Raw genomic sequence first — 57,671 nt, 5'->3', positions numbered from 1 at the left:
ACTGCCAGTTATTGACTGTTTGGGTACCTTTTAAATAAACATCTTCACCATTGGCGGCTTGAAACAAAATCGGTGCTTGTTCCGTGCCATTTGCATCAATTTTAAGTACTTCGTGATATACCCCGCCTCTGACAATACAGGTATCACCCGGTTGCATCACTGACTGAGCTTTGGCAAATGTTTTAAAGGGGTTTTCTTTTGAACCATCATTTGCATCATCACCTTGTAACGAAACGTAGTATGCGGTATCCGGTTCTGGAGCCGGACAACCTTGATGCTCTGCCACGCCTTTTACTTGCGGGCAATTATCGTCGGTGTTTGCAACACCATCATAATCATCATCTTTAGGGTATGGGCAGCCAGCTAAACTTTCCGGCCCTTTTTGTTCAACACAGGCATCATCCTCATCCATTATGCCGTCTGAATCTGTGTCTTTTTGTGCAATAACCGGACAACCCTGATTATCTGCATTGCCCGCTTCGTTAGGGCAGTTGTCTAACCGGTCAATAACAGTGTCTTGGTCTGTATCTTTGTCTGGGCATCCATTGTTGGCTGAGATCCCTGCTTCATTAGGGCATGCATCTTGTGCGTCGGCAATGCCATCCATATCCGTATCTTCAATGGTTGTATCAGTTTCATCCTTTGCCGTTGAGCCTGAACCACCGCCGCACCCGCATAGGATCACTAAACTGAATAAGCTCAGTGCGATTTGTTTTTTTAATAACACAACCCTTCCCCTTAATTTAAAATTGGCTAACAAATAATGCAAACTGTTAACAATGCTATCAGGTTTGCTTGTGAGCATCAATTTTTATATATGAGTCTTGGTTTTCTGCCAGCGCTAGCATCGGTGATATATTTTGTCTGCCAGGTATTGCTGGTTACGACTGAATTAACAAAACGCAAATAATACAAAGTATTAGGCTGGAGGAATTTATTACATGTTATCCACGATAACCTAATATATAAACTGGTTGATTTGATTGTTAACATTGGTTAAATTGTTGTCAACAATTTACACTTTAGGGTGGATTTAAATCTATACTATTGATATATAAAGAAACATGTATCTTAGCAATGAGGTTCAGATAAGCATATGGATTTAAATAACTTGCATTTGTATATAAAATGAATATTCTCTATATGAATTTGCGGGGAAGTTTAGAAACGTTTAACTTAGAGAGTATATTATGAAAAAGTGCAACAAAATTCGCTTATCTCAACTCAGTTTATCTATTATTTTTGCCTTGTCAGTTACAGCTTGTGGTAGCAGTAGTAGTCAAGATTCAAACAATTCCAATACAGACGAGCCTGTGCAAGTTACACCAGACACCACACCCGAGGTATTCAGTATCGCTGAAATGCAAGCTGTCACGCCGGGCGAACAGGTACAAAGTTCACCTATTTCGGTAACGGGCATTAATGTAAAAACCGCAGTTTCCGTTCAAGGCGGAGAATATTCTATCGCGGGTGGTGAATTCACTAGTGAAAATGGATTTGTTAAAAATGGTCAGAACATTGTTTTGCGCACAACGGCCGCGCAACAATACGGCACAAGTCAAAAAGTAACACTGACCATAGGCACACTGTCACGTGATTTTGTTGTGACAACCGATTCTGTTGAGTATCAGGTTGATGTTAATTTAAATCTTAGTCATAAAAAAGGCGGGGTTGATTCGTTTGACCGTAGCCGCTATATCACGATGCATATTGGAACCCGAGACAATGAATGGCCTGATAATCAAACCCAAAAACAATTTATCGAAGATTATGATGTTTATTATGGGCGAAATAACGGCGTTTTGCCCTGGCAGCTCAATCGCCTTAAAGATACTGCGGTAAATGGTGTGGTTGATGATGCGCAAATGACAACATTTGGTAATCAAACCAAAAATAATTATGCAAATGATACTTTTGAACATCAGTTTGAAAACAGAATGAGCAATATGATGTACGGTGGTCAACCGTCTATGTATCCGCATAAAGAATATGATACCTGCAGCGCTACAAACTGTTACGGAAATGATTGGGTTGCTGGTTATGATGAGTACGCCCGTTTTGTCAGCGAGTGGTTAAGCAAGTACTTTGGTGACGGGGGGACTACGGGTGAAAAGAAACCTCAAATCATAGAGGTAATGAACGAACCTTTTGTTCACTCAGACGATTTAAATTCAAGCAATGCCAATATTACAGAGCTACATAAGGTGGTCGCCGAACGTTTACACCAGGATCACCCCGGTATCAAAGTGGGGGGCTATACCGCCGCTTATCCAGCGCTAGAAGCCAATAATTCAAACTTTGACTTGTTTGATAATACGTGGAAAACCTTTATCGATAATGCAGGTGACGCCGTCGATTTTTATTCCATACATTTATACGATGGCCACAACAATAGCGAAGCGATGTTTAGATCGGGTGCAAACATTGAAGCAATACTCGATATGATTGAACACTACAGCGTATTGCAAGTTGGCGAAGCTAAACCTTGGGTGATTTCTGAGTATGGGTTTTACTCTCCGTTTTATAAAAGTACACCTTATTCTAAAAAAGAAGACTGGTGGAATTTACGCTCTTTTTCTTCAATCATGATGCAGTTAATGGATAAGCCGGATCAAATTATGACGTCAATGCCATTTTTTATCCTTAAAGCTTTGTGGTCAGGTAACAATGGGGTCGATGAGGAAGGACATCGCTACCCGTCCCGCTTATTTGTCTTAGAAGAAGAGCTCGATGGTAGCATTAATGTTACTGATAATGGCGGTAATTGGGTTTACTCTGAGCTGAAAAAATTCTACGAGTTATGGTCGGACGTAAAGGGTAAACGCGTTGATAGCAAACCGTCTGATTTAGATTTGCAGACCGATGCCTATATTGATGGCAACACCTTGTATTTTATCGTCAATAATCTAGAGCATGAAGACGTCACCTTTAACTTTAATTTAATAGATAAACATAACACGCCGGTTAATGGCATTAGCTATAAACACTTATATTTTGATGAAGCACAAAATGCGCCGGTACATGATCAAGGTGATTTAACAAAAGACACAACTGAGTTTACTGTCAATGCCTTTGCAACCGTAATTTTGAAAGTAGATTACGCTTCAGCATTAACCATTAATGAAGAGATGACCGAAACTAAATACTATGCTGATAAATTCAAGCAGCCGATTAAAGCCAATACGGCAGTTGATTTCGCAATCAATTCAGTACAAAAAGGCACCGCCAATGGTGAAGCGGTTTTACGTTTAGGGATAGGTCGCGCGCATAATTTATCTTTAACACCGAGTGTTACAGTAAATGGTACAGAAATCCCCGTACCCAGTGATTTTAGAGGTTACAGCCAAGACACGCGTGATAGCTTTTTTGGTGTGATTGAAGTGCCTGTACCGTACAGTGCGCTGCAACAAAACAATCTGGTGAAAGTACAGTTTCCAGATGCCGGTGGTTTTGTTTCTAGTGTCACTATGCAGGTATTTGAAAGCTCTGTTGAATTAAATCGTTTTAATCAGTAAATGCTGGATAAATGAAAAACCATAACCGAGGCGAATAGTTGGAAATACAATGAAAATTAAATTAACCCTTGTATGTTTGTTGGGACTAAATTTGACTGCTTGTGCAATCAGTTCAAATTCAGGTAACCAAACGCATACTGACTCTGCTCAAGTCACGCATAAAGATTGGGAAGCGCCTGAGATTATTTCACGTAATCGCCTGCCAACCCGAGCGGTGCCCTACTCATATGCAAGTGTTGATGAAGCACGTGTGATGGATCGTGAAAATAGTCATTTAATTAACTTAAATGGCGATTGGTTATTCAGTTATCAGCCTGATGACGAAAATATCGATCAGTCTTTCACCCGGCCTGATTTTGATGCCAGTGGCTGGAAGACGCTTCCCGTGCCTTCTAACATCGAGCTGCACGGTTATGGTATCCCGTATTACACCAATACTCAGCTCCCTTTTTATTCAAATGGGGGGAGCTCACCGTTACCGGATACCACACCTAAAATCAGTTTAGCGAATCCGGTTAGCAAATATATCAAATCATTTGAAGTACCGGATAACTGGCAAGATAAACAAGTCATCATACATTTCGGTGGGGTTTCATCGGCATTTTATGTGTGGGTTAACGGCCATAAAGTGGGTTACAGTCAGGGCAGTCGACTACCGGCTGAATTTGATGTGACACCTTATGTAAAAGCGGGCGAAAATAAACTCGCGCTACAGGTGATGCGTTGGAGTGACGGCAGTTATTTAGAAGGTCAGGATATGTGGAAAATCAGTGGCATTCATCGTGAAGTGCTGCTGTTGGCGCGCCCTAAAGTCGCTATTAGAGACTATTTTGCCCGTCCTAAACTTGCCGCCGATTATCAAAGTGCCGAGCTTCAGGTGCGCCCGTTTTTAACCGTCAGTGATAACAGTAAACTGAAAGGTTGGACGGTAAAAAGCCAGTTGTATTTGAATGATCAGGCGGTATTTAAACAGCCCCACCAAATAAATGCTGATTTGGTTATGCAGGCTTATCCGCAACGTGAAATTATTCAGTTTGATTTAATCAATTTAAAAGTTGATAAACCTAAACTCTGGAGTGCAGAAAGTCCTAACTTATATACGCTTGTGCTGTCACTTTATAATGACAAAGGTGAACTGGTTGAAGCAAAAAGTAACAAAGTGGGTTTTCGCGACGTAAAAATAGACGAACAAACCGGTGAGTTATTGGTTAATGGCAAAAGTATTAAAATCATCGGTGCAAACCGTCATGATCATAATGCTATACGCGGCAAAGCATTGACCCGTGCGGATATGGAAAATGACGTTAAACTCATGAAACAGTTTAATTTTAATTCAGTTCGAACGGCGCATTATCCAAACGACCCTTACTTTTTAGAATTGTGCGATCGTTATGGTTTGTATGTCATGGACGAAGCGAATGTTGAAAGCCATTTATTTGGTGGTCAATTTTCCAACAGCCCGGCTTGGGTACCAGCCATAATGGATAGAATTATGCGCATGGTTGAACGCGATAAAAACCATCCGTCTATTATTTCCTGGTCGTTGGGTAATGAGTCTGGCATGGGGCCGGCGCATGCCGCTGCTGCAGGCTGGATAAAAGACTATGACAGTAGCCGTTTTGTGCATTATGAAGGCGCTCAGGGCCAACCCGAGCACCCAGATTTTATTCAGCCTCCTCGTGGTTGGTATTGGGTACCGGAAAAAATGGAAGCACTGGGTCGTTTAACACCGATGGCGAATCCGACCGATCCGAGTTATGTGGATGTGATCAGCCGCATGTATCCAAGCGTTGACTATTTAAAAGGTTTATCTGATAGCCCTTATATTAAAAGACCTATCTTAATGTGCGAATACGAACATGCGATGGGTAACTCATTGGGCAATTTAGATGAGTTCTGGCAACTGATTTGGTCACGCAAAAACTTAATTGGCGGATATATCTGGGATTGGATGGACCAAGGCTTAGAGCATCAAACCGAGTCCGGTGAAACTTATTTAGCCTACGGTGGTGATTTTGGCGACACACCCAATTCAAAAGCGTTTAACCAAAATGGTATTGTTGATTCATATGGTAACCCAACGCCAGAATTGCATCATGCCAAATATGTTTTTCAGCCAGTGCACTTTAATGCGGTGGATTTGACGCAAGGTAAAATTAAATTAACCAATCGTTTGTTCCACACTAATTTGCAGCAGTATCAGATTAGTTGGCAGTTAATGGCAGATAATCAGGTTATTGCAACCTCGGTTTTGCCTGCATTAGATCTCGCACCACAACAATCTAAAACGTTGCAATTATCCTTAACTAAACCAGCAATTGAACCGGGTGTGCGTTATTGGTTACGTTTATCGGTGCAAACGACAGAAGATAACCTTTGGTCGGATGCTGGTTACGAAGTGGCGAAAGAGAAATTTGAGCTAACAGATTGGTATCAAAAACCCATTGATATAAGCACAAAACAAGCCGCGCGTTTAAAAGTAACTGAACAGGCTGGCAGGTTGATCATTGAAGCGAAAGATTTCACCATTGAGTTTGACAAACAAAATGGCTACTTAACCTCTGTTGATAGCCACTTTGCTGCTGATAATTCAGCCTCGGGTGAAAATAAGCAAGCTATTTTGGTTGCGCCGTTAAAACCAAACTTTTGGCGAGCACAAACGGACAATGATAAAGGTGCATGGAAATCGCATCAAACTCTGGCTTTTTGGAAAACGGCGGCTGATAAACTAACGCTGCAGAACTTTGTTTACCGACAAAATGCACAAGGCGTTCAAGTGGCTATCAGCCATGCGTTGGATCAGCACATTAAAGTAGAACACAGTTATCTCATAAATGATCAGGGTGAGATAAAAGTAAGTGTTAACTTACAGACTGACGCAGAGTTGCCGCCAATGAAACGTTTTGGCATGCAAACGGGAATTGCGCAAAACTTTAACCAAGTAACCTATTATGGACGCGGTCCGTTTGAAAACTATAGCGATAGAAATTCAGCGGCGGAAATTGGCATCTATCAGGCAGAGACCGCAGATATGATTTACCACTATATCGTGCCGCAGGAAAACGGTAACCGTACTGATATTGACTGGTGGAAGTTAACCCATAATAACAGCCAACAAAGCTTGGTGATTGACGGCAAACAGCCTTTAAGCATGTCTATTTGGCCATGGTCGCAGGACAATCTTGATCAAGCCGATCATACGTATGATTTAGTTGAACAAGGTTACCAAACATTGAATATTGATTTAATTCAATCGGGTGTGGGTGGCACGGACTCGTGGACAGCGCTGGGCGCGCCGCTGGACAAATATCAGGTTAAATCTGGAAATTATCAATACCAGTTTAAGTTGAAGCTGGTAAATAAATAAGCTGAGCTGAATTTGTTTTGATAATAAAAAACGGCCGAAAGGCCGTTTTTTGTATTCTACTCTAGGGCGTGTTTATCTTTGTTTATAATTTGAGCTGAGAGAAAAAATGGTCTTAGGCAAGGCAGAAATAATGAAGTTTAGTCATCTAAATAAGTTATTTCTAACGCTGCATAAGACCATTTTGGCCTCAGCCCGAAGGGCAATGGCTATTTTAACCCTTAACGGCATTAGAATTCGTTTATTTAGAATGACTAAACCCCACTCATTCTGCTTTGTTAATGATTAAAATAGCCTATTGCTCAAAAATAATACAAAGATAAACACGCCCTAGTTCCCCTTGACCATTCGGAATCACCCACTGTAATGGGGGATTGTCATATCGAAGTCAAATTCGTATTGAAAAACCCAAAGTAAACTAACTTGCCTGACTTTCTGCTTGCCCTTTTAAGTCATGCAGAATGTCTTCTATGCTAAGCAATTCTTTTTCGTTATAGACTGGCTTACCATCACCCAAACGTAAGCGCAAAGCAATGGGATACCAGATATTTGTCATATCTTGCCCCGCTGCATCAATATAGTGTTTGTGAAACGCCATGCAGCCATTGATAAAGCTTAAACTATCGTGAGTTGATAACGCTCTTTTTGCCTCTAGGTGGTAGGCTTCTAATTCTTTAATATCGTCGGCCGAATAGTTTAACCTGAACTGTTGCAAGCAGAAATCTTCAACTTGTTTTTTGATATTGTTCAATAACATTTTGTTGCTATCACTTGGCGCGTCGGCAACATAATTTGCATTAACGGTGCGGTTTTCAATTAAACCTTCTTTAATTAACGCTTTTAATGCCGTTTGTACCGGTGTTCTGGATAACCCTAACTGACTGGCTAATTCCTGTGCGGTTATTTTATTGCCAGGCTGAAGTGCACCAGAAAGAATTTGATCTCTGAGCACATTTTCTATCTGATTTTGAACTGAACTTATTTTGTGAGTATTCATAAACAACTCCAATGCCAAGTGGCGTGTATAAAGGCAAATGAGCGTCCTTGTTATTTGCCTGATTTACCTAAATTAGTGGTTCGAATGTGTTCCTTTATGTGCTCTGCACATTATTTAAACGCACGAGCCGGTGGAATTAATTTTGCCGGTATGTTGGCAATTTTATTGTCCGCACCTTTTGCAAAATTGCTGATGTGATAAGCATTTGCCTGAGACCAATCAGCCTCAACCCGACCATCCCCCAACACAATATTGCCCAGCCTATGCCTAAACCAATTGGCTAGTGGCGCATATTTTGGATGGTACGCAAGGTTTCTTTGCTCATTTGGATCTACCGCTAAATCATAAAGTGCCAATTCAGCTTCTTCTGCCGACACATTCAGTGGCCATTTTAGATCTTTGCCCAGATAATCAGCGCTTACAGGCCCATTAAACGGGCGCGTGCGCATTGAAAATCTAAATCTTTCAGTGTGCATATAGGCACGCGGGCCGCCGACAAGGTTAATTTCACCGAGAATATAATCGCGTCTTGGTGCTTGATTGTTCATTACATCCAGCAGGTTAAAGCCGTCTAAATATGCAAACTCTGGTTGTTTGATGTCAACGCCCGCACTGGCCAAAATGGTCGGCGAAAAATCAACAAACTCGACCATTTTGCGGTTTATTTTGCCCGCTGGAACCAGACTTTTGTCAGAGCTAACAATGATTGCTGCATTTTCAACCGACTGAATCCAAGGGCCAAATTTGGCCGTTATGCCCTGCTCACCAAGATGCCAGCCATGATCACCGACGGTAAAAACAATTAAATAAGGTTGATTGTTGGCTTCGCTATAGTCTTTAAAAGACGCTACGGCTTGACCAATCAGGGCATCACCATAGGCGCAAAACGCATAATAGTCCCGAATGGCTTGTTGTTTTTCTTGATAGCTCATATCGTCTGTTTTCATCGCGTTGTAGACGCTTTTTAGCTGTTTTGGCAGATATTGAAGCTCTGATTTTTCAAATTCAGGGATATCGTAAATTTTGTCTTTAAATCTGTCTCTGAATTCTTTAGGCGGCAAGACGGGGGTATGCGGCAGGTGAAAGCCCAATTGAATAAATTGCGGTTGTGAAGTGTCTGCGCCTTGTGCTTGTTTGCCCCAACTGGTTTTAAAGGTTTGGTCAGCATGTGCTAAATAATTTTGTAATTCTTTTACGATATAGGCATCTACGGTTTCACCCGCCGGTTTTGGATTGACTCCGCCTAAAATGAGATCTTTCTGACTGCGGGTATAAGCGCGTAAAAGCTCAAACTCTTCAGTTGTTTGCTGTTTTTGCGCAAGATCATCTTGCGTTAACTCGCCTGTTTTACGCTTTAAATAATAAGCGCGTTTTTCACCATTTGGATAAACTACATTCTCTTTTAAACCCGCCATCACAGGGCTGCCGCTCGTGTAGTCATATCCGGCTTTAACAAATAACTCACCTAACCCGTTTGCTTGTAAGTCATGCTTAAAGTGTACTTTATAGTCGAACAGGTTAGCGTCATGAAATCCCTGACCCGGACCCCATTTAAAAATATACGAGTCTTCTTTGCCAAACACTGCGGTGCCGTAACCTTTGTCTCTAAGTGTTTGAGAGACAGTCGGTGTCACAAAATCTGGATTTTGGTGGGTTAATTCAAACGCATAGTGACCATTTCTAAATGGATATCGACCCGTTGAAAGCGTACCGCGTGAAGGCCCGCATACAGGCGAATTGGTAAAAGCGCGGGTAAATAAAATACCTTCTTTTGCTAAGGCGTCAACATTGGGCGATTCAACGTACCCCAGTGGGCTGTTTTTAGTACCAAAAACAGCTTGGTTATAAGCAGAGACCGAGTCCGGTCTCTGATCATCTGTGATAATCCACAATATATTGGGCGTACTTTTTTGATTAATATAAGTGTATTTATCCTGATGTTTCAGCGTTTGGGTTGCTTCCCCGTTTGTTGCTGTTTTTATCGAACACGCGACGCCCAATGCGAGTACCGAAGATAAAAAAGCAAATTTAAATAAAAAACTATACTTCATGTACATCTACCTAATGTTTATTGTTGCTCTATACCCTGATGTAAGTACATTAAATAAATGACACAATTGTTTTAAAAATTTTGTCTACAATTTTCTAACCCAGATATTTCTAAAGCTCACCACTTGGCCGTGATTTTGTAAAACGATTGGTGCGCACCCATGTTTTTTATATTCCGGATACCCTCTATAACGCGTACCTCCTTGAATCTCGAAATGATCTTGTACTAATACGCCGTTATGTAATACGGTCACGGTTGCTTTTTCGGTGATATCGCCCGCGTCATTAAATTCGGGTGCATGAAAAATAATATCGTAGCTTTGCCAGTGACCAGAGGGTCTGCTCGCATTGACTAGTGGCGGGCTTTGTTTGTAAACCGAAGCCGCTTGGCCATTGACATAGGTCGGATTGTCGTACGAATCGAGAATTTGTACTTCGTATCGGCCTTGAATATAAATACCACTGTTGCCTTGCCGTTGGCCGATTGGTTTACCTGTGTGTTTGGGCGCTTTAAATTCTAAATGCAGTTGTATATCACAAAAGTTCTCTTTTGTTTGTATGCTTTTAGTGCCACTTTTCGTGGTGAGTATGCCATCTTCTAAAGTCCATTGAACGGCACTTTTATCTGGGTGTTGCCACTTGTTAGTGTGCGCGCCATCAAATAAAACAATTGCATCTGATGGCACCGGATCCGGATTGACTTTTTGCGGAACCGGCGTCCAATATTCGGTTTCTTGTGGGGAAATCTGTTGCGTGTCAGGTGCACTGTTAACGCTGGTGGTCGTCCAAAAGCTGACATTCATCATAATGATTGCGGCACTGGTTGATTTAATAAAGCTCATTTTTTCTCACTCATTATATTTGCATTTGATTTTATGTTTTTATATTTTAATTTAAAAGCGTGATTTAAACGTTATTTAAACATAGATTTCGCTGGTTTTTTGCCTATGAATTTAATTTTTTAAAAGCATCATACAAAAAATAGATAATTTAATACACAAATGTCGCCTTGACTACTTAAAAGTCCGCTGAATTCTGAATAAAAAGCAAGAGCTTGATATTTTATAAAAGGATTAGAGTATATTAACAATGAAATAACATTTAAATTTGATTTAAATGTTTTAATGGTGAGTTTGTGAAAGTGAAGAAATATACCTATTTTGTTATAGCTTTAGTCTGTTTAGTGTTCAATCCGCTACTTAATGCTAAAGAAGTTTTAGATTTTAATCATGGCTGGCGATTCAGTTTGCACAAACAGCAAGCCGCGCATCAACCTGCATACAAGGATAACCACTGGCAACAAGTTAGATTGCCTCATGATTGGTCGGTTGCATTGCCTTATACAAAAGAAGGTGCAGCCAGCACAGGTTTTAAACTCGGCGGGATTGGATGGTATCGCAAAACTTTTAATCTATCTGAGCAGGAGCAAGGGAAAGTAATTTGGCTTGAATTTGATGGTATTTATAACAATTCAGATATTTGGGTTAATGGCCATCACGTGGGGGGGAGACCTTACGGATATGCTAGTTTTCAGGTTAATTTAAGCCAGTATTTAAATTATGATGGGCAACAAAACCTAATCGCGGTGCGGGTTAACCGTACCGCTTACGCAGATTCTCGCTGGTATACCGGCTCGGGTATTTATCGAAACGTACGTTTAGTGAAAGCTAACCCCATTTATATTCCGCAGTGGGGCATTCAAATTACTACGCCTGAAGTTTCAACAGAAAATGCCAAAGTTAAGATCCGTACATCGATTAATGCTGAGATTGCGCAGGGCGATACTGTTCAAGTTACGACCACAATATTTGATCCTTACGGCGAAAAGATTCAAGCATCTAGTCAAGACGTAAAGTTAAAAGCGAAGAATTTTGTTAAGCAGGAAATTGAGATAACAAAGCCTGCTTTGTGGTCGCTTAAGCACCCTGCTTTACATACAGCGCAAGTTACTGTTTTTTATAAAGGCAAGATAATTGGCTTGGATACCGCCACGTTTGGTATACGCGATATTCGTTTTGATGCAAACAATGGATTTTTCTTAAATAACCATAATATCAAAATAAAAGGCGTTAATTTACATCACGATGCAGGCGCGGTTGGTGCGGCAGTGCCAAAAAGTGTATGGCGCAGTCGTTTAGACAAACTGAAGTCTATCGGTGTTAATGCACTACGATTATCCCACAACCCACATGCACCGGAAATTTTGCAACTGGCCGATGAAATGGGCTTTTTAGTGAATGCTGAAGCATTTGACGATTGGGACAGGGCAAAAAAGAAAAGCAAAGCGTATTTAGGCGACAACAAAGCATCGGGCGAGGCTGCAAAGTCATACGCCGAACACTTTAATGTTTGGGCTGAACGTGATTTAAAAGACTTTATTAAAAGAGATTTTAATCATCCGTCTATCATAATGTGGAGTATTGGCAACGAAATAGAATGGACTTACCCTTATTACCCCAAAGCCGTATCGCACCATGAAGATGGCACCAGTTATTATGAAGATGCACCGGATTTTTCTAAATCACGCATCATGAAAAAAATAGAGAAATATAATCCTGATCAGGTCGATAACCTAGTTGTGATTGCCAATCAGTTATCTAAATGGGTTAAAGAAGTGGATACGAGTCGCCCTGTAACGGCAGGATTGACACATCCTTCCGTTGGTTTTGCGACTGGCTATGCCGATGCTCTTGATTTAGTGGGTTTTAACTATCGCGCGGCAGCGTATCAAAAAGCACATGAAACTTACCCGAATAAAATTATTTACGGCTCAGAAAACTGGGGGGCATGGCGAGAGTGGCGTGATGCAAAAGATAAAGACTATGTTGCAGGTATTTTTATCTGGACTGGGTTTGCTTATAAAGGGGAAGCTGGCCCGCTACCACGAATGGGACTGAACATTTCACTGTTTGATTTTGCCGGTAATAAAACACCGCGCGGGCATTTTTTTGAAACCTTGTGGCAAAGCAAACCTAAGATATGGTTGGGGACAACGGCTGCGCAAAAATCAGAGTTTAGCTACGACAAAAATGCCGGTTGGACATTTACCCCTCGTACTTACCCGCCACATATTTGGGATAAAATCAGAATGTGGGAATGGTACGACGTAGAACCTATTTGGCGCTATAAGCCAAATGAACAGGTGATAGTGCAAAGCTACACGAATACTGAATCAGCTGAACTATTTTTAAATGGTCGTTCATTAGGTGAAAAAACGTTAACTGATTTTGACGACAGAGTGATCAAGTGGCGAGTGCCCTATCAGCAAGGCGAGTTAAAAGTGGTTGGTTACAATCAGGGCAAAAAAGTGACTGAAAGTATTTTAAATACTCCGTCTTCGATAGAGCAGATCGCGCTTGAGGCTGAGAAAAGCCAAATTAAAGCAGACGGATATGACACCGTTTATCTGCATTTAAAATTACTGGATCAACACGGCAACTGGGTTGCAGATGCTCAACAAAAAGTTGAGTTTACGGTTGACGGGCCTGCCCGCATTTTAGCGGTAGATAACGGTAGCGAATACAATATTCAAGATGTGCTTTCATCTAAGCTGATAACTGATCGCGGTAGAGCCACCCTGCTTTTGCAGTCTAATTCACAAACCGGTGAAATAAACGTAAGCGCGAAAATGGGGCAGTTGCAATCAGCAGAGGTCGTCATCAGAGCTCAATAAGCTAGATAAATTACAAATAAATTATTGGGGTAAATATAAAAACATTAATTTATATTTGATGTGTTTTTATTTTCAAAGTATGATTGGTTAACATATTGATAACTAAAAACCAGAGTTTAATTATGAAATATTTTAAAAAATCTGTTTTAAGCACCAGTATCGCAATGTCTTTAGGTTTGTTATTGACCGCTTGTGGTTCAGATAAAAACAATCAACCTGCACAACAGGCGGCTCAACAAAACGAGCAAAACCTTGCTAAGCGGATTGAGACTAAATTAGAAGAAATCAAAACGGTTGCGAATAAAGGTCCATTCAAACCTGAGTGGGATTCATTTTCACAATACGAAATTCCAGCATGGTATCAGGATGCTAAATTCGGCATCTTTATTCACTGGGGGGTCTATTCCGTTCCTGCGCACAATGGGGAGTGGTATCCACGCTGGATGTATGACGCGGATTACTGGGATTATCATAAACATCATGTTGAAAATTATGGGCCGGTAACCGAATTTGGCTATAAAGATTTTATTCCTATGTTTAAAGCTGAAAAGTTTGATGCGGATCAGTGGTTAAAAATTATTGAAGACTCAGGTGCAAAATACATAGTTCCGGTTGCTGAGCATCATGATGGTTTCTCAATGTATGACAACAGTTATACACGCTGGGACTCGACTGAAATGGGGCCCAAACGAGATATTATTGCTGAGTTAAAAGAAGCTACCGATAAAACAGATATTCATTTTGGTTTATCCAGCCACCGCGCTGAAAACTGGTGGTTCTTCGGACGAGGGCGCACAATGCCTTCAGACGTTCAAGATGATGCATACCGAGATTTATATGGCCCGGCAATGGACAAAGAAGCATCTGAAAATGGCGAAACGCCTCCGGATCAAGCGTTTATGGACGATTGGTTAGTACGAACAATTGAAATTGTTGATAAGTATGAGCCTGAACTGATTTGGTTTGACTGGTGGATGGCATCAGAGCCGTTTCATGAGCATGTCAAATTATTCACCAGTTATTATTATAACAAGGGCGTTAGCTGGGAAAATATGCCAGCCATTAACTATAAAGAACATGGTGATATGCGCTCGTATCCGGATGGCTCTGCTGTGTTAGATATAGAGCGTGGTCAATTATCCGATACGCGTGAATATTTCTGGCAAACCGATACTTCTGTTTCTAAAACATCTTGGGGTTATGTAACTAACCACAAATACCGGACTGCAAATTCACTGGTTGATGACTTAATTGATATCGTGAGTAAAAATGGTTCCTTGTTATTAAATATTGGGCCAAAACCTGACGGCACCATTCCAGAAGCGGAAGTTAAACTGCTTAAAGAAATTGGTGACTGGCTAAAGGTAAATGGTGAAGCCATTTATTCAACGCGTCCTTGGGTTACTTTTGGTGAAGGTGAAACCGAAGTGATTGACGGTAAACACTCAAACGATGCTGAAAAACATCGTAAAGATTTCACCCATAAAGACATTCGATTTACCAAAAATGAAGAAGCGCTCTTTGCGACCTTGTTAGCTTGGCCGGGTGCGGGTGAAACTATTACAGTTAAATCGATTAATGCGAAAAATTACCCACAAGAAATCGCAAAAATTGAAATGCTGGGCAGTTCGGCTGAAATACAATTTGAACAAACCGCCAATGGTTTAAAAGTTGTTTTACCTGCTGAGCCTGCAACTGAACATGCTCAGGTATTAAAAATTATCGCTAAATAGTGCGGTTGATTATTTAAACTTCTCTATTCTTGTTGCTTAACCCTGCCTTATTAAAGCGACAAGTTTAGAGAAGTTCAATATCGTGAATACATTCAATCAGGCGGCTAACTTGTTGTTTACAGCAGCCATTACCGTCTGTTGCATAGGTTTGTCGTCTTACCTCTTCAATCGACATTGCGCCACTGGCAATTGCCTCGATAATATCAATTTTAATCACTTCATTGCAGACACATAAATTGCAGTCTAAATCTTTTTTTAAGATAGGTGGTAGTTTTTCGAGTGGGTTCATAATGCTTTTAACAGTGACAACAAGCGGGCTATTTTTGCATAAGTGGTTTAAGTTTTACAGCAAGAATGAGTGTTATTAACTTTGCTGGGTCAACATTACCTTTAACCAACGCAGCGTTTTTGCTTCCAAGTGTGCTTTAGTTTGCAGCTTGGGGTTTTTTAGCACTTCGTTGTATACATGCTTGATGGCTGTTATTGTGTGTTCACGCCAATAATTTTCAGCAAGTTCTTCAATATTAAGTTTTGAAAGATCAAAATCTATTAGAGGGTCGTGTTGTTGCTCTGTTGTGTTTAGGGTGAATTCTAATTCTTGCAAAATAGGGTTAATTATTTTTAATGTGTTTGCTTCAGAAAATTGTGCCTGAATATTTTTTTGTGCTTGATTGATTTCAGTTTCAAGTTGTTTTTGCGTTAGTTTTTCTCCAAGTGGGCGAATTCCGTGTTTGTTGAGCAATCCCGATGCACTTGGAATAATCGCTTTTGCAGCAATACCTGCACCCAATATCGGATTAACTAGAGCAGCCAATCCGCCTACTAATAACATTCCATAAGTTAATTTGCTATCGATTGCATCTATGCTGTCGGCGAGTGATTCTAAGGTACTGATATTCCCCTGTGATTTTTCTGTTACTGTATCAATCGCTTGTTTCAGCAATAATTCTTTTAATTGAGCTTCGCCATGCGGGTTGGCGAAATGGAATATTCTTCGTTTGGGCAGGTCGTTGAATTCCGGCACACCTTCAGGTAAAGACCTCATTGTGTGTAATGCGACACCATGTTCTGATAATTTGAATGGAATTACAAAATAGTGTTTGTCATCGTATTTTGTATCTGTCGACACTTCAGCTGATGCGAGTAGAGGCAAACCGCTTATGACTTTAGAAAACACGGCGGCTTTGCCGGTTAGTTTTTGATATGACGCAAGTGTTTGTTGTTTGATAGCTTTAAACTGTGTATCAAAAAACCAACTCATAAATGTTTCCTTTTCTGATAGTCTCGTACGAGACTCAATATTTAGTTAAGCTTTTTAGTTCGCTTCACAAATAAAAATACCATTATCTAATAGTAATTTAAATCTACTAATTTGCTTGATATTTAGGTGTTTACTTAACTCGGTGTTTTCATGCGCTTTTTGAAATCTAATAATTAGCCCGTCCTTTAGCTCCTTAGTTAACGCCTGGTCTAAATGACTCCCCAGCCCGATTAAGTCAGTAAGTTCCGTCAAACTCATACTTATTTTTTGCTTATTATTTAAAACAAAATATAGAATTAGCCAAATTTTTAGACGATTTTTGTGTGTGTCAGTTTCTAAATTTTGCCAAAATTCTATTAGTTTAAAGGCGTTTTTATAACTTGATTCAACTAGACTCGCGACTGTCGATGCACTTAATTCAAACTCAATCCATAATTGATTTTGTTCTTGGCATATCCAGTTTAATTGTATAAATCGGCTATAAAAAAAATATCGGTCGAGTTGGTAACTTATTTTAAGCTCAGATAACTTTTGCAATCTTGAAAGTAGGTGTTTTTGATCTTTGTGAACAGCAGAAACATCTAAAGTGATTTTGCTGTTTAACATGTCAGCAGAGGCTATTTCACCATCTTTATATAATTCAAGTTGGCTAATTTTATATTCGTGTACTCGCGCTAGTAATTTTACAAATATAACCAAATCAAAGTAATCTATCTTGTCAGTTGTTTTCGCATCAATAGCGTCAGTTAATATTTTGATTTTTGTTGATTTACGTTCCGTCAGCAACAGCCCTACCCAGTTGCCACAAAACAGTTCCGTAAAATGTTTCAGTCGTTTTTGATGGTTAACGTTTTGCTTAAGGAATAAATCTACACTCTGGTTTTTTGCGAAAGTAAACAAATCGATGGGCTTATTGCCCCTACCCTTGCACTTGTTGCGCACTAGAATACCTTGTTCACAAAGCTCTAAAGCAAGCAAACGTACGGTTATTAATTTACGCCCTACTCTATCAGCAATTTTGTTTAATGAAACAATATGTTCGTTATCTGCCTTTAGTTCTTTAGCGGCTTGGTAAAACAAAATTTGTGAGTTATTAAACTGCTCTACTTCAATATTTTGGTTTAGGTTAGATAGATCTAAGTAGGGTGGTTTCCCTAATTTGTTTAAATCAATTTCTTGGTTTAGATCTCTCAGCATGTTGTTTTTTCTCAAACCCTTTGGAGTTTCTTTAAGATTGGTCTCGTACGAGACTCATTTATTGTAACTTAATTAAGTGGGTAAGTTGATTAAGTACATAAGTCAAACGGAGGAATTAATTCGGATAAGCTTAAATAGCAACTTCAGTTATACGAATAATCGTAAATTAACTGTATCAGACTTGTTTGTTATCTTGCGTTCGGATTAGAATTTTGTGTGTTAATTTTTATGCAATGCAGATCGTGCGACCTGAACGCTTCCAACTCTTTGTTTGGCTAATGGGTGAAAATACTCACACAGTATAACTATACTACAGCCCCCGCGCCGCGATATGAAAACGTTCAGTTAGGAAAAAAATTGTACTCGAAAGACAAACAGCCCCCATCATTTTAAACTTAATATTTCCTTTAACTGCCTTAGTTCTGAGCCATGCTTGTTTTAATCTTGCCTGAAGTCAGTATTTGAACATACATATACTTTGTTATTAGGTTAGATAAGTGTGTAACTTTTCACAAAGGTCTCGTACGAGACCTGCAAGTTGCGTTGCGATTATTTTGTTAAATGAACGAATAAGAGACTAGCTATATAATAATTAACAGGGCAATTTGAGTGTATGAGTCTCGTACGAGACTGTTAAGGCGTTTTATACTGAGTGTATTGATTTCATTTATATACTGCTTATTCAGCCCATTGAACGTATTATAAAGTATTTCGAGTTTGGCTCCGGAGAATTGAGTAAGTGGACGAAATTTACAAACTTGATCATAAAATCATACACTGTTTTGTAGAGCGTTTTTAGGCCGCATTTCAAACTTTACTTATTTACTTATTTACTTATTTACTTATTTACTTATTTACTTATTTAATTGTAGATTATTTTATAGTGTCTCTACTCGTTTCTGTTTGTTAGCTTTGCTTACTGATTCGCTAAGTAATTTGTAGACTTTTTGAATGTGATTGTTTTTAGTAGATGATATAGATTATATGAGTCTCGTACGAGACCATCTGGTTGTATTATTAACAATATTTGAAAGTCGCTAACCTTGCTTGCAGTCGGGTTTATTTGTAAATCGTCTCCGCTGCAACAACTCGAAACCTGAAACTCGTGACGCGAAACTTGTAGCTCAAAACACGTAGCTTAAAACTAAAATGTAGGTCGCGACTTCAGCCCGACGTGTAGGTCGGACTTTAGTCCGTCAAAGCAAGCAACACAAATGTCGAATTAATATTATCACCCTGTAGCTCGCGGTTTTAGCCTGTTAAATCTTGCGATATGCTCGATGTCGCCCTAAAGGGTCGACCTACACAGCTCGAAGCTCGTCGCCCTAAAGGGCCGACCTACACAGTTCGCAACTTATCGCCCTAAAGGGGAGAGCACAATGTAGATCGGTGTTTACGCCGACAATGTAGGTCGGACTTTAGTCCGTCAAAGCAAGCAACACAAATGTCGAATTAATATTATCACCCTGTAGCTCGCGGTTTTAGCCTGTTAATCTTGCAATATGCACAATGTCGCCCTAAAGGGTCGACCTACATTGCTCGAAGCTCGTCGCGCTACAGGGATGACCACAATGTAGAGCGGTGTTTACGCCGACAATGTAGGTCGGACTTTAGTCCGTCAAAGCAAGCAACACAAATACCGAATTAATATTACCGCCCTGTAGCTCGCGGTTTTAGCTTGTTAAATCTTGCGATATACAAGATGTCGCCCTAAACGGTCGACCTACACTGCTCGAAGCTCGAAACTTGAAACTCGTCGACCTATGCATCTCAAAGTGCATTCGAAGTTTTCTATTTTTAATAAAAATAAAAGAAAATTATTAAAAATAGAAATCGGTTGGTAATATTGCCCCATACAATAAAAAAGGGGTTCATTACAATGAAAGTGATTGCTGTCGCAGCGAGAAAAGGGGGCGTTGGAAAAACTTTTTTTGGTACAACTTTGGCCGTTCATTTAGCTAAAGGTATCGGAGAAAATGTTAAACCACGCAGAGTTTTATATGTAGATGGTGATAGCCAACAAAACTCGACTTATTACTTTTTAAAATATTTATCTCCGCAAACGGTTTATCAGACAGCCGAACAATGGCCTTTACCTGCGCATCCTGATTGTGAGCGCAGTGGTACCTATTCAATTTCAGATATTTTTCACGGACAAGATTTTTTGGAATATCCTACCACTATTCCTAACCTTAATATTATTCCATCCGATGGTGGCATTGATACCTTTAACGGTAAGTTTAAATCTGGCGAAATTGAAAATACACCATTGAATGCTGTTATCGAACAGTTCAAAGGATTATGCCAGTTGGTACAAGACGATTATGATGTGATGATTATCGACACACCACCGTCAAGAACTTATGCCGCCTATGCTGCAATCGCAGTTGCTGATCAAGTGATAGTCCCAGTGAATTTAGATCTATGGAATGTAGAGCAGGGCGTGCCAGCCGTATTAGGGGATATTCAAAATATACAATCTCAGTATCGAAAGACAGAGCACGATTTTGTTGGCTTGTTTTTAAATAAAGTGTCTAAACGATTTACCACGCGTGAATCTGCATGTTATGAAATTCTTTCTGCGATGCCAAATGCCGCCCCTTTAATTCAGCAAGAAGCTTTTACTAAACGTACCGCGTTTGAATTGTATTCTTTACCGGATGACCCCAATAATTTTGAGTACGTAAAAAATCAGGAAACTTACGATATGGTGAAAAACTTTATCGCTAAGATTGACAGTAAATTAGAAGATGTAGAGGTTGCATAATGGAGCAAGTTAAACCTAAAAGACGCTCATTTGACTCAATTGGTAAAGATACGTCTGCTCCGGTGATAAATGAAGTAAAGCGATTTAAAAGTAATAAAACAACCTCAACGGTATTAAACAATATTCAATTTAACCCGCTGAATATCCGTATCGCTACGTCTTTAATTCGGCGCGTTAACGACTCGACCATCCAAGAGTTTGCGTTAGATAAACTATCTGAGCCTGAGATCGAAAATAAATTTTCCGATTGGGCAGGGCAGGTCGCCAATAATGAAATATTAGATTACCTTGATGGAGATAACGATGAGTTATCTGTATTTGGTATCGAGCGAGACTTAGTAAACGATATTCGTGAGTTATATCAACTTAAACCGGATGACGGTATATATGTTGGCAAGCAGTTTATCTTTAGCCGTTTTAGTGATGAACGATTATCTGCTCTAGCCGCTGAGTTTGTTGATTCAATTTTGGATATGACAAACAACATTAAAGATGGCAGTTTGTTGCAAGATAAAATCAAAACTATGAATATTCGTGGGCAAAAGTACATCATCAGCTCTGGTGGTCATAGACGAGTTATCGCACTGGCTTATGTGGATGGTTGGCAGTCTAATCAAGAAATCGAAGTAGAACCTAATAATGTCGACTCAATGTTAGAGCTATACATTGAGAACAATAGTAAATTTACTGAATCTAAATTTGAAAAACTGCTTGGTCAACATCGATTGTATATGCATTTAGCCAAGCAGAATTTAGATCAGGTGAAAATCAGACAAAAATTATTATTGTCTAAATCTTGGTATTTTAAAATTGTTAAAATTTTAAAACGCCCAATTGTCATCGATGTGATTAAACAAAACCAATCTATTTTGGATAATTATGCACTTGAAAGCATCTCTGCAATCGTCGATGGGCTGGCTGATTTAGAGTCTGATCCTGAGTTATTTCGTACAGCATTAAGCAAAAAACTGGCAGCCAAAGGCTCTGAAACAACTAAGCCTAAACCTCAGGCACAACCTGACACTTTGGTTATTCACAACAAAATAAAACAAACCAGTAAATTAATGACGTCAATCATAAAAGATGAGAATAAGTTTACACGTTTATTTGATATCGTTTTTCCAAATGGCGAATATCAAGATTTACCGCTAAGTGAAAAATATCAATTACTCAACGATAAACTTTCGTCTATTTAAGTCGATTATCTAGTCCACTTTTTGTGCTTCGAGCTTCGAGCTTCGAGCTTCGAGCTTCGAGCTTCGAGCTTCGAGCTTCGAGCTTCGAGCTTCGAGCTTCGAGCTTCGAGCTTCGAGCTTCGAGCTTCGAGCTTCGAGCTTCGAGCTTCGAGCTTCGAGCTTCGAGCTTCGAGCTTCGAGCTTCGAGCTTCGAAGTTTTATATGAAAACACACTTATTGTTACCTGTAACATTTTTACTGTTTTGTTTTTCCTCACCGTACTCCTTCTAAATAAAAAGTATTTTCTTAACGCATTTTTCACCCTAAAGAGCTTATCGTCGGCTATAAATCTGATCGCTTGACAAAAAAAATGAATTTTCTGTAGTTTGTCGCTTGTAGACAAGCTAAAGTTAAACTGGACGTTTCTTTTTTCAAGGGTGTGAATATGAATGCGAGAAGACCTATAGTCATTGCAAACTGGAAGTTAAACGGAGGTATCGATCTTTTATGTAGTTCGGTGGCTTCATTTATTGGGAAACATTACGAAGCAGAAATTGTAGTATGCCCGCCTTACATCTATATCCGCGATATGTTGAATTTTTTACAACATTCTGAAATCAATATTGGTAGTCAAAATGTGAGTAAATACGCCTCTGGAGCTTACACAGGCGAAACCTCAGCACAGATGTTAAAAGAAGCGGGTTGTAAATATTGTTTGATAGGCCACTCTGAGCGCCGCGCGATGTTCAGAGAAAACAATGCCAGTTGCCAGATAAAAGTTCAACGAGCACTGGAAAATGGATTAACACCTGTATTGTGTGTCGGCGAAAACCAACAAGAACGCGAAAACAATGTCACAAAAGACGTATTAATTAGACAAATTACTGAATCTTTAGAAGGTATTAAACTAGAGGATGGCTCAATTTGTATCGCGTATGAACCGGTCTGGGCGATTGGTACAGGTAAAGCTGCAACGCCTGAAATGGCACAAGAAGTTCATCAATTTATTCGTCATGAATTAAGTGCACAATATGGTGAAACGCAAGCTCAATCAATTCGTTTGTTATATGGTGGTAGTGTTAATAAAGACAACGCTAAACAACTTTTGACTCAAACTGATATTGACGGCTTGTTAGTGGGCGGCGCGAGTTTAGACCCGGACCACTTTTTAACCATTTGCCAGCAGGCAACTAAACAAGCTGAAGCACAGCTATCAAACTAGTCTATATTGCGATGGATAATCTAAGGATGTGATATGAAACTAACTCAGAATAACGCGGTAGTAGCCGGCGTCGCGACCGGCGAACAATTACAGACACTTTTACAATTGGCGAAACAGCAAGGTTTTGCCTATCCGGCTGTTAATGTGGTCGGCACGCAATCTGTTAACGCAACATTGGAGGCCGCAAAAAAAGCCAATTCACCCGTTATTATTCAGTTTTCAAATGGTGGTGCTGGCTTTTTTATTGGCAAGGGGAGTGGTTTAGATAGCCAGCAAGCGGCTATAGAAGGGGCGATTGCCGGTGCTCATTATGTGCATTATGCCGCTAAAGTTTATGGTGTACCTGTTATTTTGCACACCGATCACGCGGCGAAAAAATTGTTGCCCTGGATAGACGGCTTATTGGATGCGGGCGAGGCTTTTTATCAACAAACAGGTAAGCCTTTATTTAGCTCGCACATGATTGATTTATCAGAAGAATCATTAGAAGAAAATATCGAGATTTGTAGCCGTTATTTGGCGCGGATGAGCAAGATTGATATGACTTTAGAAATAGAGTTAGGTTGTACCGGTGGCGAAGAAGATGGTGTCGATAACACGGGTATCGATAGTTCGGCCTTATATACACAGCCAGAAGATGTGGCTTATGCGTACGAAAAGTTAAGTGCAATCAGTCATAACTTTACGATAGCAGCATCATTTGGCAATGTTCATGGCGTGTACAAACCGGGTAACGTAAAACTTCGACCGGAAATTTTAAAAAATTCTCAGGCGCATGTCTGTGAAAAATTCGATTTAACGCCAAACAGTTTAGATTTTGTTTTTCATGGTGGGTCCGGCTCTGATTTAAAAGATATTCAAGCTGCAATCAGCTATGGTGTGATTAAAATGAATATTGACACAGATACACAATGGGCCAGCTGGCATGGCGTGCTTGACTATTACAAGCAGAACGAAAGCTATTTACAAAATCAAATTGGTAATCCAGAAGGCGAAGATAAACCGAATAAAAAATACTACGATCCACGCGCCTGGTTACGCAAAGCAGAAGAAAGCATGGCCAGCCGTTTGGCAAAAACCTTTGCAGATTTAAACTGTGTTAACAGGCTAGGAGATTAAGCATGCAGCGACTGATACCCACACTCAGAAAAGATCAGGTTGATCTTGAATTACTTATGCTTATTCGCACCATTTTGGCGGCAACTAAAGAGATATCTTTTCGTGTTAGCCAAGGGGCGCTGGGTGATGTATTAGGCTCAACGCTGGATGAAAATATTCAGGGCGAACAGCAGAAAAAACTAGATGTGATTGCGAATCAACTGATCAAAAACATGTTGTTAAGTGATGCAAACGTGCGCTCAATTGCATCAGAAGAAGAAGATGATGTAGTAGCGGGTGACCCGGACGGACGTTTTATTGTTGCATTTGATCCGCTTGATGGTTCATCCAATATTGATATTAACGGACAAATCGGAACGATTTTTACCATTTATCCGGCCAAACCCAGTTTAGCGGCAAATGATCCCGCACAGTTTCATCAAACTGGTCGCAGTCAATTAGCGGCCGGCTATGTGCTTTATGGGCCGTCAACCATGTTAATGTTAACCACAGGCAAAGAAACTCGCTGTTTCACACTCGATCGCACTCATGGTGGTTTCTTGTTAACGAATGACAAGGTTGCCGTACCAGAAAAAACGGCTGAGTTTTCAATCAATATGGCAAATTCTCGTTTTTGGTTTGAACCAACCCAGACCTACATCAATATCTTGCTAGAAGGTGAAGAGGGCGAGCGTAATAAACGGTATAACATGCGTTGGAATGCCGCTATGGTTGGCGATATTCACCGAATATTAGTGCGGGGTGGTATTTTCTTATATCCATCGGATAAGCGTGATCCAGCTAAACCTGCCAAACTAAGATTATTGTATGAGGCAAATCCAATGGCGATGTTGCTAGAAAACGCAGGCGGCGCTGCATCTACGGGCACAGAAAACATATTAGATTTAGAAACAAGCGATTTGCATCAACGTGTGCCTGTCATCATGGGGAGTGCAGAAGAAGTGGAATTTGCTAAATCTTTTTATAAATAATCGCCATAAACATTGGATATCAAAAGCAGAGTTCAAGGAAGAACCTTTAATTGTGTAAAATAGCTGTTCTGCAAATTGAATTTAAATATCTCCGAAACTGAGGATGACATGTCAAACAAGCCATATCAACAAGCCGCTGAATGTTTGTTAAAAAGACGGCACAAAGACGCACAATACGATCGTTTAGCCGAAAACCTTAGGCCACAGTCAATAGAAGATGCTTTGGCGATCCACCAAGCTATGATTGATTTAAAAGGTGGCGCTGTCGGCGGCTGGAAGTGCTTATTACCGCCAGCTGATGACAAGGTGGTAGTTGCCCCCATATTTTCTGACACAGTGCATTCTGGCGCGAATTGCAGCTTGTTTGCAGATAATGGAAAAGCCCGATTAGAGCCAGAAATTGCTTTTGTTTTAGGTCAAGACCTCGTGGCGAAAGATACGCCTTACACTGCAGACGAAGTCAAAGCAGCGGTTAAATCTTGTCATATGGCGCTGGAGTTAATGCAAAGCCGTTACCAGCCCGACTTACCCAGTACTTTTGCAGAAAAGTTGGCTGATGGCTTGGTTAATCAGGGGTTATACATTGGCCCTGAAGTGGATAAAAACCAAGCGTTTGAATTATCAAATGTGCAAATATCTTTTACTCAAGGTGAAAAAGTTCAGCAATTTGATGGTAAACACCCTAACCCGACTGCCAGCAAGCCATTGGTTTGGCTAATTAATTTTATGACCCAACGCGGTGTTAGTTTTAAAGCAGGGCAGGCCATTATTACTGGCTCATTTGCCGGTATTGTAGAAGTCGATTTTTCCTCGGTTGAGATTGAATATCAAAACTTAGGGTCGTATCAATTAAATTTATCCGCCCGTGATTAAACTTATTAAGCTAGGCGTGTAATGCTAATTTGACTAGCCTGTTTCTGACAGGCTGTACTGGTCAAGCAATATCGGACACATTTTGTTTAGAATTTTCAAACTCAATTGGTGACAAGTCACCGTTAGCTGAATGCAGCCTTTCTAAGTTGTAATATTTAATGTAAACAGTAACATCCTGCTTTATAAACGCCCTTGTCGGTTGGTTGATCTTTAATATCCAATCATGCTTCAAACTACCGAAGAATCGCTCAACCACTGCATTATCCCAACACGCACCCACATCTCCCATGCTGGCCCGCATCCCATAACGCCTCAACAATTTTTGATAGTCTTTGCTCGTGTATTGCGAGCCTCTATCACTATGAAAAATCACCCCTTTGGGTGGTTGACGTAAGTTATGCGCTTTCTTCAAGGCTTTAGACACTAGATCAACGGTCATACGTTTGTCTATGTGCCAGCCGACAATTCGTCGTGAATATAAGTCCATAACGACAGCTAAATACATCCAGCCTTCACCGGTTTTTAAATAGCTCACATCTCCAGCCCACACCTGGTTCGCAGCTGTTGGATTGAAATTCATGTTCAAAAGGTTATCAGCGACTGTATCAGTATGTTTGCGTTTGGTTGTAACCTTATAAGCAACTCTCTGGGTCACCTTAAGGCGCAAACGGTGCATAATTTTTCGCACAAAATACCGACCAACTTTATAGCCTTCTTTACGTAATCGCTTTACCATTTCCCGGTTGCCTAAGCTTCCTCGGCTTTTTTTAAACAAGTCCCGGACACGCCGGTAAAGCTTCAATGTGTTGATATCTATCAGATTTGCAGGCCGATTCAGCCAGTCGTATAACCGGATTTACTTACTTCCATAACACGGCAAAGTAAAACCACAGGGTACTGACCAGCTTGTTTCTTAATGAAACGATATCTTACTTCATTTCTTTTGCAAAGAAGGCGCTGGCCTTTTTTAAGATCTCCTTCTCCATACGTAAGGTCCTGTTTTCTTTACGCAAACGTTTTAATTCTTCACGCTCTGATTCTTCTAATGAGATACCTTGTTGTTGCGCATCATACTTATCTTTCCATTTGTACAAAAGGCTTGTACCTATACCTAGCGATTTTGCAGCCTCTGAAACACTATAGCCTTGCTCAGTAACCATTAGGACCGCTTCATCTTTAAATTCCTGCGGGTAACTTTTATGTGATTTTTTTAAGCTCATAACGACCTCTTAATTTTATGATTGTATTATCTCAAATTAAGTGTCCGTTATCATTAGACCAGAACAGCCCATTAGGTTGGGTCAGACCTTGCTGTGCATATTAAAAATAAAGTTGCAAAAAATGACTAAATTAGCTTAAATTACCGTTAATTCAAAGCTCAAACTCAAGTTAAATGGATTGATAAAATGCAAACAACAAGGAAATAATCGGTCATGCCAGCTGAGCTTAAAAAAGCAAATTCCTATAGCATAAATCAAACCAAACTACTGTGTAGTTTGCCCGTTCAACAAATGATTCATTCACACAAACTACGTGTGCATGAATACTAAAGCGTTAGAGCTATACCTAGTATGAATTACGGAAACGAAATGCGAGCGGGATATTTATTTAGCTTCCTTTCTCCATTTTTGGTAAGTGGAGCGGTAGCAATCTGGGCGGCTATTGAAGAACTCAATTACAACGGCCTCGGCGCTATGTTTGGTACGTTTATTGGGTCTTACTTGCTATTTGGCATTTTCAGCTTTTTATACATGGCAGTCTTCTGCGCAATCATTGGGTTGCCTACTTACTATGTTTTACGCAAGCTAAACTGGGTCAACCCTGTATTAATAGTTACAATTGGAGGCGGCGCGGGTTTCCTTTATGCCTTAACAGATACTGCCAATCCGTATTTTCGCAGTTTGTTTGTAGCGTATGGGGCCGCAGGAGCATTTTTCTTTTGGTTGGGTAGCAGTCGTGAACGCAAAAAGCTCTAACAAAGTTGTCAAATTGACAGTTTTTCCGTCGCTTCTTTTTGTGCTTGATAGCACAAACGGGCTCCTCCAAAACTGCAATTTACAACGGCGTTATAATTTTTGGAAGCCTATGAGTAAATATCTTAGTATTTTATTTTTCTTTCTAGCATTTAAATCTTTTGCTATGTCGGATGAAATAGATGTAACAATAGATAACCTGCCATGTTTAGGCTTTGAAATATCAAGCTTAGCAGATGATCATTTAATAATTGTATTTCCACCGATGATTAAAGATTATGAATTAACTAACACATTAGTTAGCTATTCGTTTTTAGGTGAGAAAACGCTCATGTCACAAAATAGGTTTCATTCATCATCTAAGTCACATGAAGTCGAAATTAGTTTTTTACAAGGTATAAATAATGGTGCAGATGCAACTCTCATCGCTTATTATTCATCTCGTGGTGACTCAAAGGTTTTTAAATTTTCATCATTGGCTAAATTAGTCAATGTAAAAACCGCAGGGTGTAAAAAATTATAATAAATAAGGATATGTTGCGCGAAGCCGCAACTTAATCCTATTGTTGGACCGTTCTTCTGCATCCTGCAGTCACGGCATTAGTGCATCCTTGCACGTCACAAGCCCGGTGTTGAGTTCTGCTTATATAAGGAAATAAATCGGTTTGTCGTCATGGCTGACTTTTTTCAAGGCGAGTGAAGCTAGACCGTTTTCGGTCGTGATTTCTAACGCATTGTTTTCATGTTATTTTTTTTCTCCTGTCTGTTTGTTTAATGCTTTAGGTGAGCCATCATCCATGCAGCCGTGAACACTTCCTTGTTTTAACTCGTCACAACATTTATTCGTTTGCGTATCACGCCTGTGCACACCATTTCATGATGGCAGCACGGGCAAGTAACCTTCGGCCTTGGTGTTCGTAATTTTACGCCTGTTCACCTTGCCCGACATGCTGACAATCTGCTATCCAGCTGTTAGGTGAGCGTGGTACTTTGAGTTTTGCATCGGTTAAGGCTTGATGCATTTTAGCGCGAAAGACTTTGGCTAAATTTTGGGCATTAAACAAATAACGTCCGCGTTTTTGCTTAACCAGCTTCCCTGATTTATCCAGAGCCAGCGCAGGCACGATACAATGAACATGCGGATGAAATTCAAGTTGGCGAGAATGGGTATGTAACACCATACAACAGCCAAATTGCGCGCCCAGTTGTTTATCTCGGTTAAAAAAGCTGGCTAAGGTATCGGTCGCACTGTTAAATAAAGCATTAAATACTGTTTTCTGGTACCCATAACATAACCCACGCCACTGACTGGGTAGGGTAAACGTCACTAAGTAATATTGAGTTGGTAATAACCTTTGTTGCTGGTGCTGCAACCACTGCATATTATGATGTTGCTGACAACTTGGACAATGGCGATTACCACAAGATGGGTAATTTTGTTGAAGCGTTTTACAATCACGACATTGATATTCAATACGCCCCAACGCTTGTGTATGGCAAAGCTGAATGTCATCCAGTACGCGAAGATGCTCAGGTCGAATTTGATTGGCTTATATGGGCGGTGCAGTATGTGCTTGTAGCAAAATTGAATGGCATTACGCGCAATTTTAACCGCACTCCATGATTTATTGTCAACCAGATAGAGGAAGTAACGTTTCAAATCTTCAACGGATAAGTCATCTGGGCAAGTATCAAAAAAGTCAGCAGTTTGGCGCAAGGCCCGACTATAACACTCAATGGTTTTATCGCTTTTACCTAGCAATTTTAACTCATTGATATAAGTTAAATTCTGCCGCATAGCGGCTTCGCCATTATGCCCTACGTGCCTGCGCCCCTTATTTAAAAGTTACATGCCTACCGGAACAACTCGCTATGACTTCCAATTCGGGCTAATTTCAGGCTCTCGTCTTCTGATTTATAAATCAAAACTAAATCAGGCTTAACGTGACAATCGCGATAGCCTTGCCAATTTCCAGAAAGCGCGTGATCTAAATATTTTTCTGGTAGTTCTTTGCCAAGTTGTAACTGTTTAATGACATGACCAACCTCTACCACATCAGGGATTGGTAGTTTGGCTATTTTTTTAAAGTCTTTTTTGAATTGCGTCGAGTATTCTAGAGCTAACATTATTCTATATTGTCAATATCTAAATCGTTAAAGAGCTGCTCTACATTTTTAGCTTTATTTCCGTTTCCAGACTCCAATTCTTCGATTGCGGCAGTGGTCAAAGCGTTTGGCGTCTTGGCTTTAAGTTCAAACGGTATACCCCCGTGATTAATCACAGCTTTAGCGAATAGCTTTAGTGCCTGGGAGGTGCTTAGCCCCATATTCTCACAAACGTTAGTAAATGCTACCTTGGTATCATGGTCTATTCGGGTACTTAACATTTCAGTCTTCATAATGCCACCTAAATGCATCTTATGTAATACATGGTAATGCATAGTGTAACTGGCGGCGTGTAACAAAGCAATTACCGGACGTCCACTGCGTCGCTTAAAGTGTGCTTTAATAGCACACTTTAACCAACTACGTTCCCGCCGGTAATTGCGGCGTTAGAAGAGCTATGAAATATCTACTAGCCATCCCCATATTCGGCTTAGGGGTAATACACGTATTAACGTGGTTTAATATTGCACCTAATATTATCGTGTTAGTTTTATTTATAATTGCTTGTATTGGTCTGTGTTCTTATGGGATTAACTTATCAAATAATTACATATCCCAAAACGAGATCACATTGTTTGAAGTTGCGTTATCTCGTATCACCGGAAAATTTTTCCTCTTTATATTATTCGGTGTGTTTTACTTCATGTTTAGCATTATCTATAGTGCAGCGTTTGGTGGTGTGACAAAAGTTGATAATGGAAAGTTTTATGCGAGAGAAAAGGATACTTTAGATTATTATGAGATAGGTTTTGATGAATACTATACTCGTAGAAACCACCAAATTCGTGCAATATCGGGAGGTGTTTTAGTCTTTGGTTTACTTGGCTATGCAACAGTATTAAACCAAAAGTATAAGCATAATAAGGCGGTCAAATGGATCCAGTAATATTGTCACCTTTGTTGCAAAGAAACGCAGCAAAGCCGCCAACATCACTTCACCAGTTAACGCGGCGTTAAATTTTTTTGCGCATCTTTTGCTTGAGTCAGCTAAATATCCGATAGCCGACATTAAACATCTCACGCTTGAGCTTCCACAAAAACCATTCCAGAAAGTTCTAAACTTTATTGTCTCAGTTTCACACTTTATTGTTTAGTTTCAATCTATGTTGCCTTACCACAGTCGCGAGCCGTCGCTGAGTCGTGATTTTAGTCGTGTTAAAATTTCTTTGATTTATTGTTTACATTTAACTGTATGTGATCAATCATTATCTTGCTCAATTCACTTACACAATGAGGACTCAATTGATGCTTAAGAAAATCACACTATGCGCGTCTCTAGTACTAACTAGTACAACTGTTTTTGCCGCAGATTGGGATGGCGTACCAATCCCCGCGCCTGCTGGCCAAAATAAAGCTTGGCAATTGCAATCCATATCAGACGACTTTAACTACACAGCTTCACCCAATAATAAACCAAGCGCTTTTACGAGCCGCTGGAACGATAGCTATATCAATGCATGGAAAGGGCCTGGCGATACAGAATTTAGCTCCGGTCATTCGTACACAAATTCAGGTAAACTGGCTTTGCAAGCAGCTGAAAAACCGGGCACAGATAAGGTTTATGCAGGTATTATTTCTTCAAAACAAACATTCACTTATCCGTTGTATATAGAAGCACGCGCAAAATCTACCAATAATACAATGGCCAATGCAGTTTGGATGTTAAGTGCTGATTCAACGCAAGAATTAGATGCAATGGAAGCTTACGGCAGTGATAGACCGGGCCAAGAATGGTTTGATCGTCGTATGCATGTGAGCCATCACGTATTTATTCGCGAGCCATTCCAAGATTATCAGCCCAAAGATGAGGGCTCTTGGATATACAACGAGCAAGAGCCTTGGCGCGTTGCCTATCATAACTATGGGATGCATTGGAAAGATCCTTGGAATGTTGATTACTACATAGATGGTGTGCTTGTGAGAAGTGTTTCCGGCCAACAAATGATCGATCCGCACAATTACACCAACGGTACGGGTGTAAACAAGCCGCTGCACATTATTATTGATATGGAACACCAAGACTGGCGCGATGTTAAACCAACACCCGCTGAGCTGGCAGACCCTGCGAGAAGTATTTTTTATGTAGATTGGATCCGTGTATACAAGCCTGTTGATTCAGCAGCTTCTGCACCCACACCCCCTACAGGTGCAACTTCTATCAAGGTTAGACATAGTAACAAATGCTTAGATTTATCTGCTGGTAATTCTGCAAATGGTGCAAACATGCAACAATGGAATTGTAGCGCAACGAATACAAACCAAGATATAACCTTTGTTGCCAAAGGTGCTGGTTATTACGAAATGAAAACCAAACACAACAAATGTGTAGATGTAGCCGGTAAAGCAACCACTAATGGCGCGAATATAGTGCAGTGGAATTGTTACAACGGGACTAACCAGCAATTTAAACTACTCGATAAAGGCAATGGTTGGTTCCAGTTACAAGCCAAACATAGCGGTAAGTGTTTAGAAATTGCAAATTCTGCAACCACCAATGGTGCAAACGTGCAACAGTGGGCGTGTGGAAATGGCAATAATCAGCAATGGCAATTCCAGTAATTTAACATGCAATTGCCCGCAACTGTCTTAAATGGTTGCGGGTATTATTTATATTTTTCTTTCGCAGCTTTTTGGCTTGCAGGGTTAGTTAACGAATCAGCCCAGTTAATCGCTGCATCTTCATCTGTTTCCATCCACTTATTCATAATAATTCTGGCGATATCAGCTTGATAGTTTGCTGGAATGACATCAAATCGTTCAACCAGCCAAGTAATATCCTGATTGACTATGTTATGTGCAATATTGGTCAACAGTTGTTGTTGAATACTTGGGGTGCTTTCAGTTAACGCAAATTGCAATACAAATTGATGATTATGAGCGTCAGATACAGCTAAATCTAAAATGCTGGTTAAAGCGGCTGCTTGCAGTGTTGGATTATCTAAATTTTGGGCCCACGCTATAGCTGAGGTTAAATCTTGTTTTGCAACAACGTGCGCATAGTGCTCAATCAGTTTAGTTTTAGTTGGGTTTTCAGGCATTAATTCTAAATAATACAGCGCTTCTGCTGGTTGTTGCTCTATCATGTTTAACAATAGCTTATTCGCGACAGCGTGATACATATCCGGGCGTTCGCGCCCATCAATCCAAGCCAAAACTGCGTTGTAATCTTGTTTTGCCCAATCGACTAATATGCTGTCTATTACCTGCGTTTTTAATTGTGGATTAGTCAGACTCTCAGCTAGTGATAGTATCGAAGCTTGATTATGCGCGCTGGCACCGACGTAAGCCGATACAACTAAATCGGATTTCACGTGAGTTTCAAGTGTTTGTGATTCGAGCCAAGATAAAACAGAATTTAAATCATCCGCACTTGCAACTGCTACCACATCGTAAATTAAATAGCTCGATAACTCTGAAGGTAACAAAATTAAATGAGACAAAGCCTTGTCTACATCCATTACGACCCAAGCTGAATACAAATTAAATAAATGCTCAATCGACGGCCCAGTGCTCGTTGATAGCAAGTTGATGCACGTTTTAATCTGCGCTGGACTCTCTAACTGTAAATTTACATCTTTGCAATCGGCAGGGGTAATTTTTTGCTCGTTGCCGGTTTCTGTGCTGAGGTGTCCACTTGTTGCATCAGGTGTATCTACAGTATGAACTAGGGATCCAACCCTATTTTCAGTATCCGCTGTTGATGCTTGCGAGTGAGTAGGCTCACGAAGGAAAAAAGACAATAATCCAACAATGCAAAGCATTATTAGTGATAATGCTACAATTGAACCTTTCATAACCTTGCCATAAGTTTAGGAGACATTTAATTGTACATAATTTTTTTATTGAAACCAGATATCAACTTTGTCTATTTTCATGTTTGTCTATTTTCATGCCAATACCTTATTCTGTACCACACCCAATACGCCTTAAGCTTATGTTGCCTCTAATGCTTTAGTATTAACGCAGACTTTTATTGATGTAGTATATGTAAATCTGCTTATCTATCCATTACATTGTAAGTTGCCCTAGGTGACCTGACTAATCGCGTCACTTAGGTCTGCCAAACTCATTGGCATACATAGAGCTGCAACACGTCAGATGAACTTTATTTTTACGGTTTTTGGCAAAAATTTCGTTTTATGGGTATTCAACTTTTAGTTTTGCTTTTGCGCTTTTGCGAACAGGCATTGCAATATTGGGGTAAACAATGTCGATGATTTTCCGTGTATTTGTGGAAAATAACGCTTTTTTAAAAAAGTTTTTAACGCGGTTTATGTCATCTAAACAAGACATAGAAGATATTGTACAAGAAGTATATATCAGAGCGCACAATGCAGAAAAAGAAAAGGCGATTGAACAACCCAAAGCATTTTTGTTTCGCGTTGCAAAAAACCTCGCGCTGGATGAACTAAATAAAAAGTCTCGCTTGGTAACAAGCTATCTTGAAGATTGTATTGCTACGATTCCGGTTGAAAAAACCGCATCGATAGAGTCAGAGGCAGAAGCAAATGAAACTTTGGACATATACTGCCAAGCCATAGAGCAGCTACCAGATAAATGTAAACACATTTTTTTGTTGCGCAAAGTGCATGGTTTAAAACATCAAGAGATTGCGACAAAACTGAATATTTCACTCAGCAGTGTCGAAAAACATCTTAAGATGGGGGGGGCGTTTTGCCAGCAATATATGCAAGAGCATCAACGCGAATCTATTCAAAAGTGCTACCAAGTGCACGGCCAAACAAGCAATCGAACTAACAGTCAAGCGAACAATCAAGCGAACAATCAAGCGCACAAACAAGCACATAAACATGCGAACAAACAACCAACAGTACAAGTAGCAAATAACGTCACGCAAATAAAGATGAGGAAAGGACGATGAAAAGCTTTGAAGAATTTGAACAAAGTATGTCCAAACTTGAATCAGAAGCATGGGATTGGACCATTCGTTTAGATGCAGATGAACCGATGACAGCGCGCGAAAAATCGAAATTAATTGAGTGGTTATCTGCAAGCCCTGCGCATATTGAACAAATACGTAAAATAAACGAGTTTTGGGGCGATACTTTATTGGCAGAACTGGCCATTTCAGCCAAACAGAGAAAGTCTAAACAGGGAAAGGCCAAACAGAAAAAGGGAATACAGCATAGCTGGCTGAATCCAGCATATGGATTTTCCTTTACTTTTTTACTGGTAATTTGTTTAGTTGTTGCAACCAACTGGATCCAGCCAAGCGGAGTTGAAAAGACAAGTTACCTAAACCAGGAATACCTAACTAAAATGGGTCAGCAAAAAAACATAGACTTATCCGATGGCTCAAAAATCATCCTCAACTCAGGTAGCCAAATGCGGGTTTTTTATTCGGATAGAAGCCGCGATATATGGTTGATGAAAGGCGAAGCCTATTTTGCTGTTGCAAAGGATCCGTCCAGACCATTTAGCGTGTATGCAAATAAAGGTCGGGTAGAGGCCGTGGGAACCGCTTTTTCAGTTGATTTGCGGCCAAATGGCGACATTAATGTTGTGGTTACAGAAGGGCGTATCGCTTTATCAAAGATTAATGATGAGATGGGAGAAGACAATAACAAGCGCTTAACTCAAGCATTTGTAGGCGGCGAACCGAGTTTGTTTACTTCTTATAAAAAACGGATGAAAGAGCTCACACAGATGGAAGCTGGCGAATACATCACTTTGCTACACAATATAGATTTTCAACAGACAAAAGCTAAAGTGACGCAAAACATCAGAAAATTATCTGAAATCGAGCTGGAAGCGGATCAAGCATGGCGTAATGGTGAATTGGTTTTTACTGGGCAAACTTTGGTCCAAGTGGTCAATGAATTAGAACGATATACAACAGAGCAAATCATAATAGACGATCCGGCGATAGAATCGTTACAAATTGGTGGACGTTTTAGAGCAAATCAAACAGATACCCTGTTTGAAAATTTAAAAGCGAACTTTAATTTAAAGATTGTCAAAAAGTCGGATGGGAAAGTCATTATTTCTAAACCATAAGTTTGATTAATAATACAATAGTTTTAATGATGCAAAATTAAAATGATGTCGCTATACTGCCCTCTTTAATGAATTGTTAATTTGATTAAAGAAGTGTATGCGAAGGTGTAAATTGGGATGGCTTTTAGTTTTTGTGTGGTGTGTTGCAAACCAACTGCAAGCTGAGAATAACCTCAAAAAAAATGAGCTACAGCAGCAGGTATATTATCTTAATATTCCACGTTCTGATGCGGCGAGCGCTTTAAATAAGCTCGCCCAACAAACAGATAGCGTACTGATATATTCTTTCCAGCAAGTACAGCAGCATCAAGCAAATGCATTGCATGGCTACTTTAGTCTAGCGGATGCATTGCATTATATTTTGTTGGGTGGCGGTTTAAGCGCCGAATTTATATCGCCAGATGTAATTAAAATATCTGCGATTCAACATCAAAAAAACAATCCAGACTCAGCTCAAACAACACAAAGTACACAAACACCCCACAACACAGCTCAACAAACTAACATTGCTGAAGTCATCCGAGTGGATGGTATTCGGCACAGCTTAGATAAAGCTTTGGATATCAAACAAAATGCAAACACGATTGTTGATGTCATTGTTGCAGAAGATATTGGTAAACTGCCTGATAATACGGCAGTTGAAAGCCTTGCCCGTTTACCGGGTATACAAGTCACCCGCTACAAAGATGAAGCAGATGGTTTAGTGATTCGGGGTTTGCCTTATTACACGACAACCTACAACGGACGAGAAATTTTCACCGCTGAATTGCGCAGGGTTCAACTGCAGGATTTTCCGTCACAATCTTTGTCTGCCATTGAAGTATACAAACAGGGGACGGCTAAATTACTTGAGTCGGGTGTGGGTGGGCTTATTAATGCGGTAACCCGGAAGCCTTTTGATTTTGCCAGTTCAAAATTTGCAGGGGCGATTCAACTGGGTTACAACGACCAGACTGAACGTGCCGCCCCTATAGCTAACTTGCTTATTTCAAGTCGTTGGCAAAATCAGTGGGGTGAATTCGGTGGATTGGTTAATGCAAATTTTGCGCGCTCTTATTATTACAACGGCATTAAATACACTGGGACTTATTACCCTGAAGCTTCAGAACATTGGCAAATTTCACCGGCAGAAAACCAACATATTGACTTTTTTATGCCAGTAAATGTGGGTTTGTATAATGAAGGTGGCAAACGAAGCCGCCCCTTAATGAATTTTGCTTTGCAATGGAAACCGTCTGAGGGTTTTGAATATTATCTTGAGGGGATTTATCAAGGTTTTAGAGCGAAAGCTTACAAAGACCAGTTTGACATAAACTTAGCGCACTGGGATGCATCTTTACCGCCTATACAGATTAATGATTTGCAGTTGTTTGACAGTCACCTTGAACTTAAACAGGCTAAAAGTTTTAGCAAACAAGGTGGCCTATCCCCGTTTGGATATCGTTTGGCAAATAAAGAACAAACAAATACCAATCAAATAGCGATGGGCGCCATTTGGCAGGGGAACGCTGTTCGACTGCAAACCGATCTGGCATATACCAATAGTGATTATAACAATGCTATTTGGAGTTTAGACTTTATATTAGACAAACCGCAGCGAGTGGATGTTGAGTTTAATACACCAGAAGGTGTGCGTATCAAGTTGCCAGACTTTCAACCATTTGAAGCAGAGCAATACCTGTGGAGAGGTTATTTTGAGCGAATGGATGTAGCTGCCGGTAGCGGAATTCAATGGCGAACAGACGCCACTTATTTTACTTCATTCGATTATTTTCATCGTATTGATATGGGCTGGCGCTACGCAAAAAGAGATGCAAGTTCGAAGTTTGGCTGGCGCTATTTTAATACTCAATATTTAGCGCAACCTTTAAATAAATTGGCATTTATTGAATATGAAAAAACATTAAACCCGTTTCGCAATGATACTGGCGGGCTTAATCAATATCTGGCCCCGACACGTGAGAGTATTGCTGATAATCATGAAACTTTACGGTTAATGACACTCACTGCAATTGAAGATTTAATCGAACAGCACCCAGAACAAGATGATTTATATCCAGCTCAACAAGCATTCTCTAATGCAGAAATACCGATAAATCCGGACAGTGACTATGCTGCTAACGAAACTCGTTATGCGTTTTATCTGCAAGCAGACTACGAGCTCCCTATCGGCGCTTTTATGATGGATGGCGGGATCGGCGTGCGTGTTCTAAATGTGCATTCCGATGTGTTTGGTACAAGCACGATCCGTGATGCATTAGCGAGTCGTACACAACAAGCTTTCGTTAACCATAACCAGATGTATTATCTGCCCAGTTTCAATATGCGGATTAAATATAGCGACGCGCTACAGCTACGCTTAGGGTATGCGAAAACGATGAATAGGCAGGGATTTGCGCTGTTAAATCCGGCGATGAATATTTCATTGTTATCCTTGGACACGCCGACTATTCATCAGGATGGTAGCATTAACGCGCGAGCTTATGGAGGGAACCCGAACATCAAAGCACTCACCTCTAAAAATTATGATCTCAGCTTAGAATATTATTATGGTTTTTCGAGTTACTTAAGTGGAGCACTTTTTTACCGTGATTTAAATGGCTTTGCGCACTGGTTACACAGTGTCATTGACGATCCGGAATATGGCCAGGTCGAAATATTCAGACCCGAAAATGCTCAGCACGGGCGAATATACGGGTATGAAGTGAATTGGCAAACCTTTTTAGATTTTATCCCTGTGATCGGCCAGAACGTGGGATTGAGTTGTAACTTAACCTATTTGCAGGGCCAGTCGAATAAACGCAATGAACAAGGTGAATTTACTGAGTTGTCTGAATTCCCCGGTTTATCAAAATGGACCTACAACACCGTTTTGTTTTACGAAGCCGATAAATTTTCAATTCGCTTGTCTTATAACTATCGTTCGTCATGGATTAATTTGCACACGGGTCTGTCAGAAAGTGGTGGTTTTACGGGGCGTAAAACGCGTGCGCGCGATAGGTTAGATGTGTCTGCCAGTTATCAACTGAATAAACAGTATGCGGTATTTGCCGAAATCAGTAATTTAATCGCTCGCCCATTTAGAAATTACAACCAGTTGAATGACACACAATACTATAATATCGACTTAAGAGATGAAGGTCGTTATTTTAATCTGGGCATGCGTTTTAATTTTTGACCTCTGTGTATGGCGGACCGCTCAATTAAACCGGCGTATATTTTACGCCGGTTTAATTAAAACATAGGCTCAACTTGTTAATTAAAAACTAAAGCGCACACCGCCACCAAAATAACGTCCTTCTTCACGTAAATCCTGGACATAACTTACGCTGTACTGTTCTTCATCGGATGGGCCAAACGAATTGACCGTGTAGTTTTCAAACGGTTTGGCCAATATATTTGCCATGTCAAAATAAACGGTGAAATTATCGTTTATATTGTAGCTCATACCAAAATCCAATCTGTTTCTGGATTTGGTTTGGTTGCCAAGAAATCCGTCTAGCTGAGGACTTGGCGAAGAGCCATACCAATTAACCCAAGCATCACGTTTGTTATAAGATAATCGCATTGAAAAATTATCTTTTTCGTAAAAAACAGCCGCATTGTAAGTCATTTTTGACAACCCAGGTATTTTGCGATCTTCTTCAAATGTTCCATCCCCTTTAGGTGTTTTATTGTAGCCCTCTAACTGGGTAACATTGGCAGAAAGACCAAAGGCATGCATAAATTTTGGCATAAAATCAAATTCTAAAAAGGTTGATGCGTTAATTTCCCAGCCTTCCAGTTTTCCTTCGGCTGCATTTTCGGGCCGATGTAATTGCACTAAACCATATCTATCAGATTCAATAAATCTGGTATACCAATTGATAAAACCATCCAATTCTTTGTAAAAGAGTGCACCACTGACATAGCCTGTTTGTGAGAAGTAATATTCCAGGCTGAGATCGTAATTATCAGACGTTAATGATTTCAAATCGGGATTGCCGGATGAACCAAAAGCATCGATTTGAACCTGTTCACCGTCTGGGATGTTAGGGTTGTCAACTGTGTCTTGTCGTTGGGTGATGTTGAGCGCTGGGTTTAAATCACCAAAATTTGGTTTAGTGCGGGTTTGGGTAAATCCCCCACGCATTTGTAAATCATCTGTCAACTGCGCTCTAAAGCTAATATTAGGTAGTACATCTGTATAGGTGTTTTTAGCAATGGCTGGACTAACAATGCGTTCTCCGTCTTCATTGACAACGGTCGAGAAACCTTCGCTCTTACTGATGGTTTGCGTCACTCTCAGACCCGAAAATACATCCACGCCAACATCACCAATGTCAAAATATGACTTTGTTTGAACATAGGCGGCAAAGGTTGTTTCTGTTGCTTGCCAATTTAGCGCAGGATCAAGCTGTAAATCGCTTTCCCAGAGTGAGGCCCCGTAGCTATCGCCTTTATCAAGCAAAATGTTATAAGACATTTCGCGCAATTTATCTGCATTGTTTCTAATGCTGTCACGTGTCGGTGCTAAATATTGCCGTGTTTTTTGCACATCAGAACGGAAAGGATCATGTGTTAACGCCATATCTAGATATTCTATATCTGAAATCTTGATACTTTGTTCCCAGAAACCGGCGTATCTTGCACCTTGTTTTTTGCTTGCTCTACGGTCGCTCCAGCGCACACCGGTTTTAACCGTGTGTAACCAGTCTCCCAAACCGGTGGCCACTTCAAGATCTGTCCGCCATTGCCAGCCCGATCCGGCGACATCATATACACTATTAAAAAAGCCTCTCGCTTCGTATGTACTTTCGTCGGTTGGATCCCAATCTAAAGGCTCAAAAACAGCAGCGCCGTCATCTGCAATAAAGTTAATATTAAAAGTAGGCGAGTAAGATAACCCTGTATCCCAACTCCACGCATCATGATGATATTCACTGTCGGTATAGGCCAAATCAGTTTCGAGCTTCACATCATCTGATATGTATTTAGCACCTGCTGCAAACTGATATGTATTGGTATAATCCTTACCTGTTGAGCGGAAAAAATGCGGTGGCAGGCCCTGCGATTTTGTCATACTGGCAACTTGCAGGTTATTCGTACCTTCAACAAATTCTAGGTTGGTCAGTTTGACGTCAAACGGAACATCTGCGCCGTTTCCGTGTAGCCAGTTCCAATCAGACGTGGGCACAATTATATTATCTGTGTTGCCTTCACCTCTAAATCCTTGGTAAATCCCGTCGACATAAACCTCTAGTTTATCATCAGGTCTCCATTGTACGGCAAAGTTAGCAGAAGGGCGTGAGCGTTTACCATTTTCACTAAAAATACCAACTTGTGCCGGCATCACAAAACCACCTTCTTGATGCGGTGCTTCAATTTCCCACCAAGGCACAGCGATACTATTCCAGGTAGAATTGTAGCGCAGCCCGTTATAATACTTACTTTGCGCATACGTTAGATTCCCCAGAAAGCCAACTTCCCCGATACTGGTGTTCCAGCGGTTTGAATAAAGCAGGTTACCTGCCGGGCTGGCTTTTTCGCTTTGATCGTTGTAGCCATAATGTAAACCGCCGGCAAATTTTTCACCTTCAAAATCAAATGGGCGACGGGTACGTAAATTTACTAAACCAGCTAATCCTGGCTCAACTAAATCCGCTGTCCCTGATTTATAAACCTCTATACCAGCGAGTGCTTGCGATGGGAAATCTTGCAATTGGCCACGGCGCAGTTCAGCGGTAAAAAATTCCCGACCGTTATATGTCGTCGTGATATCAGGTAAACCCCGGATAAGTATTGCATTAGCTTCGTCGTTGTAACGGGTCACTTGTACACCAGCTATTCGAGCAATACTTTCTGCTGCTGTGACGTCAGGTAGCTTTCCGATGTCTTCAGCCACAATGGCATCGACAAATGAATCCGAGTTCATTTTGATATCTTGTGCTTTCATCAAGCTGGAGCGGAGTCCTTTAACCTGAATAATTTCGGTGGTTTCGTCTGCGGTTTCTGCTGACGATTCTGCATTTTGTGCTTGTACCTCGGTATCTTCATCCGCTTGTTCAGCAAAGGCGGGGGCAATCGCAGTTGCTAGTGCGAGTGTTAGTGCGGTCTGTGCAAATGGAATATTGCGCATTCTAATCTCCATAACGTGTGTTGATATAATTGTTGTTAGAACAGTCTTGGAATTTCCTTACAACTGCTTGCTATTAGACGAATGCGCAGAAAAAAGCCGTAAAAAATGTATGCTTTTGTTGTTTTAGTGTTTTTTTTATGTGAATAGGAGTTTGATGCATACGTATTCATTTCAGCACGGAAATCTTACTGTATGGCGCTTTAAAGTTGTGATATGCCTTATTTATTAGGGGCTCGGACATAATGAAGGTTTTTGTTTTATGTTTTTTTATACAATTTGGAAACATGTATGAAACAAAATGAGTTGTTAAATATTCCACTCATCGCTAGGCTGATTGTGCAATTTTGAATTGCAAAATAACTTACACACACATTGGAATGAAGCATGAAAACAATAAATTCAATTATTAAAATAACCGCTTTAGCACTCAGTTTAAGTGCTAATTGTGTGCAAGCAGATGCTTGGTTAAATGGGGATGAAAATGCCATTTGGCAAATGTCGCCCGGAGTCTATAAAGAGGGCAATAGCTGGTATGTCATATTCCACGCTGCGGCTGGTGATTCAAACGTATCTATATACGGCGATTTTACCCAGGGTGAAAGTGGCGCAATACCCCTGACGAAAACACCAGATGGTCACTTTTGGTGGTTTAAGGGTACTGATCAAAGTTTTGCTCAAGTACCACAGCATGGTGATGAATATCGATTTAAATTAACACGTGACGGGCAGGAAATGACATTTCAAGATCCTGCAGCGCGCTGGGTTAGCAGCTCTGAGTTAGGCTCGGGCATGTCTAAGATTTATTTGTCTGATGCTTACCAATGGCAAAGCACTGGATGGCAGCGACCTGTACAGGAACAATTGAATATTTATCAAGTGCATCCGTTACGTTTTACCGACCGAAATAGCGGCACGCCATTTCAGCAGGTAACAGAAGAGTTAGATGGTGATGGCACGAATGATTATATAAATAACCTGAACGTCACAGCGCTCGAGTTGTTGCCAGTTAATGAATTTGCCGGTGACTTAAGTTGGGGTTACAACCCTTCATTTTTTTACGCCGTTGAATCTTCTTATGGTGGACCTGATCAGCTTAAAAAACTGGTTGATACGGCCCACCAAAATGGTATCGCTGTAATATTGGATCTTGAGTTCAACCATGTTGCCAGCGGCGATAATATTCTTTGGACTGTCGACAATACCACCTACATGGATGGTGATACGGTTTGGGGGCCGCTATATAACTTTAATGATCCGGTTGCCAAGCACTTTTTAATACAAAATGTTTTGTACCTAGCTCAAGAATTTAAAATTGATGGTTTCCGTTTTGACCACACCAATACCATCCATAATCCAAACAGTGGTTTTGTGACTCAGCCCGGCGACGGTGGTGGTTGGGATTTACTGCGTGAGATGTATGGTAAAACTAAACAACAAGACAGTGCAATTTGGTTTACCGGTGAAGAATTGCCAGACTGGTGGGGTATTACATCTGACGACACTGGCACAGTTGTAGAAGGTACCAGCCATGCGCCTATGGATAGTCAGTGGGTTGATACATTCCATGATAATTTCAAAGCAGTGTTAACGGGTGGAAGTTTAGATCTACTTTGGTCTGTTTTCGGGCACTTTGGGGATGGTTGGCAAGATGCTACTGTTTACACTGAGTCACATGATGAAGTGGGTAATACCGACGATAGAATTGCTAAACGCGCACGAGACGGCAAAGGTTGGGAGATGAATCAAATTTCGTTGGCCGGAACTGTTTTGGCACGGGGTACGCCAATGGCATTTATGGGGCAAGAAGGTGGTGAGACGAGACAATTTCATATTGACTGGTGGGACGACCGGCTCGATTTATCAGATTATGAAACCAACGCTGGGCGTAAAAAAGTGCTTGCATGGTACAGTGAGTTAAATGCAATCAGAGCTAAAAACACAACCGCGTTTGCTTCAGGAGACAGCTATATTCACCATATACATGACGCTAACGGGGTGGCTGCCTTTAGTCGAAATGCGGGTGAATACGTAATTGTTATGAACTTTAAAGGCAATACTTATCAAAATTATGATATCGGAGTCACTGGCAATTATGCTGAAATTGCAAATACCAGCTGGACACAATTCAATCTTGGTGGTGTGCCAAGCGCAACGCGTGGTGAAGGTGTTGCAGCGCAGATCAGCAATGTACATATTCCAGCATATGGTGCCGTGGTACTGCAGCGAGTCGATCCTGTTTCTTCAAGCACGAGCATAGATTTTACCTGTCAGAATGGTACAACAGTGTGGGGACAAAATGTCTATGTGGTCGGCAATCAGCCAGAAATAGGTAACTGGAATGCGGCCAATGCGGTTAAACTCGACGCGAGCGCTTACCCTACTTGGACAGGAACAATCAGCGATTTTCCAGCCAATACAAATGTTCAGTGGAAATGTATTAAACGAGATGTCGGCGCTGTCGAATGGCAAAGTGGCGCAAACAATAGTGTTAATACGCCGGCAAGTGGATCGGTTAGCTCAGTCGGGCAGTTCTAATCTCGCTAAATGTTTTGGTTAGATATTTTGAGCCATAATTAAAAACAAAGGTCTCGCACGAGACCTTTTTATCGTTAACGTATGGCTACCAAATGGGCCAGCCTCCTGAAATAAGCATTCGTAGGATAAATCTTAGGGCTGGGGGCGGTTTTATTTGTTTAGAAAAATTGATAAATAAATGGTCAGCGACTAGCCTTAAATCATAATTGCATAGCCTAATTTATACTCCGTCATTTATGTTCAAATCCATCTTGGGTTTATTATTTTTCCTTGTTTTTACCTCATTTAGTGTTGTGACTGAGGAGTTAGACAGGCCATCACAGCAACCCGTGCAGGTTTTGTTGTTGAACTCATTTAATCAGGATATGCCTTGGCAGCAAAGCGTAGAATCTGGTTTACGACAAATATTAGATAGTCAGGCAATCCCTTTTAATTTGTTTATTGAGAATCTGGATGTAGGGCGCTTCGACGAAGCGGAGCAACTTGCTTTGTTTAAATACTATTTGCTCAATAAATATGCTGATAAAAAGGTAGATGTTGTTGTAACGCAAGATGCTGCGGCTGCGATATTATTACGTCAGTTACCTCAGTTTCATCGATCTGTTCCTCGTGTTTATGTTGAGCCTGGGGCTGGTTTTAAATTATTGGCGGGTGAAAGAGGACTTGTATTAAACACGACCGTAAATTATCAAAAAGCGAGTAATTCTGCTATTAAACTGATGCAGCCGGATAAGGTGCTGGTGATTGCAGATACCAATAATTCAATATCTTTAGAAGCGCACAATGCATTAGTAAAGGTGCTGCAACTACAAAATAGCAAAATACAAATTGAAACTTTAAGTAATTTACCGGTTCAGCAATTAGTCGAGAGGTTAGAAACTGCGCAACGGAATTCAATTGCACTGTATACCCCAATCTTTCGGCAAGTAGATGGGATTCCGCAGACGCCTTATCAGACCGCCATTAGATTAGCTGAAAAGAGTAATGTGCCTATTTTTACATATTGGTATCCTTTAATGGGGTCTGGTGTGGTAGGCGGTTATTTATTATCAGGTGAATTGGTGGGCCAACAAACCGCCTTGGCGATTATACGGCATGTACAAGGTCAGCCTTTTGTCAATGTTGAGCAATCATCTTTAAGTGCTTTTCATTATGATTGGCGGCAATTGACAAAATTTGGCATTGACTTTGGCAGGCTGCCAGAAAACTCGATATTAGAATATTATAAACCTTCGTTTTACGAACAGTACAAAAGCATTATTTTTGTTGTTTTTGCTGCGTTCGTTGTACTTATATCCTTGTTGGTGTTTGTCGTTTCACTGAACACAAGAAGACTAAATTTATTAAATGAATTAGAGAGCGAGCGCCAATTACTTGAATCTAGGGTATTAATTCGAACGCAAGATTTGGAAAAAGCAAAAAATGAAGCTGAAAATTCGGCCAAAGCAAAATCAGAGTTTTTAGCGAATATGAGCCACGAAATCCGCACACCTATGGGCGGCGTTATTGGTTTAACAAATTTATTAAAGCAGACCCCATTATCTGATAAGCAGCGCCAATATCTAGATAAAATAGGCTATTCGGCCGACCAATTATTAGTGGTAATTAATGATATTTTGGATTTTTCTAAAATTGAATCCGGCAATATCGAATTAGAAGCGCATCCTTTTTCGATCAACACAGTTACTGACTATCTAACAGCCACTTTTGACACTGTAGCCCAGGAAAAAGGGATTGATTTCGTCGTTTCACTGGATAGTAAACTACACCCAGACTTAGTGGGTGACATTGTCAGAATTAATCAGGTGTTAATTAACCTGTGCTCTAATGCTTTAAAATTTACTCACCAAGGTCAGGTACGGGTGCGTATTTATCCGTTAGAGGGCAACGTCGATGCACCAACTGAAAATTATCCGATTGTGTTTTCTGTTTCAGACACTGGAATTGGTATCGAGAATGACAAATTGAATTCTTTGTTTGATGCATTTACCCAAGCGGATACCTCCACAACGCGTAAATTTGGTGGCACAGGTTTAGGTTTGAGTATCAGTAAACGATTATGTCAGTTAATGCAAGGTGATATTCAGGTAGACAGTGAGTTGGGGGGGGCTCAACTTTCACCGCTGTCATGCATTTAAAATTGAATGACCAAGTTGTCTTGCATGAAGATAAACAATTAAAGTTTGATAAAGCAATGTCGGTTTTGATTGTGGATGACAACCCAATAGCCATTGACGTTTTGCAGCAGCAATTAATGCTATTTAACTTATCGGTTGAAACAGCCATCTCTGCCCGCGAAGCAATGCAAAAAATTAATGCGCGCACAACTGCTTATGATGTGATTATCTCGGATTGGACGATGCCTGTAACCGATGGTGAAGCTTTTATACGCAAATTCCGTGCTGTTAAAACAACTTGGCACACACCCGTAATTGTTTTGACAGCATATAACCTGGATGTCGTTGAAAGTTGCGCTGCAGAATTAAATATCTCTTCGGTACTCCGTAAACCTGTACCCGAAAGCGTATTGTTTGAAACGCTCAAAGCAGTCACCTCTAAAGGGGGATATGAAAAAGGTATGGTTAACACACAAGCTTTCTCTGCAATGAAATTTTTAGTTGCAGAAGACAACGAAGTGAATCAATTAATCATTTGTGAGTTGCTCGCTTCTGAAGGAGCCTGTGTTGATATAGTTGATAACGGATTGCAATGTATAGAGGCATTTATCGAAGGGCATTACGACATGATATTAATGGATATTCATATGCCAACGATGGATGGTGTAGAAGCGACACAACGCATTCGAAAATATAAAGATAGTACTAAAAGTGCGATTCCGATTGTTGCACTAACCGCCAATGTGATGTCCGACGACATAGACTATTATTTGTCAATTGGTATGAATGCACATGTTGCTAAACCAATACATCTTGAAACCTTAAAAAATACAATTGCTTCGCTCACACATACCGTTGGCGATGACTAACAGCGCTTGTTATTGGAGTTTAACTTTTGAAGATTCGTAAATTTTCTGCACGTTTTATCAGTATATTAGGTTTGGCACCTGTCTTGTTTGCATCGGCCGTTTTTGCGAACGAAAGTATGCCTGCTAAATTCGATGCTGAGCCAAAAATTGAAGTTATCCAAGTCTCTGCACAAAAAAGAAAACAAGATAATCAGGAGGTTGGAATTTCAATTACTGCGCTGTCAGCAAAAGCCATTGAGCGCTTAGCGATATCGGATAATGTTGAAATTACACAGCAAGTGCCTAATTTGCAGCTCACTAGCTTTTCACCTAATTTAGCACTATTTAATTTGCGTGGCGTATCACAAAATAGTTTTACCGATAATTTAGAATCTCCGGTAGCAGTGTATGCAGATGATGCGTATATCGCTAGTTTGAATGCGGTATCCGGTTTGCTATTTGACGCTAAACGAGTCGAAGTATTAAGAGGGCCGCAAGGCACGTTATTTGGCCGCAATGCGACAGGTGGAATGATTCATTATGTTTCTAACGATGCCAGTGAAGCGGTATTCAACGGTTATTTGAAAGCAGGCAAAGCTCGCTTTGACAGAACATTTATTGAATCTGCTGTCGGGGGAAGTTTAAACGAGACTATACGCGCGCGCTTGGCGTTTAGGCAGGAAAAAGCAGATGGGTATATAAAATCGGCCAGCACGGATATACGAGCAATAGGTGGGGCGGATGCGCAAGCAGCTCGGTTAAGCTTACAGGCTGAAGTTTTTGATAACGTATTGTTGGACTTCAGTCATGTCTATGCGAAAGATCAAGATGTGCCAACGGGGGGCTATGCGTTTTTACCCTGGACCGAAAAGGAAATCGCGAACACCTATTTACCGCCTGAATTAGTCGACTTTACGCAAAACGTTATTTTAGAAGGAGAAGCGCCGCCCAATCAAATGACAATAGAAGACTTCACCAAGCTTGTCTTTTTTAACACCGAAGATGGATTTACGCCTGTCGATAGCGCCGGATTGACGCTTTATCAAGGTGATCATGCAATGCCGCATAAACACTTTTCAAATATTAATGGATTTCTTAATCGCAAAGTGCAAAATTCAACGGCAAAACTGACCATTGATTTAGCAGATGAGGTTGAGCTGATATCAATTTCTAACCTTCAATTTTTAGATAAAATTTATTTAGAAGATGGTGATGGTATCGCAGCGCCAATCATTGCTTTTCAGACTGAGACAGATTATCAGCAATGGTCGCAAGAGCTAAGGTTATCTGGTATTGGTGCATCCGCTCGATGGCAATTGGGGAGCTACTGGTTAGATATGCAGCAGGAAGGACGAATAACTACAATAGGTAACCCGGTTATCCGGCTGGCTACAACACTAAAAAATGAGGGCTTGCTTGCAGACAATTACGACCCGTTAATTGGTTCACCACAAGCCACACAAGACTATAGAACAGATTCTGAAAATTTTTCGGTATTTGCTCAATATGAGTATTTACTAACCTCAGATTTAGTCATTATTGCCGGTTTGAGATGGTCTGAAGATGATAAGTCATTACACTATCGACGTGGTTTTGAAGATAAAAGTGCAGACATCGCACTTATCGAGCAAGTGAGCGTTAATCCAGACAGCTCAAATATAGCGGTAATTGATTACCAAGATTATTCGGCGCGACTCCAGCTTAACTGGCAATTAAATAACGAGATCTTGAACTTTGTTTCGTATAACCGAGGTATAAAAGTGGGCAATTGGGCATTTTCTGCTGGTGTGCCGGTTGAGAATATGCAACACAAGCCTGAAACACTCCATGCTTACGAAATGGGAAGCAAAGCGCTTTTACAGGATAAAAGTCTACAGTTGAACGCGACGGCGTTTTATTATGACTATCGTGATTATCAGGCTTTTTCAATGTCTGGTTTAGCGCCACAAATAGATAACTCAGACGCGACGGCTTATGGTGGCGAAATAGAACTGAGCTGGCAGCCTAACATTCACATTTTTGCACAACTTGGCTTGTCCTTTATGCAATCGGAGGTTGAAAACGTTAGCGCTGTTGATGAATGGATTTCTCCTGTTGCCAACACCGTTATCGACTTTCCGTTAGATGTGTTAACAAACCGGGAACTTCCAAATGCGCCTGACTATTCGGTTAATTATCTATTCAATTATGTGTGGCCTGTAACATCCACTATAGTGAGTGGCGAGCTCAGTATGCAACTCGATGGTGTGTATTATGATGATCAATACCTAGAAGTGAGCAATGGCGGCGGTGCTTATCAAAAAGCTTATGGTGTAAACAATGCACATCTTGCGTATACAACGGCAAACACCCAAGTACAGCTGATGTTATGGGTGAAAAACCTGACGAATGAAACTTACAAACAATATAATTTGGATCTGGGCATGTTAGGTTCAACAGCCTATTATGCACCGCCTAGAACATATGGCGTTTCACTGAAATTTTCATTTGAATGATCATTTATATGAGAATTAGAGTTTAACGACTCTCCAGTTATCGGCGTGTCGGCTAATATATCCGGCTATTTTATCGGGCTATTGTTATGCCTTTATCTAAATGATCGAGAAAGTTGGGGGAACCAGCTCACTCTAGCTGTTCATTGGTGATGAATCTTTGAATTTGTTGGTCAGCAATTTTTCGATCTTGATTGTTTATAAGTGCCATATAAAAGCGAGCTGGATAACTGTAATTTATTCTTTATGAGTGTATACTGTTAACATTGTTGGGCGGTTTGTTAAATATTATTTTCGCCCTGTTAGCCGTTTGTATGTGAGTCTCTGTGATGATTAAAAAATTAATAAAACTCTCTGTTTGTAGTATCTTTACCTTGCATTTTTCTGCTGTGCAAAGTGCACCTGTTGATAAAAAAATCAAGCCACTCTCGCCGCAGGAATCGTTAGCGACTATGGTGGTGCAAGACGGTTATGCAATGCAGTTGGTTACCCATGAACCCTATGTCGAAGAGCCTGTTTTATTGTCGTTTGACGGCAATGGCAGAATGTATGTGGCAGAAATGCTGACTTATATGTTGGATATAGATGGTTCTAAACAGATGGAACCCGTAAGCAGAATAAAACGATTAGAAGACACAGATAACGACGGCGTGGTTGATAGTTACACCGTATTTGCTGAAAACTTACTGTTGCCCAGAATGATTCTGCCATTGCAAGATGGCAAAATTATCGTGCGGGAAACCAATACGTTCGATTTATTGTTGCTGGAAGATTTAGATGGCGATGGCGTTTCTGATAAGCGCACGACCATTTTTGCCGGTGGGCCGCGCGGTGGAAATTTAGAACACCAGCCTAGTGGTTTGATTTGGGGGTTGGATAACTGGTTGTATGTGACTTACACCAATAAACGATATCGTTTTGAAGACGGTAAAATTATCGCGCAAAATATACGGTATGGCGGCGGTCAGTGGGGATTAGGACAGGACGATGCCGGCCGTTTATATTATTCTGCTGCGGGTGCAGAAAAGCCCGTGTTTAGTTTTCAGTTTCCAAGTGTTTATGGCATTGTGCCAGTAGAAGGTGAGTTGGCTGAGGGCTTTAATGAGGTCTTTCCAATTGAGACTGTGCCCGATGTACAAGGCGGAAAACCCAGACTGCGTGCCGACAATACGTTAAATCATTTTACCGGGGTAGCCGGACAAAGCGTTTATTTAGGCGACAAATTACCTGAGCTTTACGGCAACTATATTGTGCCAGAGCCAGTTGGTAATTTAATCCGCCGCGCAGAAATTAAACGCAATGAGGGTTATTCTGTGATCAGCCATCCGTATCAATCAGAGCGCAAAGAGTTTATTGCTTCGACGGATTCTGCATTTCGCCCGGTTTGGAGCGAAACCGGGCCAGACGGCACCTTATATATCGTCGATATGTATCGCGGTATTATTCAAGAAGGCAACTGGACCAAAGAAGGTTCATATTTGCGCAAAGTCATCCAAGAGTTTGAACTGGATAAAATTATTGGTCGTGGCCGTATATTCAGGGTCACAAAGCCAGGTGTTGAATTGGGTGCAAAACCCAAAATGTATAATGAGTCTGCTGAGCAGTTAGTTGCGCATTTGTCACATCCAAATTTTTGGTGGCGAATCAATGCACAAAAATTACTGGTGTTAGAAAAAGATTTATCTGTTGTCCCTAAGCTTAAAAAAATCCTTAAAGCAGATAAGAACCCACATGCAAGATTGCATGCGTTGTGGACGTTGGAAGGTTTAGGTGCAATTGAGGCGGATTTATTGCTTGAGGCTTTCAAAGATGCTGACTCTAATGTTCGCACATCGGCTGTTCGAGTTTCAGAGCAATTCGTCAGCAAACAAGACAGTAAAATGGTTAAACACTGGCAGAAGCTGATTAAAAATGCCGATATAGAGTTAGCGCAGCAAATTATGTTGTCTGCATTTTATGTTGAGATAGAAGATAAACAGCGTGCGCAAATTCGCAGCGACTTATTAGCCCGTTTTCCGCTGAAGAAAGGCTTATTAGCCATTGATACCGCGATGCAATACCAGATAAAAGAACGGGAAGCTCAGCAAGCTTTGGCTAAAAATAATAAAGCCTTAGCGGATGCGCTGGCGCGAGGTAAAAACCATTTTGATTCGCTGTGTGCTACTTGTCACGGTAAAGAGGGGCAGGGTGCGCCAGCTGGCAATGGTTTATTAGCGCCCTCATTTGAGAAAAACCCACGTGTTAACGGCAATTTAGCGATTTTAGGCAGAATTGTATTGGATGGTTTAATGGGGCCGATTGAAGGTGAAACTTATGCCGGTGGTATGATGGCATCGATTGCCAGTAACGACGATCAGTGGATTGCTGATGTGTTGACTTATCTGCGCAATAATTTTGCTAATCAGGCATCTATGGTCAGCGCACAGCAGATTGCAAAACTAAGAACGCTGGATGCTCAGTCTTCACCTTGGACGCTCGATGCGCTTGAACAAAAATATGGACAAAAGTTAACAAATAAAAAAGCGTGGAAATTTAGCGCCAGCCATAACCCGAAAAATTTTGCTGCGTTAATTGATGGCAAAGCAGATTGGGCAAAATGGGATAGTGAAGATTTACAACAAATTGGCATGTGGTTGCAGGTAGAATTACCGCAGGTTTATCAGATCAGTCAAGTTTATATGGACTGTCGTAAATGGTCATGGCGCTGTGCTAAAGCGTTTGATTTAGAATTTTCGATTGATGGCGAAAACTGGCAAAAAGTGGATTCTAACATTGAAAAAAGTCCGCAACGTACAAGCGAAACGTTAGGTCAAAAAGCTAAGTTTATCCGTTTTGTTTTGCAAAACGGTAGTTCGCAACAAACTTGGTCTGTCACTGAAATAGATATTTACGGCAGCCCCGCCAACTAAACTGGCAAAACTGACCCTGCCAATTGATCTGAATTTCATTGGCAGGGGCTATTGCAAACTGTCTTTTAAGTAATTAGTTTTAGTGAATACATTCAATCCAGCTATCGCAAAAGCTTTTATGGTTGGCATAAACCATAATCTCACGCGAGCGGGCATGCCCCTTTTTATACTGTGAAAAATCGAAATCTTCAGTCAGTTTATAGATCGCTGGCTGACCATCTGCAAAACCGGCATAAAAGCCTAGATTGCGTAAAATCGCCATGCCAGCTGCTGCATCCCAAACATGTAAACTGGCATAAATACCGGCCATGCGACCCAGCGTTAGATATATAAACGGAAATACAATGCTGTAATAGGTTGTCACGCCGCGGGTTAAACCCGTGATGGTTTTTGTTTTAGCTGTTAGCTGGTTGATCACTAAAACACGTGATGGATGCTCACAATTATCTTTAAGGTGCGGTGAAACTTCGGTTAACTCATTAAATGCAGGTAATTGACCCTTTCCTTTGGCGTAATATGTTTTGCCATTTTTTGTAATAACCGCTTCAAATGTACCGGGCAATACGATACATCCTTCACAAATCTCACCGTTTTCGGCATAACCAATTGAAATGCCCCAAAGCGGTATTAACGAGGCGTAAGGTACAGTGCCGTCAATCGGGTCAATGATATAACAATTGCCGGCCAGCGCGTCGTTCAGTTCGTTTTCGCTGAGCTCTTTAATGGTTTCTTCACCAATGACACTGATATTTTTAGTTGCATCAGATAAGGCCTGAATTGCCATGTTTTCCACCAGCTTATCAGCTTGCGTGACAATAGAATTGTCTGGCTTTATTTCGGTTGTGAGCTTTTGTTGTTCCGTAACCGCGGTTTCTGCGAGTTTACAGGCGGTCTGATAGACAAACTCTGCATTCCAATTTGATGAATTTGGCAAACGATAACTCCCTGATTAAATTTTAAAATTTAAAATTCAATTGTACCCAGAGTAACGAGTAACTACTAGGGCTGAGTGGGACGCTTGACGATATTAATGTGAGAGTTAAAGCATTACAAAATTAATACTCAAAGTTAAATCCAAAATCTTTCAATTTCTCATAAACATTGATATCAAATCTGTATAAACTGGCAGCGCGATGTGCCACATCTTTTTGTTTTTCTTTGCAATTTATTAGTAAATTCATTTTTTGAATTTTACGGCGGAAATTGGGTTTATCCAATTTTACATCTAAAATAGCTTCGTAAATCTCTTGTAATTGCAACAAAGTAAATTTTTCGGGTAATAAGCTAAAGCCTATTGGCTCATGGCGGACTTTGTATTTCAGGTGGTTTAAGCAAGACTCAACAATTTCGTTGTGATCAAAGATGAGTTCGGGCAGAGACTTCACATCGAACCACGCAACCTCTAGTGTATTTTTACCTTGTACAATATTCACTTCTTCCATTCTAACGAGTGAGTAATACACAACGGTTACGATACGTCTAAGCGGATAACGGTTTACTTTACCAAAAGCGGCCAGTTGGTCTAGATGAAAGTTTTTAACTCCGGTTGATTGTGTAACCACTCGATAAGCGGCCGTTTCTAAATCTTCATCAAGTTTTACCCAGTGACCAATTAACCCCCATTTATTTGCGGCGATACCATGCTTATATTTAGCTAACAACAGCTTTAGTTTGCCGGCTTCCATTGCAAATATCAGGTTGTCTACCGTGATGTTTTTCATGCAATCATCTGGCAAGTATTCTTCTTTATCCATTTCTGGCGCGCGTAGTTTATTGGGTTCTATCATCTATTTCTTTAGTGTTGTTATATATCTGGCTTAAATATCATTTGACTATGTTAAGTGAAAAGCCGTCGATAGGCAATGAAAACCATTGTTTTTGTTTAACAATCTTAACACATATAATCGTATCATATTGTGCTTGACGGGTTGACATGCCAGTTTTTAAAGTTGCCCGGTAATAATCTGTTTGGTTGGTTTAAATTATTGTAATTATTTAATAAATTTTATTTTTTTTAATCAGGTTTTTGTATTTCTTAACTTGCATCAGAGCATGAGTTTTAGTCTGAAATCAAATCACTATATAGGCTTACTACTCATTTTTCATTGGATAAAGGGTTCGATGGTATAATCTTATTGTTTTTATTACTATTATGGGGCTGTGCATATCATGCGTTTTTGATTAGATAATAAGCAAAGCTTAAGAAGAAGCTTTTGCTGCTGGGGGAAGTCGATTAAACCTTACACATAACTTCAACAAATATATTTTGAAAGGTTTACAGGAGCAGTCCTTTATTAGCCGACAAAGTTTGTCGCTTGAGTCGGCTAATGCAAGCAAAACTAAAAGCACAACGCTGCCTATTGATGCTTTTAGTTTAGTCATTATTTGCAATCCGATAGTTATTTAAATTGGCTCTCTGGTGGGCCAAGGTAACTGGGTTTTAAACCGCCGGTGTCAATCAAAATACGCTCAACCCCAACGGATAAATCCAGATTGTGCAATTGAATTGTATGCTGGCCTGCTTTATCAATAACAATATTCGTTTTAATTTTACGAATGCCTTCACTAACCGCTGCACCCCACGCTGGTTTTTTAGTGGATAAATCCAATTCAATTACCCTAACCGGACCATTATTCACTGAGATCCCTAATTTGGGTGTTCTATCAGGAAAGTAACTGAGCGTTGGCAGAGCCTGTATTTCAACGGCAAACTGGCCGGTTGAGAAAAAGCTAACTGGGTATTCAACAACCGGATGATCATCACGGATGTCAAAGGTTCGGTAACTTTTAGGAAAGACAGAGATGGTATCCGCCGTTCTGCCTAAACCCTTAATCACTTGCCAGCGATAACCCTCAACAGTATTGGCTTGGCTAAAGTTCGCTGCGTTTATTGCTACATAACCATCGGCTTCGACAAAACCGGTTGCTTTTTGGGTTAGCTTTTGCGGCGCCTTGTTAGCTGTTATGTGGATTTGAGCTGCTTGCCAGCTAGTCCCTTTAATACTAATGCTGCCTTTATGTTGCCCGGCTGGTAATTTACGCCAGTCAATCGAAACTTGCAGTTGTAAATGGTCGGTAACCTCGCCATTTAGGTGGTTGAGTTTGATCCAGTCAGCGGATGTTTGAACATTAAACTTGTAGGGCGTTAAGCCCCGGTTATAAAGTTCAATGCCGCGTTTTGCTAGCCCCATAGAGTCAAATTCAAGGTTGAAACTGCCGGTATCCGGGAAACTGGCGGCACTGCCTTCTACTGTTAATCCCATTTCAGCACTTGGGTGAGGTTGGTACTCATATAAAACGGGTAGCGTATCGGCCGCTGGGTTATTCCAGTTGTTATAGCCTATATGGGGTTGATCCATAAAATGCTGCCATTTACCTTGGTTAATAGAATCATACTCAGCTTTAAGGGCTGCATCTTTTGCAAATAAGGTTCGAGCTAAGGTGGCATATTTATTCGCATTCACTCGCCCTTGCATTGCATATAATCGGTTTTTCGCAGTTGCAAAATATAGCTTACTGACAATGGCGGTGGCTTTAACTGGGTGCAGGACGAGCTGGAAAAACGCATCCTGTCTCGTTTTATCTATTTTATGATAAAGGGATTCAGCTAGCGCCACTGCTTCATTTAGTTCCTGTTCGATTCGATCTGCTTCATTATAATGGATTTGGCTATAAACATCGGCAGACATTAACTCTGGTTTTCTGCGTTGGTTGTGACGAGTATAGGTTTTGACAAGTTGATTGATTTGCTCTGCGTATTGTGAGCCAAAGTATCTGGTTGCCCAGTCAATACCGTATGCATCGAGATTATTTTGATTAAAATCAGTTGGATCCCAAGCCATTTTTAAAAAAAACTCGGTTGGGTATTCCATAGGTTTTAAATCGCCTACATTGGTTATCCAGATTTGATTCGCATTAAATATATAAGCTTGATTCATTTGCTCCCAAATCTTTGCAATAGGGGTAACATTGATCCAGCGGTATGAGCGTGGTCCGCCGACATAATCAAAATGATAATACACCCCAGCACCACCGCTTCTGGCTTGCTCTGCCTGTGTCGGTAAGCGGCGAATATTGCCCCAGTTATCATCTGCCCAAAGCAAAATCACATCGTCTGGTACACGCATGCCTTTTTCGTAAAATGCCTGAACTTCTTTATATAAACACCAGACCTGTGGAATATCCTGCAAGTTTTTGTCTTTAATTTGCTTGGCTAAAATTCGGCGTTGGTCGGCAACAATTTGTTCCAACAATTTGATGTTTTCACCTTCTTGCATTGCGCTGTCTTCGCGACCACGCATGCCGAGTGTATATAGGCTTTCGTATGGCGCATTGCGTTTTACTCCGCGTTGCCAGAACTGATATAAGTTTTGACGGTTGGTTGAATATTGCCATTCTCCTTCGCCGTCTCTATCCCACTCTTTATCGGCTCGCATCATAGGTTCGTGGTGTGATGTGCCCATGACGATGCCATATTCATCAGCCAGCACCATGTTTTGTCTGTCATCGTCTGCAAACGCATTATTCCACATTGCCGGCCAGAGATAATTGGCTTTAAGGCGTAGCATTAACTCAAATA

At 40.6% G+C, this 57,671-nt stretch carries 38 protein-coding genes and 2 pseudogenes (2 of these 40 only partly in view); 23 read left to right on the top strand and 17 right to left on the bottom strand.

The features are described from left to right. Positions 1-727: the 5' end (the start) of a right-handed parallel beta-helix repeat-containing protein gene (locus FNT16_RS18640; protein ID WP_185976805.1), read on the bottom strand. 1,535 nt of this gene lie to the left of the window's left edge; the window shows 727 of its 2,262 coding nt (coding positions 1-727); its start codon is at positions 725-727; its stop codon lies beyond the left edge, outside the window. Between the two features lie 463 nt (positions 728-1,190). On the opposite strand from FNT16_RS18640, the gene FNT16_RS18635 reads away from it, so the two are divergent. Continuing rightward, positions 1,191-3,515, top strand: a complete 2,325-nt coding sequence (locus FNT16_RS18635) for a hypothetical protein (RefSeq protein WP_143873362.1) — start codon at positions 1,191-1,193, stop codon at positions 3,513-3,515. 49 nt (positions 3,516-3,564) lie between these two features. Then, a complete protein-coding gene (locus FNT16_RS18630; RefSeq protein WP_143873360.1) occupies positions 3,565-6,882 on the top strand; it encodes a glycoside hydrolase family 2 TIM barrel-domain containing protein in 3,318 nt (1,105 codons plus the stop codon). Between the two features lie 415 nt (positions 6,883-7,297). Here FNT16_RS18630 and FNT16_RS18625 read toward each other — a convergent pair whose 3' ends face one another. The 3 genes from FNT16_RS18625 to FNT16_RS18615 form a co-directional block, all read right to left on the bottom strand. Continuing rightward, positions 7,298-7,876 carry a GntR family transcriptional regulator gene (locus FNT16_RS18625; protein WP_143873358.1) on the bottom strand — a complete coding sequence of 193 codons (579 nt, stop codon included), beginning with the start codon at positions 7,874-7,876 and terminating at the stop codon, positions 7,298-7,300. Positions 7,877-7,986: 110 nt separating this feature from the next. Further along, complete coding sequence (locus FNT16_RS18620) at positions 7,987-9,927, bottom strand: sulfatase-like hydrolase/transferase (RefSeq protein ID WP_143873356.1); 1,941 nt, start codon at positions 9,925-9,927, stop codon at positions 7,987-7,989. 84 nt (positions 9,928-10,011) lie between these two features. Further along, on the bottom strand, positions 10,012-10,767 hold the full coding sequence (locus FNT16_RS18615) for a 3-keto-disaccharide hydrolase (protein WP_221935102.1): 756 nt from the start codon (positions 10,765-10,767) through the stop codon (positions 10,012-10,014). 293 nt (positions 10,768-11,060) lie between these two features. Here FNT16_RS18615 and FNT16_RS18610 point away from each other — a divergent pair, with 293 nt between their 5' ends. After that, on the top strand, positions 11,061-13,598 hold the full coding sequence (locus FNT16_RS18610) for a glycoside hydrolase family 2 TIM barrel-domain containing protein (protein WP_246072580.1): 2,538 nt from the start codon (positions 11,061-11,063) through the stop codon (positions 13,596-13,598). Between the two features lie 122 nt (positions 13,599-13,720). Continuing rightward, positions 13,721-15,331 carry an alpha-L-fucosidase gene (locus FNT16_RS18605; RefSeq protein WP_143873354.1) on the top strand — a complete coding sequence of 537 codons (1,611 nt, stop codon included), beginning with the start codon at positions 13,721-13,723 and terminating at the stop codon, positions 15,329-15,331. Between the two features lie 64 nt (positions 15,332-15,395). On the opposite strand, the gene FNT16_RS18600 is transcribed toward FNT16_RS18605, so the two are convergent. The 3 genes from FNT16_RS18600 to FNT16_RS18590 form a co-directional block, all read right to left on the bottom strand. After that, positions 15,396-15,620, bottom strand: coding sequence for a (2Fe-2S)-binding protein (locus tag FNT16_RS18600; RefSeq protein ID WP_143873352.1), 225 nt, complete (start codon positions 15,618-15,620; stop codon positions 15,396-15,398). A gap of 75 nt (positions 15,621-15,695) precedes the next feature. Continuing rightward, a complete protein-coding gene (locus FNT16_RS20910; RefSeq protein WP_246072579.1) occupies positions 15,696-16,592 on the bottom strand; it encodes a hypothetical protein in 897 nt (298 codons plus the stop codon). A gap of 54 nt (positions 16,593-16,646) precedes the next feature. Continuing rightward, the gene (locus tag FNT16_RS18590; RefSeq protein WP_143873350.1) at positions 16,647-17,789 is read right to left on the bottom strand and encodes a hypothetical protein; all 1,143 of its coding nucleotides are present in this window, start codon (positions 17,787-17,789) and stop codon (positions 16,647-16,649) included. A gap of 1,879 nt (positions 17,790-19,668) precedes the next feature. Here FNT16_RS18590 and FNT16_RS18585 point away from each other — a divergent pair. The 6 genes from FNT16_RS18585 to FNT16_RS18560 all read left to right on the top strand — a co-directional run bounded on the left by FNT16_RS18585 (position 19,669) and on the right by FNT16_RS18560 (position 25,916). Continuing rightward, positions 19,669-20,556 carry a ParA family protein gene (locus tag FNT16_RS18585; RefSeq protein ID WP_143873348.1) on the top strand — a complete coding sequence of 296 codons (888 nt, stop codon included), beginning with the start codon at positions 19,669-19,671 and terminating at the stop codon, positions 20,554-20,556. After that, positions 20,556-21,752, top strand: a complete 1,197-nt coding sequence (locus tag FNT16_RS18580; RefSeq protein WP_143873346.1) for a hypothetical protein — start codon at positions 20,556-20,558, stop codon at positions 21,750-21,752. Before FNT16_RS18585 ends, FNT16_RS18580 begins: the two co-directional genes overlap by 1 nt. A gap of 424 nt (positions 21,753-22,176) precedes the next feature. Further along, on the top strand, positions 22,177-22,953 hold the full coding sequence (gene tpiA / locus FNT16_RS18575) for a triose-phosphate isomerase (RefSeq protein ID WP_143873344.1): 777 nt from the start codon (positions 22,177-22,179) through the stop codon (positions 22,951-22,953). A gap of 33 nt (positions 22,954-22,986) precedes the next feature. Next, entirely contained in the window at positions 22,987-24,072 is a 1,086-nt protein-coding gene (gene fbaA / locus FNT16_RS18570) for a class II fructose-bisphosphate aldolase (RefSeq protein ID WP_143873342.1), read from the top strand. A gap of 2 nt (positions 24,073-24,074) precedes the next feature. Beyond that, on the top strand, positions 24,075-25,043 hold the full coding sequence (locus FNT16_RS18565; protein WP_143873340.1) for a class 1 fructose-bisphosphatase: 969 nt from the start codon (positions 24,075-24,077) through the stop codon (positions 25,041-25,043). 108 nt (positions 25,044-25,151) lie between these two features. Next, positions 25,152-25,916, top strand: coding sequence for a 2-keto-4-pentenoate hydratase (locus FNT16_RS18560; protein WP_143873338.1), 765 nt, complete (start codon positions 25,152-25,154; stop codon positions 25,914-25,916). A gap of 61 nt (positions 25,917-25,977) precedes the next feature. Here the strand turns inward: FNT16_RS18560 and FNT16_RS18555 are convergent. Further along, a pseudogene (locus tag FNT16_RS18555) lies at positions 25,978-27,136 on the bottom strand (IS3 family transposase). Between the two features lie 351 nt (positions 27,137-27,487). Here FNT16_RS18555 and FNT16_RS18550 point away from each other — a divergent pair. Both FNT16_RS18550 and FNT16_RS18545 read left to right on the top strand, forming a co-directional pair. Next, positions 27,488-27,892 carry a hypothetical protein gene (locus tag FNT16_RS18550; protein WP_143873336.1) on the top strand — a complete coding sequence of 135 codons (405 nt, stop codon included), beginning with the start codon at positions 27,488-27,490 and terminating at the stop codon, positions 27,890-27,892. Between the two features lie 109 nt (positions 27,893-28,001). Continuing rightward, positions 28,002-28,412 carry a hypothetical protein gene (locus tag FNT16_RS18545; RefSeq protein ID WP_143873334.1) on the top strand — a complete coding sequence of 137 codons (411 nt, stop codon included), beginning with the start codon at positions 28,002-28,004 and terminating at the stop codon, positions 28,410-28,412. Positions 28,413-28,812: 400 nt separating this feature from the next. Here FNT16_RS18545 and FNT16_RS18540 read toward each other — a convergent pair whose 3' ends face one another. After that, a complete protein-coding gene (locus FNT16_RS18540; protein WP_246072577.1) occupies positions 28,813-29,373 on the bottom strand; it encodes an IS91 family transposase in 561 nt (186 codons plus the stop codon). Between FNT16_RS18540 and FNT16_RS20470 the strand changes: the two genes are divergently transcribed. Beyond that, positions 29,316-29,513 (top strand): hypothetical protein, encoded by a 198-nt coding sequence (locus tag FNT16_RS20470; RefSeq protein WP_185976820.1) that lies wholly within the window; start codon positions 29,316-29,318, stop codon positions 29,511-29,513. The two genes, FNT16_RS18540 and FNT16_RS20470, sit on opposite strands and share 58 nt — an antisense overlap. Here the strand turns inward: FNT16_RS20470 and FNT16_RS18535 are convergent. The 3 genes and pseudogenes from FNT16_RS18535 to FNT16_RS18525 all read right to left on the bottom strand — a co-directional run. Continuing rightward, positions 29,499-29,687, bottom strand: a pseudogene (locus FNT16_RS18535) (phage integrase N-terminal SAM-like domain-containing protein); the annotation flags it as partial. The gene FNT16_RS20470 and the pseudogene FNT16_RS18535 sit on opposite strands and share 15 nt — an antisense overlap. Positions 29,688-29,743: 56 nt before the next feature. Continuing rightward, positions 29,744-30,016, bottom strand: coding sequence for a type II toxin-antitoxin system RelE/ParE family toxin (locus FNT16_RS18530; protein WP_143873332.1), 273 nt, complete (start codon positions 30,014-30,016; stop codon positions 29,744-29,746). Then, positions 30,016-30,288, bottom strand: coding sequence for a type II toxin-antitoxin system RelB/DinJ family antitoxin (locus tag FNT16_RS18525; protein ID WP_143873330.1), 273 nt, complete (start codon positions 30,286-30,288; stop codon positions 30,016-30,018). The genes FNT16_RS18530 and FNT16_RS18525 overlap by 1 nt, the downstream gene beginning before the upstream one ends. 164 nt (positions 30,289-30,452) lie before the next feature. Between FNT16_RS18525 and FNT16_RS18520 the strand changes: the two genes are divergently transcribed. Together FNT16_RS18520 and FNT16_RS18515 are read left to right on the top strand one after the other, a co-directional pair. After that, positions 30,453-30,941, top strand: coding sequence for a hypothetical protein (locus FNT16_RS18520; RefSeq protein WP_143873328.1), 489 nt, complete (start codon positions 30,453-30,455; stop codon positions 30,939-30,941). Between the two features lie 359 nt (positions 30,942-31,300). Next, the gene (locus FNT16_RS18515; protein ID WP_143873326.1) at positions 31,301-32,614 is read left to right on the top strand and encodes an RICIN domain-containing protein; all 1,314 of its coding nucleotides are present in this window, start codon (positions 31,301-31,303) and stop codon (positions 32,612-32,614) included. A 44-nt stretch (positions 32,615-32,658) separates the two neighbouring features. Here FNT16_RS18515 and FNT16_RS18510 read toward each other — a convergent pair whose 3' ends face one another. Continuing rightward, positions 32,659-33,849 carry a hypothetical protein gene (locus FNT16_RS18510; RefSeq protein ID WP_143873324.1) on the bottom strand — a complete coding sequence of 397 codons (1,191 nt, stop codon included), beginning with the start codon at positions 33,847-33,849 and terminating at the stop codon, positions 32,659-32,661. Positions 33,850-34,262: 413 nt separating this feature from the next. Here FNT16_RS18510 and FNT16_RS18505 point away from each other — a divergent pair, with 413 nt between their 5' ends. The 3 genes from FNT16_RS18505 (at position 34,263) to FNT16_RS18495 (ending at position 39,251) form a co-directional block, all read left to right on the top strand. Beyond that, positions 34,263-34,937: an RNA polymerase sigma factor gene (locus FNT16_RS18505; protein ID WP_143873322.1), complete on the top strand. Its 675-nt coding sequence runs from the start codon at positions 34,263-34,265 to the stop codon at positions 34,935-34,937. Further along, on the top strand, positions 34,934-36,073 hold the full coding sequence (locus tag FNT16_RS18500) for a FecR family protein (RefSeq protein WP_143873320.1): 1,140 nt from the start codon (positions 34,934-34,936) through the stop codon (positions 36,071-36,073). The genes FNT16_RS18505 and FNT16_RS18500 overlap by 4 nt, the downstream gene beginning before the upstream one ends. Positions 36,074-36,170: 97 nt before the next feature. Next, on the top strand, positions 36,171-39,251 hold the full coding sequence (locus FNT16_RS18495) for a TonB-dependent receptor (RefSeq protein ID WP_143873318.1): 3,081 nt from the start codon (positions 36,171-36,173) through the stop codon (positions 39,249-39,251). A gap of 81 nt (positions 39,252-39,332) precedes the next feature. Here the strand turns inward: FNT16_RS18495 and FNT16_RS18490 are convergent, their stop codons facing one another. Next, a complete protein-coding gene (locus FNT16_RS18490) occupies positions 39,333-42,191 on the bottom strand; it encodes a TonB-dependent receptor (RefSeq protein WP_143873316.1) in 2,859 nt (952 codons plus the stop codon). 384 nt (positions 42,192-42,575) lie between these two features. Between FNT16_RS18490 and FNT16_RS18485 the strand changes: the two genes are divergently transcribed. From FNT16_RS18485 to FNT16_RS18465, 5 genes are all read left to right on the top strand, one after another. Beyond that, positions 42,576-44,726: a carbohydrate-binding module family 20 domain-containing protein gene (locus FNT16_RS18485; RefSeq protein ID WP_143873315.1), complete on the top strand. Its 2,151-nt coding sequence runs from the start codon at positions 42,576-42,578 to the stop codon at positions 44,724-44,726. Positions 44,727-44,962: 236 nt separating this feature from the next. Next, positions 44,963-46,864, top strand: a complete 1,902-nt coding sequence (locus FNT16_RS18480) for a sensor histidine kinase (protein WP_143873313.1) — start codon at positions 44,963-44,965, stop codon at positions 46,862-46,864. After that, positions 46,855-47,712, top strand: coding sequence for a response regulator (locus tag FNT16_RS18475; RefSeq protein WP_143873311.1), 858 nt, complete (start codon positions 46,855-46,857; stop codon positions 47,710-47,712). The genes FNT16_RS18480 and FNT16_RS18475 overlap by 10 nt, the downstream gene beginning before the upstream one ends. A 26-nt stretch (positions 47,713-47,738) precedes the next feature. Further along, positions 47,739-50,186 carry a TonB-dependent receptor gene (locus tag FNT16_RS18470; protein ID WP_143873309.1) on the top strand — a complete coding sequence of 816 codons (2,448 nt, stop codon included), beginning with the start codon at positions 47,739-47,741 and terminating at the stop codon, positions 50,184-50,186. Between the two features lie 326 nt (positions 50,187-50,512). After that, positions 50,513-53,092, top strand: coding sequence for a DUF7133 domain-containing protein (locus FNT16_RS18465; RefSeq protein ID WP_143873308.1), 2,580 nt, complete (start codon positions 50,513-50,515; stop codon positions 53,090-53,092). 79 nt (positions 53,093-53,171) lie between these two features. On the opposite strand, the gene FNT16_RS18460 is transcribed toward FNT16_RS18465, so the two are convergent. The 3 genes from FNT16_RS18460 to FNT16_RS18450 all read right to left on the bottom strand — a co-directional run. Further along, positions 53,172-54,026, bottom strand: a complete 855-nt coding sequence (locus FNT16_RS18460) for an inositol monophosphatase family protein (RefSeq protein WP_143873306.1) — start codon at positions 54,024-54,026, stop codon at positions 53,172-53,174. Positions 54,027-54,147: 121 nt separating this feature from the next. Beyond that, a complete protein-coding gene (locus FNT16_RS18455) occupies positions 54,148-54,879 on the bottom strand; it encodes an NUDIX hydrolase (RefSeq protein ID WP_185976804.1) in 732 nt (243 codons plus the stop codon). 612 nt (positions 54,880-55,491) lie between these two features. Next, positions 55,492-57,671: the 3' portion of a glycosyl hydrolase 115 family protein gene (locus FNT16_RS18450; RefSeq protein WP_143873304.1), read on the bottom strand. It continues 700 nt past the right edge of the window; only the last 2,180 of its 2,880 coding nucleotides appear in the window; its start codon lies off the right edge, out of view; it ends in the stop codon at positions 55,492-55,494.

Origin of the sequence: Catenovulum sediminis, from assembly GCF_007289895.1 — a bacterium.
GTDB classification, from domain to species: Bacteria; Pseudomonadota; Gammaproteobacteria; order Enterobacterales; family Alteromonadaceae; genus Catenovulum; species Catenovulum sediminis.
This window is presented reverse-complemented; position numbering and strand designations above follow the sequence as displayed.

Bases quoted from the DNA above. Each gene is read 5' to 3' on its own strand.
- FNT16_RS18635 (WP_143873362.1), top strand. From the start codon at position 1,191: ATGAAAAAGTGCAACAAAATTCGCTTATCTCAACTCAGTTTATCTATT.
- tpiA (WP_143873344.1), top strand. From the start codon at position 22,177: ATGAATGCGAGAAGACCTATAGTCATTGCAAACTGGAAGTTAAACGGA.
- FNT16_RS18510 (WP_143873324.1), bottom strand. From the start codon at position 33,849: ATGAAAGGTTCAATTGTAGCATTATCACTAATAATGCTTTGCATTGTT.
- FNT16_RS18615 (WP_221935102.1), bottom strand. From the start codon at position 10,767: ATGAGCTTTATTAAATCAACCAGTGCCGCAATCATTATGATGAATGTC.
- FNT16_RS18505 (WP_143873322.1), top strand. From the start codon at position 34,263: ATGTCGATGATTTTCCGTGTATTTGTGGAAAATAACGCTTTTTTAAAA.
- FNT16_RS20470 (WP_185976820.1), top strand. From the start codon at position 29,316: ATGGGTAATTTTGTTGAAGCGTTTTACAATCACGACATTGATATTCAA.
- FNT16_RS18520 (WP_143873328.1), top strand. From the start codon at position 30,453: ATGAAATATCTACTAGCCATCCCCATATTCGGCTTAGGGGTAATACAC.
- FNT16_RS18500 (WP_143873320.1), top strand. From the start codon at position 34,934: ATGAAAAGCTTTGAAGAATTTGAACAAAGTATGTCCAAACTTGAATCA.
- FNT16_RS18580 (WP_143873346.1), top strand. From the start codon at position 20,556: ATGGAGCAAGTTAAACCTAAAAGACGCTCATTTGACTCAATTGGTAAA.
- FNT16_RS18605 (WP_143873354.1), top strand. From the start codon at position 13,721: ATGAAATATTTTAAAAAATCTGTTTTAAGCACCAGTATCGCAATGTCT.
- FNT16_RS20910 (WP_246072579.1), bottom strand. From the start codon at position 16,592: ATGAGTTGGTTTTTTGATACACAGTTTAAAGCTATCAAACAACAAACA.
- FNT16_RS18485 (WP_143873315.1), top strand. From the start codon at position 42,576: ATGAAAACAATAAATTCAATTATTAAAATAACCGCTTTAGCACTCAGT.
- FNT16_RS18550 (WP_143873336.1), top strand. From the start codon at position 27,488: ATGAATTACGGAAACGAAATGCGAGCGGGATATTTATTTAGCTTCCTT.
- FNT16_RS18545 (WP_143873334.1), top strand. From the start codon at position 28,002: ATGAGTAAATATCTTAGTATTTTATTTTTCTTTCTAGCATTTAAATCT.
- FNT16_RS18590 (WP_143873350.1), bottom strand. From the start codon at position 17,789: ATGCTGAGAGATCTAAACCAAGAAATTGATTTAAACAAATTAGGGAAA.
- FNT16_RS18625 (WP_143873358.1), bottom strand. From the start codon at position 7,876: ATGAATACTCACAAAATAAGTTCAGTTCAAAATCAGATAGAAAATGTG.
- FNT16_RS18495 (WP_143873318.1), top strand. From the start codon at position 36,171: ATGCGAAGGTGTAAATTGGGATGGCTTTTAGTTTTTGTGTGGTGTGTT.
- FNT16_RS18565 (WP_143873340.1), top strand. From the start codon at position 24,075: ATGCAGCGACTGATACCCACACTCAGAAAAGATCAGGTTGATCTTGAA.
- FNT16_RS18465 (WP_143873308.1), top strand. From the start codon at position 50,513: ATGATTAAAAAATTAATAAAACTCTCTGTTTGTAGTATCTTTACCTTG.
- FNT16_RS18560 (WP_143873338.1), top strand. From the start codon at position 25,152: ATGTCAAACAAGCCATATCAACAAGCCGCTGAATGTTTGTTAAAAAGA.
- FNT16_RS18530 (WP_143873332.1), bottom strand. From the start codon at position 30,016: ATGTTAGCTCTAGAATACTCGACGCAATTCAAAAAAGACTTTAAAAAA.
- FNT16_RS18475 (WP_143873311.1), top strand. From the start codon at position 46,855: ATGCATTTAAAATTGAATGACCAAGTTGTCTTGCATGAAGATAAACAA.
- fbaA (WP_143873342.1), top strand. From the start codon at position 22,987: ATGAAACTAACTCAGAATAACGCGGTAGTAGCCGGCGTCGCGACCGGC.
- FNT16_RS18515 (WP_143873326.1), top strand. From the start codon at position 31,301: ATGCTTAAGAAAATCACACTATGCGCGTCTCTAGTACTAACTAGTACA.
- FNT16_RS18480 (WP_143873313.1), top strand. From the start codon at position 44,963: ATGTTCAAATCCATCTTGGGTTTATTATTTTTCCTTGTTTTTACCTCA.
- FNT16_RS18620 (WP_143873356.1), bottom strand. From the start codon at position 9,927: ATGAAGTATAGTTTTTTATTTAAATTTGCTTTTTTATCTTCGGTACTC.
- FNT16_RS18525 (WP_143873330.1), bottom strand. From the start codon at position 30,288: ATGAAGACTGAAATGTTAAGTACCCGAATAGACCATGATACCAAGGTA.
- FNT16_RS18455 (WP_185976804.1), bottom strand. From the start codon at position 54,879: ATGATAGAACCCAATAAACTACGCGCGCCAGAAATGGATAAAGAAGAA.
- FNT16_RS18600 (WP_143873352.1), bottom strand. From the start codon at position 15,620: ATGAACCCACTCGAAAAACTACCACCTATCTTAAAAAAAGATTTAGAC.
- FNT16_RS18490 (WP_143873316.1), bottom strand. From the start codon at position 42,191: ATGCGCAATATTCCATTTGCACAGACCGCACTAACACTCGCACTAGCA.
- FNT16_RS18630 (WP_143873360.1), top strand. From the start codon at position 3,565: ATGAAAATTAAATTAACCCTTGTATGTTTGTTGGGACTAAATTTGACT.
- FNT16_RS18585 (WP_143873348.1), top strand. From the start codon at position 19,669: ATGAAAGTGATTGCTGTCGCAGCGAGAAAAGGGGGCGTTGGAAAAACT.